Raw genomic sequence first — 57,671 nt, forward strand, 5'->3', positions numbered from 1 at the left:
CCAGTCCCGCACCTCCCATTGCGAAATCATAGGGGGAAGGTGCGTCGGCATTGTCGCCGACAAGCACATTGCCCATGTAAAGCTCCATAGAGTCGCCACTGATTCGGAACTGACCAAGACAACCTTCAAGACGGCTGACCCGCTCGATTTCGACCTGTAGTTCCATGTCGGTCATTCCGGACTGAAAGATATGCTGGATACGGCTGTAGACATGGACATGCTTTATGCCGGAATGGCGGATCATGTCAATCTGGGCGGGTGTTTTTACAGCACGGGCACGGCGCATTACGCCTGACGCGTTTTTCAACTCGCTTTCAGGAAATATATTCTTAAGACGTGTGGCAGTGGAATAGGGGAGCACGTCGAGTTCGAGGCCGATAGCTTCAGGAACATTTAGACCTATTGAAGAGGCGATATCTTCCGGTTTGCGTATGTAGACGACACCGTCGCCTTCAAGTTCGACGGGGCGGCGTATGAAGAAAATCACCGGGCCTTCGAGCGGAATATAGACGTAGCCGTCAAACACACGGCCTGTCACATAATATTTGTTGGCATTATCAGAGATGAGCAGAGCCGGGATACCCGGTTCTGCCATCTGTGATTTTATATGGTCGATGCGGCGGTTGAACTCGTCGCGGTCAATTAGCATGAGCTTATGCTGGTCAACAGGTTGCATCGTATCTTGTCTTGTGAGATGGTTTGTCTGGATTATGAATGAGTTTGCTTTATTCTTCACCGACCTGATCGGGTGAGATTCGTATCAGCGTTAGCAATGGCTGTCCGTTTGCACCTTTCATAATGGCCTGATCCGATGATGCCCCTTCAACGCAGGTGTCAACCTGTTCGAGGGCGAGGATGAAGGCTTGTTCGGTAGCGATTGCGGGACAAGTCATTCTTGTTGTGGCGAGGTCTTTGAATTCGATGCCGTCACCCTTGTCAAGTTTGACCACTATCGCACCGTTGAGTATATTGCACCCTGCGTTGCCGTGAATCTTGCATTCGTCAATATCAATAACGACTTTTATGGCTGTATTTGCGGGGACAGGTGTGCCCTGAATTGTTGTAACCTGCCATGCACCGTTAAGGAATGACAGATTACGTTTGCGAAGAGTCATGACTGTATTGCCTGTCGATGAATTCAGGACAACCGTGTTTGCATCGACAACACTGTAGGATTTCACATCGTTTATGGCTTTTGTCATGGCAGCCTCGTAAGGGGCATCGTTGCACGCTTTTAGAGATGATAGGAACTCACCGTTAGGTTCGAGTTTGCTTCCTTGTACGATCCACGAGCCGTTGAGGTAGTTGCAGCCGTTGAATGCAATGACCATTATGGCTGTTTTTGCGTCAGGGATAGCTTCGAAGGTAATCTGGGGATGGTTGTCACCGTTGATGACGACTTTTTGGCCGTTGATTGCAGTGACTGCCCAGCTTCCGAGAAGCGGAGCAATCTGTGCTTCGTCATATGAGGATATGTTAGAGATCACCGGAGTTGTTTTTACAGTTGAGTTAGAATCAGATGCGGTCACGCCTGATTTTTTTACAATGCCACAGCCACTGACTAAGGCGGTGACGGCAAGTGCTGATGCAAATAGTGAAACAAATTTCATGATTACAAAATGTTTTTGTTAGTTATTGAGGGGGATGAATCCTTTGATAATTTCGACAGCAGTGAGGCTGTTATATATATACGACAGCCATGCCGAACTAAAGTTTAAACGATTGAGTCCTCCTGTTTGTGCGAATCCCCGTGGAAGAATTGGCGACAAAAGCACTACAGCATCATTTAACTCACAAAAGTAGTCAATTTCCCAAACATACACAAAACAGCTTTTTCGTTGTGTCTTTGACAATTGTGGCTGCCGGTGATTCGGCATAAGCACATACGACATTCGTTATTGTGCGGATTTTCAAAAAAAGGAGCATTGTGTCTGAAAAATGCGGGATGATAAATATTGCCTATATGAAAATTTGCACAAATTTATAGACAGGTGTGTAATATTTTAAGATGAAATGTGTCACAATATAATAATTCTCACTACCTTTGCAGCATAAAAATAAAACCAGAATGGAACATAACGGCAAGCAGGAATTGCTCGACAGACGTTATCTGCGCATGGCTCGTATCTGGGCAGAAAATTCGTATTGCGAACGTCGTAAGGTCGGTGCACTAATGGTCAAGGAACGCACGATAATTTCCGACGGTTTCAATGGGACTCCAGCCGGATTTGAAAATGTCTGCGAGGATGCCGATGGCCTTACAAAAACTTATGTGCTTCATGCAGAGGCTAATGCGATTACAAAGGTTGCCCGTTCGAACAATTCGGCTGAAGGTTCGACTCTCTATGTAACCGCTTCACCATGTCTTGACTGTGCAAAACTGATTATCCAATCCGGAATAAAGAGAGTGGTCTATAGCGAGCTATATCGTATCACTGACGGTATAGATCTCCTGAAAAGAGCCGGAGTTGAGTGCTGTCACATAGCTGATGCCGGTCCGTTGTCTGAATCAGCTGTCTGATTGTCTGTATCTGTGACCTGTGTTCGCGTTCTGCAAAATTTTTACTATCTGTCAAAAAGCTAAATTCTATCTGTAAAAACCTTCTATGAATAACCGTCTGAAAAAAACATCCGTATGGATGCCGCTGGCCATTGCATTGTCTTTGGTGGCGGGTATGTGGATCGGTAGTGCATTTTTCAATGGTTCGGGAAAGTGGAGCTCACGCAGCAAACTCGATGCCATTCTTGAACTCGTGGAGCGTTCATATGTGGATGAGGTCGATACCGACAGCCTTCTCGAAGCTTCGTTTCCGGGATTGCTTTCGCGTCTTGACCCTCATTCGGTATATATATCGGCGAAAGACCTGCAAAATGTCAATGAGGAGCTTGGAGGGTCGTTCTCAGGCATCGGCATATCGTTCAATCTCCTGAACGACAGTATAAATGTGCTTGAAGTTATTTCTGGTGGACCTTCGGAAAAAGCCGGTCTTCTTGCGGGCGACAGAATTATAGCGATAAATGACACTGTTGTTGCCGGACAAGGCTGGAGCGATGTCAAGGTCCGCAGCTCACTCCGTGGTGAAAAAGGCAGTACGGTCAAGCTGACGGTCAGGCGTCACAGTTCAAAGACTCCGTTGACTTTTGATGTGATTCGCGGCGACATTCCGGTCACTTCGATTGATGCGGCTTATCTTGTCGCTCCGAAAGTCGGATTTGTAAAAATCAATAAATTCAGTTCCTCGACATATAGTGAGTTTCTTACTTCGATGATGAATCTGGTGGCTGACGGAGCTGAAAAATTCATCATAGACCTTCGTGGAAACGGTGGCGGATTCATGGAACCGGCCGTGTTGATAGCTAATGAATTCCTTCCGGCCGGCTCTCCCATAGTAAGTATGCGTGGAAAAGCTACGCCAGATTCACGCCCTACAATGAGTGATGGCTCCGGCAGTTTCCTCAACAATGAGGTGGTGATACTTATCGACGAGACTTCGGCAAGTTCAAGCGAGATTCTTTCAGGTGCGATTCAGGACAATGACCGAGGACTCGTCATCGGACGCCGTTCTTTTGGAAAAGGACTCGTACAGAATCAGATGGAATTGCCCGACAGCAGTGCCATCCGTCTGACAATCGCCCGGTACTACACACCCTCGGGCCGTTGCATCCAGAAGACCTATGCTCCGGGTACAGATTATGACCGCGATATTGTCAACCGCTATGAGCATGGTGAGTTTTACAACGCCGACTCTATCAAGCTTGACAAGTCGCTTGCATTCGAGACGCTTCACGGTCGAACGGTTTATGGCGGAGGAGGCATAATGCCTGATATTTTTGTCCCCAACGACACCATGGGTATAACCTCCTACTATCTGAATGTGCTTAACACCGGATTGATTCAGAAATATACATTTGACTACACTGACCGCAACCGGGCGCGTATCGAAACGGCAAAAAACGCCGTAGAGCTTATGCGCATGCTGCCTGAAGACGATCTCTTGCTTCAGGATTTTGTGAGCTATGCGCAGAAAGCAGGCATTGCCCCAAGATGGTACTACATAAACATTTCACGCGATTTGATTGTTAACCAACTGAAAGCCATGATTGCGCGCAATGCACTCGGCGTTCAGGGATATTTCGAGGTGTTCAACGAGGTTGACCCGACAGTGAAATCCGGCGTCGATGCTTTGTCGAACGGCAAAGCGGCTTTCCCGATTACAAAATAATTCAAGGGAAACAATTCGATGAAGAAAGATGATATACGACGTAGTGTCAAGGCCCGCAAGACTCTTCTGAGTGACGATGATAAGTTTTCGGCTGCCGAAAAGGTGTTTGGTCTGCTGGAGCAGACTGCCGATTTTCTGTTGGCCGACAGGATACTGATGTATCATTCGCTCCCTGATGAGCTGTCGACCCATGAGTTCATACGCAAATGGTGTGGCCGCAAGCACTTCTATCTTCCGCGCGTCAATGGAGTGAATCTTGAAATACTTCCGTATGACGAATCTCGTCTGGCTCTCGGTTCATTTCACATCGAAGAGCCTACCGGCAATGATATGTCGGCAATTGACGATATTGAAATGATTGTCGTTCCGGCTGTCGCCTACGACCGCAGCGGTAACCGTGTCGGACGTGGAAAAGGATACTATGACCGTCTGCTTGCCGATAGCCGTGCCCGGAAAGTAGGCGTGGCCTATGATTTCCAGCTTGTCGACGAGATAGATTCCGAGCCTCACGATGTCCGCGTAGATGTTGTCATCACCGAGAGCAATCATATAATAATCCGTAAGCGTTGACAGTAGCCGGATTATATATCTAAATACAAAAAGTTAAAATCCGTATTTAAGTATGGATTTTAGCTTTTTTTGTATATATTTGTAACCTGACCGTAATGACTGATTGATGTTCAAATCAGCCTTGTCAAACCCAATTTGTAGTTGTTAAACCAATTGTTATCTTTTTGAATGCAGATGTCACATATAAAATATATCTTACCTGTATTGGCTTCGGCGCTGTTGTCTGTAGCCTGTGATAACTCAAGATATGATGATGGCGATGAGCCTGATTACCCTCCTGTGCTGCCTAAGAACTATTATATAAGTCCGTCCTGTACCGATGCCATGATACAGGTCTCGGCTACTTCCGGCAAAGGCATTAAATCGGTTCTTGGTTCAGGCTACGATGTCACCGGATCTTTTCTTTCGCCCTCCTCTATGCGACAGCCTGTGATAGACATCGATAAGATGTCCGACGGGGCGGTCTCGATTTTTGCCGGTACGGCATCTGGCAGCGGTGAATATTATGCAGGGGAAAATGCAAGAGAATTTCTCCGCGACATAATGTCATCTATGGGAATGGACGTATCATCCTCAAATCCGTCATATGGTTTTGTCGGAACTCTGACAGAGAGCGGACACATGAACGACACTTATATCATGCGTGTCGTATGGGGGCAGACCTCCGTTGGACATTTCAATACGTTGAAACATAGGCTCTATGAAGCGCTTAGCGACGGATTTAGGACTGATTTGAAAGAGTTGTCGCCGAATGAACTTGTCGATAAATATGGTACTCATATAATATCACGTGCAAAGATGGGTTTTGCCGTGCGTCAGCTTTATCATGCCTATGTGCATAAAGAAGATGTTATGTCGTCTGCATACGATGGATTTAAAGCCACGCTTGAGAAACTGTCAAAAGATGGTTATCCGTGGCAGTCTCTTTCACGTATATATTTAAATTTAAGAAATTTCGGAGCTACGTTGTCAATGGAGTTTTGTGGCGGCGATCCTTTGGCTGTCCGATATGATACGGTCAACGGATATGTGACGGGGCTTGATGAATGGCAGGCATCGGTCTGTAATGAAAATTCTGCAATGATACTTCTCGACAAAGATGATCTCATACCTCTCCACGCTGCAATCGAAGATGAGACACTGCGTTCGGCTGTAAGTTCTGTGATTGCCGGTCATATAAAGAATGTGTGGGATGTATGTTCGTCGAAGGCAAGCGTCAGGATTCTGTTTCAGCATACGGATGGCATACGGTATCGTTATGTAAGCGATGATAGACTTTCAGAAAATCTTACAAACGGAGGGATGCCGTTCCACGGTGTATTGGGTGCGGTGTATAATAGAGAGCAGCCTGCCACTGCGGTTCTCTACAGCAACAGGCTTTCAGAAGATGTCTACCGTCTGTCGCTTGACAGGGGCGAGGACTGGTCGATTATCGGTTATGTGTTTCAGAAACCGGTGGCTGACTGCATCGTTCTTCAGGAGATAAGTGACGGAAGCCGTTATGCCTATACAATAGAAGAAGGCGATAGATTTGGAATAAACGGCGAATGGCATTCGACCGGTGTCGAATTTTACTTATTGCGACCTTGATTTTCCAGATGGAAGGATATCAGTGAGTCCATCGGATTCTTCAGGATATTCCCAATCGTATATCCGAGTGTAACGGCAGCCGAACGGAGCTGATCGGCGAAATGGTGGGCAACCGAGCCGGTGAAATGTACAGGCAGGGAGTGAGCCGTCGGATAGGCGCTGACATTGAATCTGAAGAAACGTATGAATTCACCTACCACGAAGTCTTCAATCTCTTTTTCGCTTATATTCTCCGACAGAAACGGGACAAATGACGCGAGATAGGCATTCGGACGCTCACCGCGATAGACGTGTGTGATTATCTGACTGATGTCGTCCTCCGGGAAACGCCATTGAAATTTATCGGATATCTTTTTTGAGAAACCGCCTTTGAAAACCATTCCGATGAGCCGTCGGCCGAGTACAGCGCCACTGCCCTCGTCGCCAAGGATGAATCCTAACGGTGATACATGGTCCGTGATTTTAGTGCCGTCATAGTAGCATGAATTTGAGCCAGTCCCGAGTATACAGGCTATTCCTTTGTTTCGACCGCAAAGGGCTTGTGCTGCCCCAAGCATATCACTTTCGGCATGACATGTCTCCGCATGAAAAATCTCAGACAGTGTCTTGGCGACTGTGACCTTGCGCTCTCCGGCACAACCTGCACCGTAATAAAATATTTCATCAACCCCTTGGGCCTCGGCATAAAGTGCCGGTGCTTCGTCATGGAGCATATCGACAAGAGTCTGTGTGTCGGCATGGGCTGCATTATGTCCTCGTGTGGATGTGCGCAGTAGTGTAGTGCCGTCAGAATCAATGAGAGCCCACTCTATTTTAGTGCCTCCTGCATCGGCTATAAGTATCATATTGAATATCGGTTTGGTTTAGTGTGGGATGAGGTTACCGGTAGAGGTAGTAGATTTCACTTCTGCTCTTGAAACTGTCGATATCCTTGTTCCAGAACGGTGAGAGGTCGGCAACATTGTAGCTGCGGGTGAAAAGTTCCCGGACTTTTGGCGAACCGCACACTTTATCAAACATGTTGATACGCGACTGTGTGGCTTTGTCAAATGCCTTCTGATTAGGATACATTGCCGCAAGTTCCTGCATTATATAGAACTGTATGAGTGACAAAGGTGCTTTTTCCTTGTCGGTGACATAGATCTCAACACCGTTTAGATTTTCGCCTTTATATAAAGCATAAAACGGCTTGTAGTAGAGCGGGCGGAATTCTACTCCGGGGATATTGAGCGCTGTCAGTCTCTCGGAAAGGGTTTGAGCGTCGATCCACGGTGCGCCTGCGAGCTTGAACGGGAGTGTATAGCCAACGCCGATTGACACATAGTCAAGTTCGCCCATAATGCCTGTTGCCGGATAGAGAATCGATGTCGAAGGGTCAGGAATATGCGGTGACGGGAGCACCCAAGGCATACCAGTCTCGGCAAATGTCATCGAGCGATGCCATCCTTCCATCGGAATTACTTCAAGCTTGGCCTTCACACCGTTTTTCAGCAAGCCTTCGTCGTTGAGGAAACGGGCGAGTTCGCCGGGGGTAAGTCCGTAGATATAAGGTATTGGATATTGGCTAACGAATGAACGTGACGCAGGTTCGACTAGATTGCCTTCGACCTTGTTTCCGCCCAGTGGATTCGGACGGTCAAGAACCATGAATTCTTTCCCGTTTTCGGCAGCGGCCTCCATCGCAAGGCCCATAGTCGAGATGAATGTGTAGCTTCGTGTGCCTATGTCCTGAATGTCATAGACAAGCACATCCACATTTTTTAGCATTTCGGCTGTCGGTTTCCTCGTTTTACCGTGGAGGGAGAATACCTGTACTCCTGTTTTCGCATCTGTCTCATTGGCAACCGATGCCCCTGCCACATAGTTGCCTCTGACTCCGTGTTCGGGTGCGAAAAGCGCCGTAAGTTTTACTTCAGGAGCTTCAGCAAGAATGTCGATGGTAGACTTGAGTTTATTGTCGATTCCTGTCGGATTGGTTATAAGGCCGACACGTTTGCCTTTAAGAGCTTCGAATCCGCTTTGACGCAGCACTTCGATGCCCGGACGGACGGCCTCATTGTCCGCAAGTCGGGTTTTGGATGTGAAATTGCGGTTGTCACTGGCTGTCGCTACGTTATCACCGCTTATTTCAGTTGTGTTGTTCCCGCAGCTTATGGCTGCGAGCGAGAGTAGTATGGCTGAAAACAGAGTTGTCATTTTTATTTTTTGCATGGCCGGAAAGAGAGTGGCAGGGGTTAGAAATTTCAGAATTATATAGTCTGAATTAGACAGTATTTGATATTAGTAACAAATCAAGAGAGTATAATTCCTGTTGATGGCTGTTCCCAAGTTACACTTTCTTTCCGAATTCGGGGTTGATTTTTATGAGATAAGTGACACCTATTGTGGCGATGCAGCATATCATTGTCCAGATAAAGAAATTCTGATAGCCTATTGTTTCCTGGATCCAGCCGGCTGCCATTCCCGGCAACATCATGCCGAGAGCCATGAATCCGGTGCAGATACTGTAGTGGGCCGTGCGGTGTCGTCCTTCGGAAAAATATATAAGATAGAGCATATAGGCGGTGAAACCGAATCCATAGCCGAACTGTTCGATAAACACGCAGACGTTCACTACTGTAAGTGACGGCTCATCGGCGAAACTGAGATAGACGAATGTCAGGCACGTTAGCGACATGCTCCATGCCATTGGACGCAGCCAGAATTTCAGCCCTCGACGGGCGGCAGTTATGCCGCCGATGATTCCACCTAATGTCAGGCCGATGATTCCGACCGTACCGTAGACGATGCCTACCTGACCGGTCGACAGGCCGAGTCCGCCTGCGGACGGAGGGTCGAGAAGGAATGGATTGATGAGCTTCACCAGCTGGGCCTCTGGAAGACGGTAGAGCAACATGAATACTATTGCAACTCCGACCTGCTTTTTGCGGAAAAATTCCGCAAAAACAGTTATGAATTCACGCCATACGTCGTTTGCTATAGCGAGCTGGCGTGAGGATGTTTGTTCGACTTTAGGAAGTATGCGGCTATGGTAGAGTGCGAAAGACAGGAACATGACAGACAGAATGCCGAACACTACCGACCATGCGAACGGAATGTCGCCGGATGAATCTTCGATCGCTCCGGCAAGAATCACAAGCAGTCCTTGGCCCGCGACTGTGGCAATACGGTAGAATGTCGAACGTATGCCGACATAGAGTGATTGCTGGTGTTCGGTCAGGGCGAGCATATAATAGCCGTCGGCTGCGATGTCGTGTGTGGCCGATGTGAAACCGACAAGCCAGAAGATCGCAAGTGTCAGAGAAAAGAAAAATGATGTCGGCAACGCGAATGCAATCCCTGCGAATGCTATTCCTATGAGCCACTGCATGGTTATTGTCCAGTGGCGTTTAGTGCTTATGATGTCGACAAATGGACTCCAGAACGGTTTTATCACCCAAGGCAGATAGAGCCAGCCTGTATAGAGTGCGATGTCGGTATTTGATAGTCCAAGCCGCTTATACATTATGACTGAAATTGTCATGACCGCGACATAAGGCAGCCCCTGTGCGAAATATAGTGTGGGAATCCAAGCCCACGGATTGCGGGCGGACGCAACTGTTTTTGAATCTGCTTTCATCGGCTAATAGAGTTTTGTGATTGAAGCGTCAGCATAATAATGACGTAATATTTCATCGTAGGAGTAGCCTCGTTCACCCATTATAGCGGCTCCTATCTGACAAAGACCCACGCCATGACCCCATCCGGCACCGTGGAGAGTGAAACCGGTGGGTATTCCGTCAGCATCAGGGCTGTGGGGCTCGACAGCAAATGCGGAACTGTAAAGGTGTGTGTCGGACAGTGCACGGCGTATCAGTAGTTCCTTACCGATTATAAGCTCACATTTTGAACCTACAATCTTTAATTCACGGATGCGTCCTGATGTCCCGCGAGAGAGTGGAACGAGCGCGAGTATAGCCCCGAAATCCGTGTTGAGCCGTGTGGCAAGCAGTGTGGAAATCTTTTCTTGAGTCAGTTCAACGGTCCATCGGTAGAAGTCGGGGGTTTCCATATCGTAACCGTTCATCACCTGTGAAAGCACCATTCTATCAGTCGTATTGCAAAATGCCTCAGGATTGTTTAAAATCCATTGACGGGCATTTTCTTCTTCGGTAAGGTCCGGGTAGTCGAATGTGTCGGCCGCATCACGTCCGGCTTTGAGATATGGCCGGGGATCATCGTCCCAGCATGTTTCAAATTGTTCGAAGACACCTCCGCAGCATTTTGAGAAGCGAGTGTCGCAAAGTTTCCCTTTGTGTGTCAGAACTTCGCCATAAGTATCGTTGACAGCACCGGCTGCAACCGAAGTCGATACGCGGTTTATGCCCTGATAGCGTTGGCAATGGTCATCAGCGCAGACATCGAAATTCCGATGGTCTTCCCTGTCCCAGTATTTTATCAGTGACGGCACGGCATTCATGGCTGTTGGTTTCAGGTTGTTTTCGCCCGGTTTGGCGGTAGTCTTGTCGTGTGACATCATTGATAGCACCCAGCTGCGTGAGATTACAGCATGGGCTTTGAGCAGCGAAAGCGATGAGGTGGATTTCATCTCGCTTGAAATGACGCTGACAAGATAGTCTTCGACATCGACGACGTTGATTGCCATGAGTTTTCCGTCTTGGACTATTATTCGCAGTGAGCCTCGAAAACGTTGATTTTCTTTACGCTGCCAGTGAAAATCTACTCCGATTGTCACTCCTTCAAGCTCGAATGTGTCACCTGTGTATGTATTCGGATGGAATTCAACGGATGTATATGTTTTGCCGTCAAGAGTAAAACTGATTCCCGAGTCATTTATTCTTGCTTCGTGAGAACCTTCGGTCAACACTCCGTCAGGACCTGAATAGAGACCGGTGAGTGTAAAACGTATGTATGGCGAGGAGAGTATGCCGACTCTCACCTGTGGTTGCTGGTTCATATTTTTATAATGACATTATTGTGGTAAGACTGTTGTCATGAATACCGCCCGTTTGCAAGACGGCTCACGACGAGGTTGAACTGCGTGTCGGAGATTCCAACTTCTTTGAGTATGCCATAGGCGGATTGTAGCGTGAGACGATCAAAATCTTCATGTCGCGAACAGATTATTGTTCCGAGCATCTCTACAGTGGCAGGACTTATTAGTAGTCTGTCTTTCTCCAAATAGTAGCAATCAGGACGGTGTTTGCTGCGGGGGATGACAATTGATCTTGTGATATTGCGCTCGGTATCATGTATCATCGCAAGATTGACATCCGGCTCCGGTAAATCGGGATTTATGGCTTTAAGTTCAGCCCATAAGAGTCGGAATACAGAGTGCAATTCTGGATTGCCGGTTGATTCGATTATAAAAAACGGGTATGGAGCGGTCTTTTCGTTATTTTTATATAGAGAAGCGTGATTCGAATATTTTATCTTATCGCCTAAGAGATCTTTGGATAATATATTCGGGACTGCCTCGGTTGATACGGCCTGAAAATGGAAATGGTCAGGAGCGGATGCTCCGCAACGTGCTCCGTTGTAGAAGATGCACATTCCTGACATCTCATACGCGAGTTGGGCCATATCAAGAATACGGCTGAATTCGGCATCAATACACTGCTCTTCGTGGCGCGTGGACGCTATGGTGAAATGTCTGTCGGCAAGCGGGTAGGGGTTTACGAGAATTTCGTATCTGCCGAGAAAACCGATTGACGTCTGGAGGTTCGGGCGATTGTCGCGGCATAGGAAACATGGCCGCGACGATATGCTTGACGGGTCTGTTTTGGCTGTTACAGATGCACGGCGGTGATTGACAAACATTTTGTCAATACGCCAAAGTGAACCATCACCCGACAATGTGAGACGGTGACCGTCAATGAAACTGTTTCTGATTCGGGCAAAATTATCGGCTGCCATCGGCCATTTTTCAAGCTCCTTGTCAAAGAACGTATCATTATTCATAACGCTCATGCTATTGTATGGTTATCGGCGATTATTATAGGTCACTCTAATTTCTGATTCTTGCCGCAAGTTCAAATGTGCGTATACTGTCTTTATAGAAATTATTTGCATTGATACGTTCCTGAGACAGCGCGTGGTCTGAATTTCCTTTCCATCGGCGGCACGAATAGAGCGATTCGTAGATTCGACCGATACGATATTTACGGTTTATGGCAAGTCCCATTGCATAATCTTCACCATAGCTGACATCTGGGAAATTGATTCTACGTGCGACAGGTGTGAAAAATGCGCGTGGAGCGCCAAGACCGTTTATGCGAAGTGCATTGTTAGGCCCGTTTTCATCCGTCCATTCGGCATGGTCGATGAGTCCGGGAGGCAGCGGATTGCCGTCAAAATCTGTCAGACTATATGACCCGATGACCATTGCACAGTTCTGTTCATAGAATTTGTCTACAATTAGTTGCAAGGTGTCAGGACGGTTATATATGTCATCGCTGTCGAGCTGAATAGCGAAACGGCCGCAGAAGTCGGAATGGATGCCGAGATTCCAGCAGCCGCCTATTCCCGGGGCTGCTCCTTCGCAGATTGTGGTATCAATGATTTTGAGCCGTGGTTCTGTAGTTGCCATTGCAGCGAGGATTTCAGATGTCCCGTCGGTACTGTGGTTGTCGATGACTATGACGTTGAAACTGAAGGATGTCTTCTGTGAAAGAGCGCTATTTACGGCATCCGCGATTGTAAGATGGCGGTTTCTTACAGGAATGATGACAGATGCTTCGACCGGGAAGCTATCTTTTTCGAAGTCAAGGGGCGTGTGACCTTTACTGGAGACCAATGCGTTTAGGGCACGCAAATGAGAGGTTACCGCCTGTTCCATTTCTATCTGGGAGGCACGGTTGCGTGGATCGACATAGCTGAACTGGCTTTCTTCGCCAGTCTTGTCGTCAGAACGAACGATTGGAGTCGCTGTATAGAGGTTTTCAGGGATATGTATGATTTCCCCAAGGCGCGAAAGACGAAGACGGAGGTCGTACCATCCGGCGGCATTGAAATTGTCGGTTATTTCGCTGACTGCCTGACGCAACATAGCGGGATTGACAGCCACGATGTGTCCGAAATCGAAATCGTCACGCAGAGATCCTGTCTGATATTTGATGAGACGGTTTGTATTGAAATTTGTGCCGTTTCCGTCAGGAGTGAAGAAATCGGAATAGACGATTGCTGCACACGTGTCATTAAGGATTTGCTCCATTCTGGCTCGTCCGGTGGCGGTGAAAGTGATTCGATGGTCTGTAAGTGCTATGATTACAGGCCGGTCGGCCGCGTTGTCGGCATGTAGGCGCATGGCCTCCGTTGAAAGACGCGGATATGTGGTCGGTTTTGACATTGCAGAGAAATGTGATAAATAATTGGACTATTAGGCGAGAGAATCCGGTTTGCGTTTGTCAACGGTCGATTTCCTCCGGCGTTTCTCGTTGAGTTTATCGTCTTCTTCCTCGGAGCGTTTTGCAGTCTCTCTCGGATTTAGATTACGTGAATAGGGATAAGGTGGCACAGTCGGCCGTGATTCCAGCCCGATTATGGTCTCAGGCAATACTTTGGGACGTGCACCGGGATGTACACCGTCAGGAGCGATGAAGAATTTTAAAATCTGTGCCATGAGGGCATCACGTTCGTATGAGCCAGTGATTGTCTCAAAGGGGAATCCGATGGTGACTGTGCGGTGTGTCCCCGGGTCATAGGCCACGCCTGCTATAAAGTCGTTTTCAGTGTAGCGGAGAATCGGGCCGGCGGTAGATGTATCCATCGGGGCGAATGATTCCGGCGATTCGACTGCATAGCATTCAGCGTTGAGCTGCTGATTGAAAGTCATTGAGAGCCATCCTCGGAATTCTCCGTAACGCGATCTGACTTCACGGACTTTTCCTGTGACAGTAGCCTTTGATTGTCTCCATTGCAGTCCGAGTACGGAGTGTCCGAACTGACTGTCTGCCACTCGCTCTTCGGGCGAGCTGTATGTATTGTCAAACAGGTTGCTTCCGATGTAGCTTCCGGATACGAATAGAGAGCCCCCTGCTTCACAGAAAGAGCTTAACCTGTCTTTCAATGCTGCGGTAAAAGGCTTGAATTTGCGTTCTTCGGAAGTTCCGACAGTGATTTCCTTTTGCTTTCCAAGGATCAGGTCGATAATCGGTGAGGCTTTGGCATTGCCGTCGATGAATGCGTCAACTCCGCACGAAATGAACGGGAAACCGGCTTTTCGAATCGACTGTCCGTGGACAAAAACGAAGTCAAACGTATTGCCTGCGAATACCTCTGTCTCATGTGTGGCGCGGCTTGAGCCGTGGCCCGGAGCGTCGTTTGTGACCCATTTTGCCTCTGGCCGGAATTCGGTCTGCTCCCCGGTGAAATGGATATCACCGTAATAGGGAACACCGTGATCCTCGGCGTAGTCGAAACCAATGCGTCCTTCGGCATAAATCTCGGCAGGACCTGATATACGGGTAAATCCGTTGATTATAAGTACCTGAGGCTTGTCAGAACCAGCAATGTCGCAGACTGAAAGTATTTCAGACGGGAAACTTATACCACCGTCGTTGGCTGCCACAATTTTGAAACTGTGGATTTGGTTGTCGGAAATACTTATGTTGATTGAAGGGTTATCGACAACTTCAAGTTCAGTGAAAGCACCGTTGTCGATTCGTTCATATACGATATAATATGTTGGTTTTGCTGTTGGTTCGAGAGGATCGTCGACACCTTTCCATGAAAGTGTATATCTCCCGTCTTTACCTGCGATTGAGAAATGGCTGACGGGCAGCGGTTCGACCACATACGGAATGCCGTCCTTTTCATGGAGATATTTCAATATCCCTTTGTATATCGCACGGCTGACCGTGAAACGGAATGTCGGGTCAAGACCATAACGCATATCTGCGAAATTCTGATGGCTGAGCAGTTCGATAAGCATCGATGGGACTTGAGGTTCCATCGCTTCGTGGTATGGTTTGTCGCGAAGTTTCCTGCGATTCCATGTCGGCTCATATAAAGTCTGGATGTCGTTGACCACCTGATTTGTTACAAGTTCGGCATAGCGTAAAGATGTAGTACGCGATTCGCCGTTGCCAAGTTTCGCCCCCTTGGAGTATACAATCGGAAGAGTGCCGATTGTCGCTCCCGGATCGGAAGTCGTGCCGGCATCGGTATGAAAGGCGAATGATAGGTCGATCGGTATTCCAAGACCCTTCTGTCCGGGAAGTTCCGACGAGCCTCCTGCAAGATAATTTACCCACATCCCACGGCTCTTATAGTCATCTTCATAATCATTTTTTCCGTCAGTGACGCTATAGACACTTGCCGGAATGCCGGCCCACTGCATCCAGTAGCGTGCACCTTCCGTGAATCGCGGATAAGTGCTGACAGTCGCTTCTCCTCCTGCTGCCGACCGGCTGACATTACCAATGCCACCGCCGATTTTTACAGCGTCGGCCGAGATTATCTGGTTGTCTTCCGATGATACGTTGAGAAGTTCGACGACAGGAGTCTTGCTTCGTCCTGCGGCAAAAGGAAATGATCCGAGATATATCCATGTACCGCCTCCGATACGCTGGTTTACCTCAAATTCCTTACTTCCGGCGAGAGAATTGACTATATAGCGGGCGTCTCGGGCACTGTTTGGGAGCGATGCGTAGCTGACATATACGGCATAGGTTCCCGCTTTCTTGAAATCGGCATACCAGCAGGCGGCGGATGCCTTGTCGGGATTGGTGACAGTCTGTATCTGACGGACAGAACCCATGCGGAATGGATTGTCTGTGTCTGTCAGTATTTCTTTTTTATATCCGAAACCTTTGAGGCCATCGGCTGTATGCCATTTCTTAGAACCATTTTTTTCTTCGTAGCCTTTTTGGGCATAGCCACCGTCGAAATCAACTATTATTTCCTGTATGCTCACATCGCGCTCTCGTGGCGTAAGCACGTAAGCGCCGGCATTTTCAAGCATAGGAATGAGGTAGGGGAGCACGTATGCCTGAGGATACAGATCTTCGACTGTACCCATAAGCCGTGCACGCTGCCATGTCCATCTGTCTTCTTTCTGGTCGAAGTATCGGCCGTGACTTTGCCACAATGCGATGTTCTTTCCGCTTAGTCCGCCGGGAGTGGCGGGTGCATCTATGCTGCGCACGAATGGTTCGCGCGCAGGTCTTGGAACAGCCGGAGTCGAGACCACCTTCGTTGTCTTGGCTCGTTTAGCCTTGCGTCCTTTAGGTGTTTTTGGAGCTGCATCCGCACACAGGGCGCATATTATCATGAGTATTGACAGTAGCTTTTTCATAATTAATGGCCTCCTGTCGTTTATAACATCTTAGAATGGATGCAAAAGTCCCCTATAAAGGTAAAAATCTGTCGATTTCAATAACTTTCGCTTTTCAAACGCAGATATTAAGTCTTTTTAATCATGGACAGGATGGGTTTATGGATGTAAAGATACGAAAAAAGCCGGAAAGTTGCACATCGTAAAAAAAATCGCATCCTCCGACTGTTTGAATTTCTTTCAGTATAATGATTGTAGGAATCAAGAGGCCGTTTTTGTGGGGAGTGACTGTTGACGCAATCACTCCCCTTTCAGATGGGTGAACACCTCCTTTCTGTGGCCTGAACAGTGAATATTGCTGACATCAGAAGGATTATAAGGGTGTCAGGATTCCTCCGGCCACACAATTTTTAGTTTGTTTGTTGGTTTAATGGTCGTTGTTTTTTTATATCGTGGTGATTATCTCAGAATACTTCGGTTATGTGTTGTGGATTGTGAGCACAAAAGAAGCTCCTGATGTTACGGTCGTGTCAAGTATAAGGTTCCCGTTGATTTTTTCGGCTCGCAAGGCACAGATGGGGAGGCCGAGGCGGTCGCCTTCGGCTATGTCGCATTGCGACGAGAATGCAGTGAACAGGGTGTCGCGGTCGGCTTCAGGTATGCCGGGCCCGGAATCGGTCACGATAAACTGGTTGACTTTCGCTCCGCGCTTTTTGTAGCTCAATGTAATTTTTCCTCCGTCTGGAGTATATTTTGCCGCATTTTCGAGCAGATGTGTGAGGATCTTGCCGACTTCCTGAGGATTGATGAGCGCATAGACTTTAGTGCCGTTGAGCGTGATTGTCACTCGCGGACGGACGAGCGGACGGACTTTTGCCACGATTGTCTCGCAGAAAGTGTCGAGGTTTGTCTCCTCAAGTCCAGCTGAAGCCGAGGTCTCGGCATTTTCGACATCGGATAATTCGCCTACACGTTTCACGTAGCCACGAAGATTCTGTACGGCCGGATCGGATTGGTCGAGACGTTCGAGCGTAGGTTCCATCTGCGATGACATGTTATGGAGTATAGCGCTCTTGGCTGCGCTCTGTGCGTTGGCGGTTTCGACAGACTTTTTCATGCGGCGGTTCTTTGCAAGGATGCGGAAATAGAAGAGTGCGCCTATGGCGAGAGCCGCAACTGCAATGACAAAGAGAGTGATAAATGTGACTATCCAGCCTGTTCGGGTGGCGATAGTATGGTCTTTCTCTGCGATTGTCTCCTGAGAGTCGGCATATTCTTTCTTGACTTTTCCAAGCTCGCTGTGTGCGGTGGTGGCTTCGATTGAATCAGACCACTGCATGTAGTTTTCATATGTATGCTCGACAAGTTCCGCATCGCCGGCCGATACGGCACGGTCGATTAGTGAGCGATAAGCCTTGTCGGCAGCCGTATAGTCCTTGGAATTGTCAAACTGTTTTATAAGCCGTGCAATGCAAAGGTCGCCTTTGGCGTTCTGGTCTGTCGAATAATAGTATTGCGCTTCATTGAAGAGCATATCGGTTGTGATTTCTTTCGTTCCCGCTTTTTTCGCGAAGTTGCCCATGCGCGAAAGGGATTTCAACGCCGAACCGTTGTTCTTTAGCTGACGGTAAGCCTCATAGCGAGCTTTTTCGGTGGTGTAGCGGACAGCTGGGAGCGAATCGGGCGCGATGCCGTTCTGTGCAAGGGCCTTGTCAAAATTGCCGAGCAGACGGAAAGCGCCGTCATAGTTATGTGCATTGACGCAGACTGCCGCAGCGGTTGCCGCTGACTGGGCTGCGGGCAGATATTGATGTGCTGCAATGCGCGAATTGTAAGCCTTGAGGTGAGCGTTGAGCTCGCTCTGGGTGTCGGCCAGAAGGCCGAGGGCTGATAGGGTGAGTGTCAGCGCCAGTGAAATCAATCGTCTCATAATAAATAGGTGTGAATTGTTATCGTGAATGTTTATTAATCTAACGTGTCACGGAGCTTTAATGTTTAGATGATGTTTATTAACAATCACCGCGAGTTTTCAACATTTTAACACGTTTTGAGGGTTGGGAGTGTGATTGTTAACAATATTATTTGTTACTTTGCATCAGAAAATTGATAATAAAGACCTTATGGGTAAAATCATTGCTATCGCCAATCAAAAGGGCGGTGTAGGAAAAACCACGACAACAATCAATCTCGCGGCATCTCTTGCTGCCGAAGGGAAAAAGACTCTGATCATTGATGCCGATCCTCAGGCAAACGCCACCTCGGGCTACGGCATCGATCCAAAATCAATGGCCTCGTCGATCTACGAATGCCTTGTCGACGATTATCCTGTGGCCGGTTCGCAGGTCAGCACTTGCTGCGAGGGACTCGACCTTGTCGGCTCGCGCATAGACCTCGCCGGTGCGGAAATCGAACTCATCAACAAGCCTTCGCGTGAAAATGTGCTTAAAAGAGCTGTTGGCGACGTGGCCGATATCTATGATTTCATACTGATTGACTGCTCTCCATCTCTCGGACTCATAACAGTCAATGCTCTGACTGCCGCCGACTCCGTGATTATCCCGGTTCAGGCCGAATATTTCGCGCTCGAAGGCATCACCAAACTTCTCAATACCATACGTATCATCAAGTCGAAACTCAATCCGGCGCTTGAAATCGAAGGATTCCTTCTGACCATGTACGACGCCCGTCTGCGTCTTGCCAATCAGATCTACGAGGAGCTGAAGGGACACTTCGGCCCGATGGTGTTCGACACGGTGATTCCGCGCAACATCCGTCTGAGCGAGGCTCCGAGCCACGGGCTGCCGGCTCTGCTCTACGATCCGATCTCGCGCGGGGCTACTTCTCATATTTCCCTCGCCCGAGAACTCATCTCGAAAAATCAGGCGAAAGCATCCTGACATAATCAACTAATCACATCTGAACAAAATGCTGCCAAAACGTCCGGCTCTCGGCCGCGGGCTTGATTCGCTCATCGCGATGGACGACGCTCCAGCCCGTGGCACATCGGCCATCAACGACATAGAGATTTCGCGAATCTCTCCCAATCCTGACCAGCCCCGAAGCCTCTTTGACGAAGAGTCGCTCGAAGAACTGTCGCGGTCCATACGTGAACTCGGCATCATCCAGCCGCTGTCATTGCGCAAGACCGGCCCGGATACATATCAGATTATCGCCGGCGAGCGCCGTTACCGTGCGGCCATCATGGCCGGGCTGACCACAGTTCCGGCCTATATCCGCACGGCCAACGATACGGAGCTTACCGAAATGGCGCTCATCGAGAACATCCAGCGCGAGGATCTCAACGCTATTGAAATTGCACTGACATTCAAGAAGCTTATCGAGCAATATGATCTTACGCAGGAGCGCCTGAGCGAACGCATCGGCAAGAAGCGCACAACAATCGCCAATTTCCTGCGTCTGCTCCGTCTGCCCGCAGAAGTTCAGTTAGGGCTGCGCGACAAGCGCATTGACATGGGCCATGCGCGCGCGCTGCTGAGCATCGACGATCCCAAACTTCAGCTGAGACTCTACGAGGAAATCCTCAGACACGGGCTTTCGGTGCGCAAGGTCGAGGAGCTTGCCAAGAAATATCAGCAGGCCGCCCTCGAAGGCAAGACTCCGGCCGATGAGAGCAAAAGACTTTCTAACAATGATTATGATATTTTAAAAAATCATCTTTCACAGCGCTTCAGCACCCCTGTAAAGCTAACATGCGATGCTTCCGGCAAGGGTAAAATCTCATTTTCTTTCCGCGACGAGGCGGAACTTGAAAGATTAATTGCTATCTTTGACACTGCAAAACAGTGAACGGCCGGACCTGTTTATTCCTCCGGTCTTTGCGGGTTTGTATAATGGTTTGTAAGCCAGTTGAATAACTAAGATGCAATCAGCAGCGGAAAAAGATCATAACCACATAGGGCCTCTGTTTGGTGTGCTTGTCGGCATGATGATGATCGTGCTGACATGTCCTTTTAACATTTTTTCTGAAACTCCGCCGCCGGCAGCTCCAGTTGCGGCGATTGACAGCGCCGGCCGCAATCTGCCGGTGCGCCCAAACAGACCGGTGCGTCCCAAGAAGCGCCCGACATCGCCCATCACCGTCATGCCCGACAGCATTCCCATCGGACGGCCTCTGACAGAGCCTTCGGTTGTCGTTGTCGACAGTCTTTCGGTTCATGGCGATTCGGTCTCCGTAGTCCCTGTCGACTCTGCCGCCGTGGTCAACGCACCGCTCCCCAATCCAAATGATTCCGTGGCCGGCCTCTATGTCGAAAAGACTTTCACCTTTGTCCCCAATCCGACAAAAGCCGTGTGGATGTCGGCTCTCTTCCCGGGGCTCGGACAGCTCTACAACCGGCGCTACTGGAAACTGCCGATCGTAGTCGGTGCATACATGGGACTTGGCTATGCCACAAACTGGAACAACACCATGCTGCGCGACTACACACGCGCCTATTCCGACATAATGGACAGCGACCCCAATACAAACAGCTACATGGATTTCTTCGCACCGACAGTCAATGAGGCCGATCTCGACAAATCGTGGCTCACTGACCTGTTGCGCCGCCGTAAGAACATGTACCGTCGCAACCGCGACCTATGTATAATATGTATGGTCGGTGTCTATGCGATCGCCATGATCGATGCCTATGTCGATGCCCAGCTTGCCCATTTCGACATTTCGCCTGACCTTAGTGTCGACATCGCGCCGACGCTTCTTCCCGGCGACACTTCGGGGCGGTTCACGCTGCCGAGCGTGGGATTCTACTGGGCGCTCAATTTCTGAACTCTCATCAACTCTCCAATCAAAATACCGTCACATGAAAAAATCAATCCTTGCCACATTGCTTGCTCTTGGGCTTTCGGCCTCGATGACGCTCAGTGCGCGGTCGATACTCGACATCAAGCAGTCAATAACCGACGACAATATAATCGCTCCCGAAAGCTTCGAGACACAGACTCGTCTGCTTGAAGAGAACTTCTATATAAAGAACTACGTAGTGCCGGGAATGGACCTCGGCGAGCCGCAGCCCGCATCTCCTGCTGAATACGAGGAGCGGCTCAAGGTGCTACCGACCGTAATCGAGATGCCCTACAATTCGCTTGTCGGCAATTTCATCAACATGTATCTGACCAAGAAGCGCACACTTGTGGCCGACATGCTCGCCCTCCACAGCTACTACGGTCCGATATTTGTCGAGGAGCTTATCAAGGAAGGGATGCCGACTGAGCTGCAATATCTCCCGGTGATCGAATCGGCCATCAATCCCAACGCGATTTCGCGTGCGGGCGCGGCCGGACTCTGGCAGTTCATGCCCGCCACCGCAAAGGGGCTTGGCATGGAGGTCAACTCGCTCGTCGACGAGCGCAGGGACGCACGTCTTTCCTCGCGCAACGCCGCCCGCTACCTGAAGCAGCTCTACGACATCTACAACGACTGGTCGCTTGCGATCGCCGCCTACAACTGCGGACCCGGCAATGTCAACAAGGCCATGCGCAGGGCAGGGGAGGGGAAGAAGGATTTCTGGGAAATCTACGAGTTTCTTCCGGCAGAGACCAGAGGCTATGTCCCCGTGTTTATCGCCGCCAACTATGTGATGAACTATTATGGCAAACACGGCATTACCCCGACCATCATCAAGCGCCATCTCACCACCGACACTGTCACTGTCGACAAATACATACACTTCAACCAGATTGCGGCTGTGCTCAACATCCCTGTCGATGAAATCCGCATGCTCAACCCGCAGTTCCTCAAGGACGTGATTCCCGGAGACTACCGGCCATACACGCTCACTCTGCCGACCCAGCAGTGTCTGAGCTACGTGATGAGCGAGAAGCGCATCGCCGACTACGATTCCGAGCTTTACGCCCGCCGCTCGCATGTCGAGCCGGGGGCGCAGCCCGCCGACCCTGTGCTGCCCGAGAGCGACCACGGCGCTGCCAACCTTGCCAGCGCGAGCCGCCAGAGCGTAAACGCCGAGACAAACAACGAGCTTGCACATACCGGCCTTGTCGAACAGATGACGGTCAGGACCCACGTCGTTGGCCGTGGCGAAAGCATCCGCGACATAGCCCGCAAATATGGAGTCTCAGCCACCGACATCAAGCGATGGAACCACCTCCGTCGCGGAAAAGTGCGCGAGGGCGACTCTTTGCGCATCGAGACTTTCGAACGCATGAATCCTGAAAACATCAAGGTCGTGGCCGCTGCGGAAGTCGCACAGGTCACTCCTCAGGAACTCCGCGAGGCCGGTGCTACCGAGCTTGTCGTTGCCGTAGCCAAGGCTTCGGGCCAGTCGTCAGCCTCGACACCGTCAACGTCCGGGCAGGATGCGGCCGCATCGCCGGCTTCCGCCGAGCCTGCCACTCCGGCCAAAACACCTGCCAAGACTACAGCAGCGCCTAAGAAAGCAGCCCCGGCGACTACTGTCTACAGAGTCCGCAAGGGCGACAACCTCGGCAAGATCGCCGCGCGCTACGGCACGACGGTCGCCGCCATTCAGGCTGCCAACGGCATGGGGTCGAAAACGGCCCTCCAGATAGGACAGAAGCTCAAGATTCCGCCGAAAAAGGCCAAGAAATCGACTTCTCGCCGCCGTCGTCGCTGACAGCGGTCTCGCCTTTTCCGGCGAAACATATCGCTCCGGCCATACCTGTTATATAATATGTGGCCGGAGCGATATGTTTTATCCCGTGTCGCGACCTTCGGCCGGACACGGGTGTCGCGGAAAACCGTTAACGATTTTTTGCAGACACTTCCTTGCGCACCTCGGAAATTATGCCTAACTTCGAGCCAAATTCGCCTTTAGCTTGTCAGGTCACTGTCTGAAACACACAATTCATGACACTATCTAAAGCACACGTATCCGAAATCGACCCCGACCAAAACGGTTTTTAGGGTAATTGCTATAGTCAAACACATTCTGACGGCGATTTTTCGCAGATTGTAGGGAAAACACACGGCTCTTTCATTTAAGACAAAAAATAGAGACATATCTTCCCTTACCCGGTTCATTTCGAATCGGGTAATTTTATTGATGTTGTATGTCAGGGATTTATCTTTTTGTCAAAATCTTAATTTTTTCATTTTTGGCACAGGAACCGCATGAGTTTAGTAAAGCTCATTGAGACATGCCTCATGAGCTCTGCCACTCCTTTTCTTTTGTCCGACCGCTTTTTGCGAAGCCCTTTCCATATTGAAAATACCGAGAGGACTATTCTCTGGATGGTGTCAAGATTGCGGGCAGCTTTAGACGACTTACGTTTGATCCTGTCTTGCAGGAGATTGACATCCAGCCCCCAGTGCATGCTCTCTATCGACCAGTGGTCTCGCACATATGCCCCGAGAGCGGGCGTGTCGGTTGGCAGACTGCTCACATACAGCCTTTTTTCGGAGGTATGCGCGCCTGTTGACTTCCTTACCGTGTCGGCTTCATATTCTATTATCGTCATATTGCCGCCCCATTTCTCCTTGTCTGCTATGACTTCAAGCCCGTCGTAGACACGATAAGTCCGGGTCTCGATTCTGCCGTGTCCGAGTTCCGGCCCTTCGGTATATGAATAGACGGGCGTGAGCCCCTCAAGTCTGTCTTCCACGCCGTAGCGCAGGGAGCGCTGGTTGGCCTTGAGTTCTATCAGGAAGTCACCGCCTTGCTCCCTGATTCTGTCGATTATCTCCTTCTGCATGGACATGGCGTCTGCGGTTACGATCTTTCCGGATATGTCGATTTTGTCAATCAGTACCGGGACTGCCTTTATCTCGTTGCTCTTTTCCTGACATGCTTCCGTTGCCACTGTAATGCCGGCATTGAAAGAATATGCCGACACAATATCCGGATTGCGCCCGTTTTCCTGAACGGTGCCACGCTCGGCCTTACCGTCCACACAGACTATTTCCCTGTCGCGGCACGCCTTAAGCAGCTCATTGCGGAAGCCCTCGGCGAACGCCTGCATCCTGTCGGCCATGGATAAATCGTCGACACCGTTCTCCACCCGACAAAGGGTAGCCTCCGAAGGGATTCCATTCTTCAGTAGACCCATTTTACGGAGTTTTTTGAGATTGTGTCTGCCGAACGCTATTATATCAGCACGTCCGACATACCCGCAGGTCCGTCCCAGTATCATCAGAATGATGATGTCACTGAGCCGGTGACGGATGTTTCCTTTATCACACCTACGGAAATCAGGGACTGACCAGGCAAAATTCATCAGGCGTTCCAGGATACTGCCCTGTGGTATGAATTTATTTAGTACTTTTGCGGCATGATTGGGCTTACGTGCCTCAATCGAATGTTTTTGGTCAAGCGGATCCATTTTTTGCGTAACTATTTGATTTTCACCTATAAAGTTACTAAAAATCTGCCGCTTGGCCAAATTTTATGAATGCTTATTTTATTAATAATCAGGGAAATAGTCACATCTATACACGCAGGATGCCCTCTATAAAATAGCACATTCATTGAGTGTGCAACGTATTCTTAAATGAAAGAGCCGTGGGGAAAACATGTTTTTTTTCTTAAAAAATTTGCTAAAAATTGGGGAAAGTCGTATATTTGTCACACCTAAACCGAAGAACTTTTATCATCCTGATTAACCTGACGTTGATCTTATTTTAAAAGAACCTGCTCTTCAAACCAATCTGCTTATAGTAACTGACCACCATAACTTATCACATTATGTCTTGTATTGACCATAGGTTATACACGCGCGTTCCGGCTCGCAGGGAGGTAAAAAATACCCCCCCCCGATTCGTGGCGTAAACGCCTGTGTGTCAGCGAATTGTGGCCGTCCGGCTATGCTCCGGAGCATATTGGGTGGACTCTACACGCTTATTCCAACACATTATATGAAGATTAAATTTCTCACGGCAGCGCTGCTGGGAGCCTTTTGTTGTATCCATACCTCAGCGCAGGACATCGCCGTAAAAACCAACCTTCTGTATGACGCTACCCTGACTATTAATGTCGGAGCGGAGATGCAGGTCGCCCCTAAATGGAGCGTCGACCTGTCGGGAAACTACAACCCGTGGACCCTCTCGGGAGGGAAGAAGTGGAAACACTGGATGATACAGCCCGAGGCGCGCTACTGGTTCTGTCAGCCTCTCGGCGGACACTTCGTCGGTCTCCACCTACTCGGCGGTGAATACAACATCGGCCACCTCGGCCACGGCTTCAAGTTTCTCAACAACGACGCCCACGCTCTCTCCGACCACCGCTATCAGGGTTGGTTTGCCGGCGCAGGCATAGCCTACGGCTACTCTTGGCTGCTCGGAAAACACTGGAACCTCGAAGCCGAAATCGGCATCGGATGGGCCTACACCCGCTACGACACCTTCGAGTGCAAGGGATGTGGCCGCAAGGTCCGTGCCAACAAGGCCCACAACTACGTCGGCCCGACTAAAGCCGCCCTCAACCTCGTATATGTATTTTAAAAGCTAACCGTCAACCCCCATAACCAATACGAAAAGTATATGAGAACCATTCATACACTCCTCATGGCAATGGCAACCGTCAGCGCCACCGCAGCCACCCAGTCGGTGACGGTCAGCGATGTAAACGTCGAACGCTCCGCAAGCTCCCTCGTCGTCACCATGAACCTCGACGCAACCGCAATGAAGCTCAAGAGCGACCGTGAGATAAAATACATCCCCGTGATCACCAACGGCACAGAGCGCCGCGAGCTCCCAGAGGTTATCATCGCAGGGCGTAACCGCTACATACAGAACCAGCGCCACGACACCCCCGAAGCGCCCGCCATTCTCTCGCGTGCCGGACACACCGTCAGCTATTCAACCATCATCCCCTACGAGCAGTGGATGGAAGAATCGCGCCTTGTGCTCGTAGAGGACGAATGCGACTGCGGTGTCCTCACCCTCTCGTCGGGCCAGACATCCGAACTCGCCTCGATCGACTTCGTTGAGCGCGTTTTCGCCCCGCAGTTCGTTATGGTCACCCCTCCCGCAGAGCTTGAGAAAACCCGCTCGGCAAAAGGCTCGGCCTATGTCGACTTCCCTGTCAACCGCACCGAAATCTCACCCACCTACCGCCGCAACCCCGAGGAGCTGGCCAAAATACGCTCGACAATCGATGTCGTAGCCAACGACCCCGACTCGCGCATAACCTCCGTCTCCATCGTCGGCTTCGCATCGCCCGAAGGCTCTTATGCCAACAACGAGCGCCTTGCCAAAGGCCGTTCGGCTTCGCTCGCCGAATACGTCCGCGGACTCTATTCGTTTGACGCCGACATGATGCACACCTCGTGGGTGGCCGAAAACTGGAAGGACTCCGCAACTACGTGGCGACATGCAGCCTCCCCGACACCACAGCCCTCCTCGCCGTCATCGACGACACATCTCTCGCTCCCGACGTGCGCGAATGGCGGCTCAAATCCAAGTTCCCGCAGGACTACGCATTCCTCCTCAAAAACGTATATCCCGGACTCCGACGTTCAGACTACACCGTCGACTACGTGGTCCGCTCCTTCGTCACAGTCGAAGAAATCCGTCAGGTCATGGCGACCGCACCCCAGAAGCTCAGCCTCAACGAAATCTATGTCGTGGCTAACTTTCTTGAGCCTGACTCCGACCCCTATCGCGAGGCGTTTGAGCTTGCTGTCCGTATGTATCCCGACGACCCCGTTGCAAATCTCAACATGGCTGCCATTGCACTCCGTCGCGACGAGCTCAATGCAGCAGCGGGCTATCTGGCAAAGGCCGGAAACTCCCCTCGTGCCACATATGCGCGTGGTGTCCTCGCTGCAAAGCAGGGCGACAATGCCACTGCCAACACCCTACTGAAGTCAGCTGCCGACGCAGGTATCGCCGAAGCAGCCGATGCCCTCGACCAGCTTCAGAAAATCAATAAGTGAACGTAATTCCCCAAAATTTGCCCCCTCATCGTCATTTATCCTGACTTTGACACACGCGCAAACCTACCCCGCTACAAACCCCTTGCACTGATCCCCTAACAGATCACCTAATTGTTTATTCCTCAGATTTTTTATCCCAATTTTAGCTTGGCCGTCGGTAGCCTAACCCGACGGTCGAGGCTAATCCCTCAACCCCAGATTTAAATCAACTAATTTAGAAATTAACTAAAATAAACCAATTTTTACTAACATGAAGATTAACAAATTTCTTCTTGGTGCATTCGCCCTCTCAGTAGGGTTTGCATCTTGTTCAAATGAAGAGCCCATCAAGGGTGACAACGGCGGTGCTACTGAAGCATCAAAGTATATGTCCGTGGCTATAAGCAATCTTGCTAATGGTAGTCGAGCTGAAGATGATGATCCTGCTAAGAGTGAATTTGAAACAGCTGAGACCATCGAAGGTTCAATCTCGAAAGAAAATCTCTATTTCCTTTTTTATGATGGAAATGGTAAAGCATTCGGTCTTGCATACGCAAATGTCAATGCAGACAAAGATGATGTCATAACCAATATGGTAAAACCGGCTGAGCTTTCATCAAGTGAAGGTTATGGTGATGAAGAAGGTCTTAAAGGTGTGCTTGTTCTTGGAAAGCCAACAGCCCCATATGTAGGGCAACTTCCAGCAAAAGTGTTATGTGTGGCTAATCCTCGCACCGATGTGATGAAAAGTCTTGAAAATAAGAACTTGAATGTCGTAATTAATACACTGACAACAGCTCCGACTTCTTGGACAAAAGCAGGTGATTTTTTGATGACCAATGCTGTTTATGTTAAAAATGGTACTGTAATAACTGCTATTGATTTGGATGCGAGTGCATTTTCTGATACTCCGGAAGGAGCAAAAAATAATCCTGTAGTAATCAGCTTAGAGCGTCTAACTGCTAAAATCCGTGTTGCTTATGAAGAAAATTTCGATGTTCAGCGTCGTCCCGGTAAAAATGAGCCATCTCAGACAATTGAAAATCCCGGTAAATTTAATCTTGATGGCGCAGACGCACGATTTACAGCGTCGATTGAAGGCTGGCAACTTGTAAATATTCCGTCACAAGCCAATGCTTTCAAGAAACTCGAGCCTGACAATTATGCTGGTTGGAATTGGAAATGGAATGATGTAAACCGTGGTCGTTCTTATTGGGCTGAGTCCACTACTGGTACTTTCACTAATAAAGATTATGATATTTACAGTGAAAATCAATTCAAGAATCAATCTTTTGTATCAGGTACAGCGAACGTTCAGTATTGCTATGAAAATACGACTGTCCCCGAAGCAAAAGTTTCAGATCGTAATCCCAATGTAACCGCAATAGTTGTAAAAGCTACTATAAAGCATAATGGACAGCCTATTAATATGTACAAGTGGAGTGGAGCTTATTATACAGAAGATCGTATAAAAGAAAAAGTTGCTCAACAGTATAATGCTGATGATCATCCTATTCAAGCAACTAAAGACAACGTAAGTTTTGAGCCTAACAAGAAAGGTGATAACACTCATCGTGCTATAGTAACAATTAATGATGTAGAAACGGCAGTTCCTCAGTTTAGTGAAGTTCAGCATTGGGTAGACGGTGTGACATCTTACTATATGAATATTGAACATCTCGGTGGTTTGACAGGCGTGGTTCGTAATCATATCTATGATTATGTAATTGATGGTATTGTCGGACTGGGTACTCCGGGTAACGAAACTGAGAATCCAGCGGTTATCGAATCTTATCTTGCTGCGCATGTTCGTATTCTTAACTGGCGTACTGTTTCCAACACTGTCACTCTCGAATAATCCTCTAAACTTGTCTTGATGTGTAATCAAGACCCATTGCAATAGCGAAAGAAGCCGGCCCATTGAGCCGGGTCGGCTTCTTTTTTTCTTCTGACCCCGATAATCCTACCGAAAATCATTTCCGACCCCGTCCCCCAAGTCCAATCGGAAACCACCGAACCGGACTTCTTCTTAATACAGGTTAAACCGTCTCTCACTCTCTTCGAAACAACTCAAAGATGCAGCGCCTGAATGACAGCCGCATCCTCCCCAACCGACGAAAACTCAACGCCATGCCGATAGCCGTGGCGACAATATAACCGTCTTGTCCCGACCGAGACTCCCAAAAATCTGAATCAAAACCACAGTAAACAAATAAATAACCACATTATTATATCAGCCGGTCATGAAGCTACATACTATTATAAAAAATACGGCCATTGCAGCCGCCTCAATGGCAACACTTTTGACTGCCACAGGCTGTCACTCAATCTTTGAGGACAGCGACTGTGTCGACAGCTACAACATCGTAAGACTCACTTACGACCACAATATGAAATTTGCCGATGCCTTTGGCAACGAAGTCGACCGCGTCACCCTGCTTGCAGTCGATGCCAAGACCGGCAAGCTTGCCCGCCGATTCGACGTCGCCCGCAGTCAGCTCTCCGCCAATCACGAACTCGCCGTGCAGGTCGAGCCGGGAAGCTACGACTTCCTCGTCTGGGGCGGTGATTACTCCGGCCATTTCGACATAGCCGAAGGCGAGACCGGCAAATCGGCGCTCGAAGACTTCCACTGCAAGCTCCGACGCAATCAGGCCGGTGAATCCGACGCACAGCTCTCGCGACTGTTCCATACCCTGCAGCGCGTCGAGCTTCCTTATGCCTCCCCGTCGAAGCCCAACCACGTCACACTCAACTTGAAGAAAAACACCAACACCGTCCGCGTCGTGCTTCAGCATCTTTCGGGCGAGCCAGTGTTTGCCGACAATTTCGACTTCACCATCACCGACAACAACGGATGGCTCAACCACGACAACACCCTCCGCGACCGCGAGCAGCTTGTCTATCGTCCGTGGTTCACCAAGAGCGGACAGATTGATGTCAACGTCAATCCTCAGGATCCAAAGGGTGCGCCCGCAGCTCCGTTTGCAGTTCCGTCGCGTGCGGTGCTCGGCGCATCGCTCGCCGAGTTCACCACCTCGCGCCTCCTGACCGAAAACAAACCCATGCTCACCATCATCAACAAGGCCGAAAACAAGGTCGTGTTGAGCATCCCGGTCATTGACTACGCCCTGCTTGTCAAAGGCTACGAAAACGCTTCGCTCTCCGATCAGGAATATCTCGACCGTCAGGATGAATACAACATGACATTCTTCCTCGACGAAGGCGGACGCTGGATCAGCGCTGTCATCATCATCAACGACTGGCGCATTGTCCGTCATGAGACTCCAATCGAATAAAACCATCCAATCTCTCTGCCATACACACAAATGATAGCAAATGGCTACGTTAAGAAATAATTATGATACGTATACATCTCCCACATAACTACCTTGGACTGGTCGCGGGCTGCTTGTGTCTCGGTTCACTGGCCGTGTCGTGTGTCAGCGACGACCTCGGATGTATCGAGGACCGGCCCGGCTACGTCGAAGGCAATGATATCTGGCTCACTTTCACCCTCAAGGGTGTGCCCGGCGTAGGGCGTTTGGCCTCCGGCATCTCGCGGGCCGACGACTCCGCAAATCATCCTGAAGAAGAGGCCACGGCTGCCGAAAACAAGATAAATACCGATGACATGCGCCTGATTTTATTCGACGACAGGCGGAATGTCATCAAGGTGCTTGAGCGGAAAGACCTGATAAGTTTTATAACGACTGACGGAGAGAATAATTCTCGCTATGAAATCAAGGCACGCATCAACAAGGCATATTTCGACTTTGCAACCACCTCGACCGGCGACATCGAAATATCCCTGATGCTCTTGGCCAACCTTTCATCCGGGGTGACATCATCGTCCAACGACCTGACCGACGCCCTTTTCATGAAAAGCGCTCAATGGATTGCGCAACAGAAATATGCTTTTCAGCCGGTTTGGTCAGCAGACAAGGAATGGCATCCTGATGGCTCGACAACATGTATCCCTATGTCGGGTTGGGCACACTACACCATAAAGAGTACCGATCTTGACGAGGCCACGACAATTGAGAATGCCCACCGTCTGACGACCGACGACTCGCCGTTGCTTATGCAGCGCGCAATGGCCAAGATTCGGGTATTCGACAATATAAATAAAGAAAATCCTGATGCTGCCACGGAGATTACTGCTGTGCGTATCGAAGGCGGTAATGCCTACGGTGCGTTTATCCCTGATTTTTCTCAGTCAGGTTGCACGGAGTGGGCAAACGGAACGACTATGGTCGAAACTCCCACCATTGGCACTAATTGGTATGACTCTACCTTGACTATCAAAGCCCGTGAAGTAGGCAGTGATGAAGGAGGTGACTACACCGATGCTTATGACAATACTTTCACAGAAGCTTTTATCGCATATATGACAGAAGCCTCGCGCAATCAGAATGTGAAGCTCATAATAACCACTTATTCTGATAATGATAATCCCAAAACAAAAGAATGGGAATTGTTCCTATCCAATATAATGATTCCTGTCACCGATATCACCCGCAACCATATCTATGAGTTCACCGTCACCCGCTCGATGAGCGCCGAACTCAATATCAACTACACCGTCTGCCCGTGGGTTTCAAACACAATTAATGTTCCTCCCTTTGATTAATCAGAGAAAAGACACAAACAACGACCAATGAAGACATTTATTGACATATTTAAAACTATAATGCTCGCAGCTGTCCTTGCTGTCTCTGTGGGGAGCTGTAGTGACGATATAGATTATCGCGGAAGTGTTGTCCCTGATGGAGAAGATGCAAAGCTCACACTGAAAGTCAGCGTCACCGAGGCGACCCACCTTTCGCGTGCCACATCTGACTCTTATGTAAAGAGTCTTTGGATCGGCATCTACAATGCGAAGAGTGGGGCATGTACGTTCAATCAGACCTTTGAGGAGAATAAAGAGGCCGGCAATCACATCCCTCAGTCTCTCTCGCTCGATTGCAAGTCGGGTGAGAGCTACGTTGTGGCCGTGGCCAACTACGATGAATTTTATGGTAAGAATCTGAAAACTAATGTAGAAAAGCCTTTGTCCGAGATGCTTGGCGAAGCCTTGACATGGGACGATTATTGTGCCATAGCCATCGAACAGAACATGTCGTCCGGCGATAATGACCTCTCGGTCGCAGAGCCGAGCGGTGAGTTTATAATGTCAGGTGCGTATGACAAGACAGACCATTCCGCAAGTCTGCCTTCAAATATCGAGGCAGTGGCCATTCAGGCCGGTACATCGACACTTACGGGTGCGATACACCTGCGCCGTCTCTGGACTGAGAACACCCTGAATATCCGTGCCGACGGTGATATTATAGATATGGAGCTTCAGAACATCGAAGTGTTCAATGTGCCTAAATACAGCTGGATTCAGGACCGTCAGCTTGCCGATGCCGGTATTATAGCCGAAGATATCGCTGTTGTCAATGCCGGTGACATGATTGACTCGCGTCCGCTTGACAATGCGGCCTATCTGTCGTCAATGCGTTTCACTCCGCCGTCTGAAATTCAGGTCAGCAACGGTGTCTATACATTCAGGTTCTGGCAGTTTGAAAACAAGCGTACCGGCACTGCAACGTCCTATGAGGATCGTGAGCGTGAAGTTAAGGATAATGGCAAAAATACAGGCATATTTACGAGCCTGTGTGCCACTCCGCAGGGTGATGCCAACAATAATGCGACTTATGTGAAAATCAACGCCACGATTACATACAGGAATCCCGGTTCGATGGTGAATCCTGACGACGTACAGACCGGCAATAATGCCGGTCAGCTTCCGGTTTCGGCTACATCGCGTACGGCCGAAGTCACCTATATCGTTCATCTTGGTTATATCGGGAACGACCCTACAGATTTCAACTGCTATCGCAATTCGAAATACACTTATAATATAACTGCCGAATCTGTCAATAAGATTCTTGTGGAGGCGTTCAACGGCGATGAAAAGCAGCCGGGCGCTGAAGGCACTGTGACCGACGTGACCGACAAGATTGAAAATCTTGACGCGCATACGGGCGTGTTCAATATTTTCCTTACCACCGAGCAGGTAAGTTCGTTCACATTCTCTATGCGTACTTATGCAAAAGGAGAGCCTAAGAGTTTCTATTATAACAGCGCTACTGACAGTAGCATTCCGGCTGCCACTGATGCTGATTTCAAATATTATAACTGGATTGAGTTTGTCCCGACCGGTCTGGATCTCGGACGTTCAGACAGGGATAAGACTGCCGATAACGAGAGGGTATTTGCTGCTTATCCGAATATCGTAAACGGTCGTACAGGTGTATATTATCCTCATGAATTGCCGACCTCCGGTCTCCAAGGCCAATGGTTTACTGTCTACGTAAACGAATATACCTATGAAAAGCGTTACGGCGAGACCGGCTACGGAAATGAGACCGGTGTCGACTGGAAGGAATATGTAAACCAGCCAAATCGTCAGGCATGGTTCAATGTCGCACAGGAGATCTCTCCCGATGGACACAGCGTATATTTCAAGTCGAAATATGCGTTGACGCAGAAATCAATTCAGACTTATTATAATACAGCTGATGACGGTTGTGAAACAGCGCTTGGTATTGAGCATATAAATGAAAGTTTCGGTATGAACATCCGATGGAAGGGAAATGTCGGCCCAAGTGGTGATAATGGTCGGTATAATGGATGGTATGTCTTAGGAAATGATTATAATTGGGAGAAATACGTACAGTCTGACACGCAACAGCAAATAAATGCGATAACTAATATCAAGCAAACAGCCAACGCAAGTTTTTCGGCTGAGGCAAGGACTTATGCTGTCCCGATGCACATACTTATGACTGATTTTAGTGGTTCAGGTACTGGCCATTATAATTCAGCCGCTTCAGCGGATTATGATCCTCAGACAGGTGATAATGCTCAGTATATAAATGCCGCTATTGCATGTCTTAATCGTAATCGTGATGAAAATGGTAATGGTCAGATTGACGAAGAAGAACTTAAATGGTATCTTCCCGGAGCCGGTAAATACCTTCGTATAATTTTGGGACGCAATAGTTTGCAGACACCGCTGATGGACTATCAGCAGGTTAATCTTGCTGATAAATGTGGTGATGACGCGAATACACTATACCATTTTATATCTTCTGAAGCTAAGATAATATGGGCTGATGAAGGCCTTTCGAGTAGTGAATTCATATCTAATGGAAATTGGTCACATGCTCCGTGGCAGCTTAGATGTATAAGAAATTTAGGTACGGATCTTAGGGAAATATCAGATACAGGTGACGGTGTCACTCCTGCGTATGATGATACGGATTACGATAAATCAACTTTAGGTGGTATTGTCAAGGTATCGCATTATTATGGAACAGCCCTTAGAGAACCCACCTCTACTCCTCTTCCTATGCACAAGACAAGTGCTCCTGAAAATAAATTGGGACGTTATGGCTTTGAGATTGCTCCACGAGGTAATATGAGATTTAATGAAACTCGGGAGGCGCCAGCCCAATTCTTTAAGTTAGGGGCTTATAATCGTTTTACGTTAGTGAATGCTTATGCAAACTCTGGAGCGTCATACGAGGAATATTCAGATTCAATTGCGATAGCCTCTCCTTGCAGTCAGCTCCTGCAGACTACAGGTCGAAGCGGTTGGCGCATCCCTAATCAGAAGGAAATTGCGATTATGATGCGTATGGGTATTTTGGGTGAAAGTGCTCATTGGGCCTCTGTAAATAACAATGGAAGATTGTCATGGGGAAATACTAATACAGACTATGGTTTCTTGACTTGTACACAGGAACATTGGACTAATTATGGCACTACTGTTGGAATCTCGACTGCACCTCTTAGTTGGAATTATCGTATTGTAACTGTTGATGCTATACATAAAATTGGTCAAGCGGTTAACTATGAGAAAAATACAATTCCTGCAGTTAGGTGTGTCCGTGACCTTACAGCTGCTGAGGCAAATAAAACTTATGAGCAAATAGTGAATAATCGCTGATGATTTCAAAGCATACGACATTATGTTCAATTCTTATCTCCCTGTGTCTGCTTGGTTGCAGACAGGGGGATAAAGTTTCGGATAATAATCGCTCCGGTAACGGGGAACAGAAAAGTGTAAACACTGCTGAGCTCCCCATGCCCGATGTCCCTGACTCGTTGCAGTCGGTCGAGGAGCGGGCGGCCTATGTTGTCGCCCACTACTGGGACGCAATGGACTTCACCGACCGCGCCCTCAGCCTCGACACAGCCTTCATCGAGCAGAACTTTGCCAACTTCGCCGCCATCCTCCCCATGTCGCCCCCCGATGAAGCCGACCGCGCCGTCGCCACCCTCGTCAGCCGTGCGGGAGCCGACCCCGAAGCCTTCAGCCTCATCGCCTCGACCGCCGAAAAATATCTCGACGACCCCAACTCGCCCATGCGCGACGAGGAAACCTATATCCACTTCCTGCGCCACATCTCCGAAGCCCCCTTCCTCAGCGACGTAGAGCGCATCCGTCCGCGCCACCGCCTTGCCGACGCACTCAAAAACCGCCCCGGCTCACAGGCAGCCGACTTCGGATTTGTCGACCGCAGCGGCTCGTCGACCACCCTCATGCGCGAGCTCGCCCCCAACCCTCTCAACCTCCTCATCTTCTATGACCCCGACTGCTCACAGTGCAAGGAAATCATGGGCCGCCTCTCGGCTCTCGCCCTCCCGCCGGAAATCGGAATCATAGCCGTCGATGTCGAGGACGACCACGACGCATGGCAGCGCACCAAAGACTCTCTCCCAGCCCGGTGGCAGGTAGGCTTCGCCACAACACCCGTCCTCGACGACGGCCTCTATGTCCTCGCCGCCTCCCCGACGCTCTATCTCCTCGACTCCACGGGCAAAGTCATCCTCAAAGACCCCCCGGTCGACCAGGCCATCGCCGCCCTCACCCGCTAATCACGCATTTCAGTTTTCAGCATAAATCTACCCCCGGTAAAATAAACATGTGTAACACTTCTGGCCTTTATACTTAATCTGATTTAATGTCTTTTCTCTAAGAGCTGACATACTTACTAACCAATATCCCCATATGTTTTAATAGAGGCGGCCCGCTGCGTTGATGCAGCGGGCCGCCTTACGTTATATCGTAAGTGGATGGAACAGTCACACCGTATATCCCAGCAGATCAAGGATAAAAGGCGACAGCAGCGCCGTCAGCAGCCCGTTGAGCGTCAGCCCCAGCGACGAAAACGCCCCGTAGCGCTCACCGCGCTCCATAGCCGAAGCCGTCCCTACCGCATGAGAAGCCGTCCCGATCGACAGCCCCGACGCAATCGGACTCTTGATGTGGCTCATCTTCACCATGCGGAAACCGGCCATGCCCCGAAGATACCCGTACAGACCACCACCGCAGCCGTCAGCGACGGAATCCCGCCCATCGCAGCCGAAATCTCCATCGCGATAGGGGTCGTCACCGCCTTGGGCGCAAGCGAGATGATCACCTCCTTCGTAGCCCCGAGCAGTTCGGCTATCAGAACCACCGATACAATCCCCACCACGCAGCCCGCAAGCTCCGCGAGCAGCAGCGGGAGCATCTGTTTACGTATATTCTCAAGCTGCCGGTAGAGCGGCACACCCAGAGCCACCACCGCAGGTTTCAGCCAGAATTCGATATATTCTCCGCCCGCGGCATAAGTCTCGTAGTCCACTCCGCAGCTCAGCAGAATCACTATAAGCACGATGATTGAAATCAGAATCGGGTTGAGCAGAGCCACACCAGTGCGCCGTTGAAGGAGCTTCGCTCCGAGGAAAACCACAAAAGTCAGCGCAATCAGAAAAAATTTGTTCTCAAGAAAATCCATAGTCAGTTGAAATTGATACCAATGGAAACAAAACGATAATTACTTTACGATATTTATTCTTGAAACTCAGACCGCTTTCTCGTCGTCGCCCCCGGCATTGTGGGGGTGATGATGGTGAGGAGCGACCGTCCGTCTTACAATCTGATGAACCCATCCGGTCGAGGCGATGATCAGGAACGTACTGATGACCGAAGCCCCGACAATCGGCAGCCACTGCTCCGAAATCAGCCCGAGACACCTCATAAGTCCCACGCCGGCAGGTACAAAGAAGAAACCAAGGTTCTTGACGAGGAAATCGGCAACCTTGTCGACCCACATGAGCCTCACGACGCGCAGTTTCAGCCCTGTGGCAAGCAAAAGCATACCGATGATGCTCGACGGGACAGGAATCCCCGTCGCATAGACAATAAATTCGCCCATCGCAAGAAAAGCGAAGAGCACGGCACATTGAAGAATCATAATATCTGAAAAACAATCTTTTTTACAGAGGGCAAAATTACATAAAATCCTCAAACCGAGGCATGATTATCGGAATAAATTATATCGCCGGGTATAAATCGTTGAGCAGTAGCCCCCAAACAGAGCGTGAAGCCCATCGCTACCGATGGACTCCACGCCATGAGTCAGGCACTTGGCCCGAAAAATCAATAGACTGAAATGAATCCGCATGTGATTGGAGATTATCCGCATGTGATTATAGAGCAATGGAAGGGCTTTGCATGTCTTACGTGTCAGATAGCCGTCTTCCCGTCTTTGAGCACGACAGGGAGCGCAAGCGGGTTGACCACACCCGCCGCATCGGTCGGCAGAGACTTCAGCAGCACGAAAAACTCCGGAATCATATAGGCCGGGAGATACTGTGCCATCGTATTCTTGACCCACGACAGCCTGAACGACTTCGTTTTTGGGACTACATAGGCCACGAGATAGGCCGAGCCCTGCTCGTCGGGATAGTGGACCACCGTGCAGCCTTCGACCTCGTCGCTCTTGCGCAGAGCGCGTTCGACCTCGCCGGTTACCACCTTCTTGCCCAGAATGTTGACCTCGCTGTCCTTGCGGTGGAGATAGACATAGTTGCCGTCGGAAAGCTGACGGCCGATGTCGCCCGTGCGGAACACACGGCGTCCGTCGCCTATGGTCACAAAGGGCTTCAGGTCGGCGCGATGGTCGCCGGTGTAGTAATCGGCAAGCCCGTCGCCGTAGAGGCATATCTCGCCCTCCTGACCCTGAGGAACTTCACGAAGCTCATCGTCGAGAATCATGATTTCAGTCCCGTTCATCGGCTTTCCGATAGGGAAAGTCCCGTCGGGCAGCACCAGTCCCGTGTTGCAGCAATATGATGTCACGCTGACAGTCGCTTCAGGAGGGCCGTAGGTGGTATAGACAGGCACTTGTTCGAGCAGATGGCTGATAGCCGCCGCGTGGAGCACGTCGCCGCTGCTGATCAGCAGTCTGACAGTCACCGGCAGCGCGGCCACAGCGTTAAGCTCCTGCATCAGATAGGGGAAGCCGCTGATGACCGTCAAATACTGGTCGTCGATGAACTTCACCAGTTTTTCAGGGTCGTTGCGTGTCTGCGGTGACGGAATCGCAACCACAGCCCCGTTGAGCAGAGCGCCGAACACCTCTTGGATAAAGATGTTCATGACACAGGCCGAGAACTGGAGCATGATGTCGTCGCCGGAGATATTGTAGGTCTGTCTGAACGCCTCCGCGAAGTGTGTCACCTGCGAATTGCCCACCGCCACGCCGAGCGGATAGCCGTCGGGGGTGGTCGAGTAGATGATATATGCGGGTCGGTCCGCACGCGAGCGGTCAGGCAGAGGGTGGAGGGCCGGGTCGACATATATGTCGCTCCCGATGATGAGCCGGTTGAAATCGTTGAGGATGCAGGCATGCTGTTCCTGAGTGATGACAAAGTCAACACCGTTTTCAACGAGGAATGTCACGAGGCGTCCCGGCGGAAAGTCAGGCTCGACTGCCACAAATGCAGCCCCGGACTTGATGACAGCCATAAGGGCGGCCACCATCTCCACGCTGTGGTCCATCACAATCCCGACACGTGCGGGAATGAATGAGGGAAAGCGTGAAATAAGGGTGTCGACCAGTCTGTCAAGACCGGCATAGGTGACACATGTGCGCTCGTCAATGACGGCAGGGTGATCCGGATCATTGTTGACGAGTTCCTTGAAGCGTGAGTAAATCGTCGGTTCCATAAAACATCCTTCTTTAGTTAATTTTGTAATCGAATTGTAACATCTTCGGTTTGTATTAGAATAACGGCAGACCCCTTGTCGATGTTCTACGCGAAATTGTTAAAAACGCTGATTATAAATGTATTTAAAGAAAAATTATCTACTGTTGCCGGCAGTGTTCACCGGTGTTTATATAGAAAATCGGAGCTTTTATACCGAAAAAAACAGGGATGACCATCGTCGGCCATCCCTGCTCGGAGTTAGTGTGATTGCATAGTATCGTCGGAGTGTCACCATCCGGTATTTTGTGTAAGATTCTTGTTTCTGTCAAGCTCGACGAGCGGTATGGGCCAAAGCTCGTGACGCTCCTGATAGCTCCGGGTATACATCAGGTTGCCGTATATGTCGGTAGCGTTTTTGACCGACTCCTTCAGCTTGCCCCACCGGCGCAGATCCCAGTAGCGCTGTCCCTCTCCCGCGAGTTCGAAGGCACGTTCGCGCATGATGCGTTCGGCCATCTCCTCTTTCGAGCCGACAGCGAGCCATGTCGCCCCTGAGTTCAGCCCGGGCATTCCGACACGTGCGCGGATTTTGTTGACCTCGGTCACCGCTTTGTCGGTCTCGCCTTTTTCGTTGTAGGCTTCCGCAAGCATCAGGATGACATCGCCCAGACGGATTAGGGGAAATTCGTAAGGAGTGCGGTTATATTCGCCCCAGTAGCCGTCGAGATTGCCTGTCGGAATCCATTTGCGCCAGAAATATGAGTTCCAGCCCTCGGAATTTCTGATGAAGGCCATTGCTTCCATCGGAGCGCCGCCCTTTGTCGGGTCGGCCAGCACGAACTGCTTGTCCATCGGACTGGATGCGGCGTCAGTGCCGAGATAGTGTGAGTAGGGGGTGATGATGTTGAGACACAGACGCGGGTCGCGCAGGCGGTATGCGTCCATGACCTTTGTGGTGTCGCAGTCGAGTGTGCTTGTCACCACAGTGCTGCTCTGGTCGATTGCAACGCTCAGGCATTTGCGGCGGAAGGTCTCGTCGCCGGCATTGAAACCAAGGAAAACGTCGTCCCAGTCAAAAGGCGAACCGTCGGTGTTTTCATACATGTCGGCGAGAGTGGTGGAGGGGACTATTGCGTTTCCGGCAATCAGACGCATTGTCGACTTGTTGCCGAAATATGAAACGATGTCAAGAGCATAACCGGAAGTGTTGCCGTCGATTGACTGGATGGAGAAAATCATCTCATTGCTGTGTGCCCCGTTGTAGAGACGGAAAAGATTGTCGTAGCTGTCGTGGAGCGCATATCCGTAGTCGTTTGTGCGGTTATAGACTATCTCTTCGAAGTCGCTTGCCGCTTCATCCCATTGGCGGTTGTAGAGATAGACTTTTCCGCGCAGCGCATATGCTGCACCCTTGGTCGCGCGTCCGAGATCTGCGTCATCCCATCTGACGGGCAGTTTTTCGATTGCATCGTTAAGGTCGTCGAGTATATGTCCGCGGATTTCATCGGCGCTGCTTCTCGGAGAGTCGAGGTTGGCGAATTCATTGTTGATATCGCAGCTTTCGTCGTAGTACGGCACTCCGCCCCAGCAGTTGAGCATACGGAAATAGGCCATTGCACGGAGGAACTTTGCTTCGCCGGTCACGCGGTCGATTGTTTCCTGACTGATTGGCATTGTGGCGACGTTGCGGATGACGGTGTTGGCTCTGTGGACAAGTTCATAGAGATATTGCCAGTGGTTCTGCACGCCACTGCTGTTGGACGCGAATGAAGACCCGCGTGAAATATCGGCCCAGGGCGAGGTCCCGTCGGCGATGTCGCTACACATGTCGAAGGTGAATTCCATGCCGAAACACCAAGGCGCTTTCATGGCGGCATACATTCCGACCGCTGCCTGACGGGCATGTTCTTCGGTTTTCCAGAATGTCTGTCCCGACATCTGGTCGGCGGGAGTGAAGTCGAGGCTTTCGCATGCGCTGAGAGAGACGGCGAGAGCGACGATCGAGCCTGCGAGTGATATGTTGAATTTCATAATCTGAATGCTGTGTGTGAGTGGTTGGGGTAATATTGTGGGATGCCGTTTGTGGGTTTTGAGGGAAGAGAGTGTCAGAATGTCACGTTGAGACCGACTGAATACTGACGCACTGCCGGGTAGCCGACCGTTGCTCCGACTTCCGGATCAAGGCCGGGAAAATCGGTGATGGTGAACAGATTGTCGATACTCGTGTAGACTTTCAGGTTCTGCACGGAGAATTTCTTAGTGATTTCCGCCGGGATGGTGTAGCCGAGCTGTATGTTCTTGCATCGGAAATAGGCCGCGTTGTGTACGAACGCGTTGCTCGCGATGTTGTTCTTTCCGTTGGCGTTGTTGCGGAGAATCGGATAGATTGAGTTATATGGGTTTTCGGGAGTCCATGCGTTGTCGGTGATGTCCTTGTTGAGCGACTGTCCCATGACAGTCACGAATCGGAACGCCTGATTGTTGTAGTAGACCTTATAGTCTCCTACGCCTTGGAAAAGCATGCTGAAGTCGAAATTTTTCCAGCTGAGGCCGATGTTGCCGCCGTAGGTGAATGTCGGGAGCGGTCCGTCGCCCATCTCGATGCGGTCGTTGCTGTCAAGACTGCCGTCGCCGTTGGTGTCGGCATAAAGGAAGTCGCCGAGTTCGGGTCGCTGATAGGTGGCGAAATAGTTCGGGTTATTGTCGACGAGCGACTGCACATAGGCCATATCAGCCTCGTCGCGAACGATACGGTCGACTTTCAAGACGTAGAGCTGGCGTATAGGCTTCCCTTCCTGCGTTTTGTAAACTCCGTCGATCGATGGAATATCGCCTTGGAACTTCAGGACTTTGTTTTTGACAAAACCCATGTTGAATCCTACGGTGTAGGCTACATTTCCGATGCGGTCGTTCCAGTGTATGTCTAATTCAAATCCACGGTTGCGCACTTCGCCTGCGTTCTGGTTGGGGACTACGCTCGTGCCGTGTTCAAGCGGAGCGGGGAGAGAGATGAGGATTCCTTTGGTGTCTTTGTTGTAGATGTCGATAGAACCGTTGAGACGGCTGTTGAACAGTGCGAAGTCAAGGCCGAAATTTGTCATGTAGGTTTTTTCCCATGTTAGAGCCGGATTCGACAGGACGGTCTGGGCGAAACCGCCTGCGATGTTGCCGTTGAGAATGTAGCCGGCGGTTGCGAAAAGCGACTGGTACATGTAGTAGCTTGTGGTGGCGTTATTGCCGAGCGAACCGTATGAGGCGCGTATCTTAAGCTGGTCGAGCCACTGGCGGGAAGGGCTCATGAACTGTTCTTCGGAGAGTCGCCATGCGGCGGAGACGGAGGGGAAGTAGCCCCAGCGGTGGCCCGGAGCGAATTTTGACGAGCCGTCGGCGCGTAGATTGGCTTCAAGGAGATATCTGTCGTCCCACGAGAGGTTGACACGGCCGAAATATGATCTCATTGACCATTCGGTGTAGTTGCCGCCGATGGGGCCGTTGGTTGTGGCCGCGTCGATTGAGGTGAGAGAGTCGTCGATCAGGTCGTAGCGCAGGAAGCTTTCGTATTCGTTTTTGTCATATTCCTGACTCATGCCGGCGAGTACAGTTCCGCTCAGATGCGAGAATTTGAAATTGTAGGTGGCTGTCAGATCTGACGAACGGAAATTGTTGGCGTAGTTGTAGCGGCGGATGTATGTGCGGACCTTTCCTTCTCGGATGAGGACAGGGCCGTCGAATGTGAACCTGTAGAGATTACGGTCAGTGAGATGTTGCTCCACGCGGCGTGTCCAGTAGTTGTATGTGAACGAGCCTTCGATTGTCAGTCCCTTTATCGGGCGCAGGGTTGCATGCAGCTTGGCCACCGTGCGACGGGTTTTGGTCGGGAAATCTGTCTTGTAGAACCACTGACGGCGATATGGGTTGAAATTGCTGACATTTTCCTCCTCCGGATTCTGGATGCCTCCGTAGAGACCTGTCTCGGGGTCATAGAGAGTCATGCCCGGAACGGTGTTGAACGCGCCTGAACCGAAAATCACGTCTCCGCCTGCAGCTGCGTTTTCAGACGAGGGGTTGTTAGAGTCGATATATCCGAAAACGTTAGCTCCGACGCTAAGCCACGGCTTGATGTTGATGTCGATATTGCTATTTAGCTGATAGCGCTTATAGTCGGTGTAATAAATCATACCGGGATTGTCGACATAGCCGACAGACACGTTGTAGCGGACTCTGCGGCCACCGCCTGTGACAGAAAGGTTATGGTTCTGCACCACCGATGGGTTACGGTAGATGTGGTCCTGCCAGTCAGTGTTGGGATAAATGGTCGGGTTGCGTCCGGCATCGTTGCGCCATTCGTCGATTTTGCCCTGCGAGAACCGTGGAGCCTGTCCGTTGGCGATGAGACCTGCATTCTGGATTTCCATGAAGTCGGCATAGTCGGTGACGAGATTGAGGCGCTTTGCCACTTTCTCGAAAGACACGTTACCGCTGTATGTGAGGCGGGGTGCGGCTTCGACACCGCGGCGTGTGGTGATAAGGATTACTCCGTTTGCCGCACGCGAGCCGTAAATGGCCGACGAGGCGGCGTCCTTGAGAATCGAGATGTTTTCAATATCCTGCGGATTTATGTCGCTGATGGCTATGCCGGTCATGCCGTCGACAACCACGAGAGGAGCGGCATCGTTGAGCGTTCCGATTCCGCGCACCCGGATAGTCTGTGCCTCATAGCCGGGTGTGTTGCCTCCGCTGTTTGTTACGGTCAGACCTGATGCGAGGCCGGCAAGGGCGTTGGTTGCATTGGTCAGCGGTCGGTCGGCAAGGGATGTCTTGCTGATTGATGCGACCGAGCCAGTAAGATTCACCTTACGCTGTGTTCCGTAGCCGATGACAACCACTTCGTCGAGCTGCGATTGGACCGGAGGCATTGAGACGGCATATTCCGTTGTGCCGTTAAGCACCGGTATCTCGACTGTCTCATATCCGATATATGAAATTCTGATAGTCGGTTTTTCGCCATCGATGTCTACAAGGAGTTTGAAGCGTCCGTCGATGTCGGTGACGGTTGCGTTGAGCGAATCCTGTACGATTGATACGGATGCACCGATTATCGGCATGCCGTTTTCATCGACAACCTTTCCGGATATGCGTCGTGATGTTTTGTCGGAGACCGGCTCAGTGATATGGATATCAGAATCGCTATCCATGTCAATATCGACCGGCATTGCTGTGGATTGTGCGGAGATGAATATGGAGCTTAAAAGCAGCAGAGATAAGAATAACAGTGATGATTTCATATGGATGAATTTCGAATGTCGTAGACAAATGTGAGTGCAAATGTGTTTTGTTAATTCATAACAAATATTAACGCGAATATGTTCCGCAATTTGCGACAAATGTAAAAAACTACAGCAAATGTATGTGGTATTTACCATACGTCAAAGCATGTGTAAATAGACGGCGTGAATGTGTTGATAAACGACAACGACATCGCTTGCGGAGGTCGTCCATAAGAGCTAACTTTGCATAGTTTTTTATATTCTGACACATATGAAATTTCTTGAAAAAAGAATCGGCCGTATAATAGACCTTATATTCTGTCTTGTGTTCATCCCGATTATTTTTGTGCTTGGTTCCATGGACTATTGGATATATTATTCGCCTGAATTTACCTATCTGCTTATTGCATGGCTCTATGTATCATATTTCATAATAAGGCTTTTTAATATTCCTAAACTTTTTATCGAAAGGAAATATGTTTTCATCGCTCTGATAATCGGCGTGTTGATCTGCTGTGACTATATTCTTACTCTCTACCGTCTGCCGGAGGTTACTTTCAACGCTTATTCATTGACCGAACTTTATCACAGGATACAGACTGCAAGTCTTTCGCAGACAGTATGGCTGATGTGTTCGCTCGTCATGGGTTATGCGGTCTCGATGTCGTTCATTCAGGAACTCTATCATCAGCTATTGCTTAAAAAGGATGTTGAGTTTCAGAAAAACAATGCGCAACTTGCCGTCTACAAGGCTCAGATTAACCCTCATTTTCTGTTCAATACACTGAATTCCATTTACAGCCTTATAATCGGCACTTCGGAAAAGGCTGAGGACGCTTTTATAAAATTCATAGATATTGTCAAGTATACATATACGGGTGTCGGGCACGACAAAGTGGCTCTCAAGGAGGAGATCGCTTATATAAACAACTATATAGATCTGCAGAAACTCCGGCTGAATCATCATACATCGGTTGACTGGCGCTGTGATGTCGATGATGAGAACGAACAGATTCCGCCGATGATAATGATAACTTTCCTTGAAAATGTGTTTAAATATGGAATATCTGCCAATAAAGATTGCACTGTCCTGATTGAATTGTCGTTGAAGAATGGGCTGCTTGAATTCCGTACGGAAAACCGCGTCATGAAACGGCGTGGAGAGTCCCGTCATCAGCCAGTAGGCATAGAAAATTGCCGGGCGAGACTCGACAGCCTTTTTCCAGGCCGTTATACACTGACGGCTGAGGAGCGCGACGGACTGTTTAATGTTTATATGAAAATACAATTGTCATGAATGATAAAATCAGATGTATAGCCATTGACGACGAACCTTTGGCCCTCAACGTCATCTCAAAGTTCTGTGAACGGCTTGGCGGGATTTCCTTGGAGGTCTATTCCGATCCCGAAGCCGGGCTGGAGGCTATCAGGAACGGTAATTTTGACCTCGCCTTTCTCGATATAGAAATGGAAGGCATAAACGGTCTTAAAATTGCGGCTGAACTTCCCGCGCATACATCTTTTATTTTTACGACAGCTTTTCTTGATTATGCACTCGACGGTTTTAATCTCGATGCTATCGACTATCTGCATAAACCTTTCTCGTTTGACCGGTTCTCGACCGCTGTGTCGAAAGCCATGAGGCGCATAGGTTACGACAGAAGCAAAAAGGGTGAAGCTACGATAGTTGTGAAGCAGGAATACAACAACATCTCTATACCTGTAAAGGAAATAATCTATATAGAAGCGATGGAGGGATATTCGAAGATATTCCGCACGGGGGGTGTCTGTACGATTTCGCGTGTGATACTAAAAAATCTCGGAGCAATGCTTCCTGAAGACCGTTTTGTGAGAATACACAGGTCATATATAGTTGCAGTCGACAAGATAAAGAGTTTTACCCGGCAGAATGTACTGCTTGTCTCAGGGGTGACGCTTCCTGTTGGAAGGCAATACAGCCAGACTGTGGCATCCATGATGATGGGGCGGCCAAACGTCTGAGAAACCGTGGATAAACAGGACACCTCCGTCAACACAACTATCGGGTTGTGTTGACGGAGGTGTCCTGTTTATTTTAGTTGTTGTCTGTTTCAGTCTGTTTTCGGCAGTTCCATACCTTTGAGAATGGCCTCCTTGTTGACTGGAAGCAGATGGTGGTGGCGTTCGGGAAGAGTTTTTTTCAGACCTTTCATCACTGCTTCCACCGGGACTAAATTCCTGACTTTAAGCAGTGCGCCGAGAAGCACCATGTTGTATGCCTTGCTTGACGGAAGTTCGAAAGTTGCCTCCATTGCCTCGACCGGTACTATGGTTATATCAGTGCGGGTAGGGGCATGGTGGATGCTGTAGGGGTCGTAGATCAAAGTGCCTCCGGGCTTGACTTTTGATTCGAATTTGTCGAGACTCTGCTGGTTGAGAATCACGGCGGTATCATAGGAGTTGAGTACAGGACTGCTGATTGGCGCATCCGAGAGGATTACAGTCACGTTGGCAGTACCGCCGCGCTGTTCAGGTCCGTATGCAGGCATCCAAGTCACTTCAAGATTGTCCATCAGACCTGCGTATGCGAGTATCTTGCCCATCGAGAGGACTCCCTGTCCACCGAATCCGGCTATGATTATTTCTTCTTTCATAAGCGTTGGTATCAACTGTTTTGTCCGATGGTCAGCACTGTTGTCCTGCAGTGGTGTCCTTTAAGTCGCCGACCGGGTATTTTGCAAACATGTTTTCTTCCATCCATTTATTGGACTTCTCGGGACTCATCTTCCATCCGGAGCTGCATGTCGAAACGATTTCGACAACCGAAGTGCCGAGTCCGGCCATGCTGTTTTCGAAAGCCTTGCGTATGGCTTTCTTGGCTTTGCGGACGGCCGGTGCTGTGTGGACGCTCTGACGTGTGACATAGCAAGTTCCGTCGAGCATCGAGAGAATGTCTGTAATGCGCAGTGGATAGCCGTTGAGTTCTACACGTCGTCCATAAGGCGTGGTCGATGTGACCTGCCCTTCAAGAGTGGTGGGAGCCATCTGTCCGCCTGTCATTCCGTAGATGCCGTTGTTGATGAAGATTATGGCGATGTTTTCACCTCGGTTGGCGGCATGGATAGTCTCGGCAGTTCCGATTGCTGCGAGGTCGCCGTCGCCCTGATATGTAAATACGAGACGCGAGGGGTTGAGACGTTTTGCCGCTGTCGCGATGGCGGGTGCACGTCCGTGGGCAGCCTCTATCCAGTCAATGTCTACATAGTTATATGCCATAACGGCACAGCCGACAGGCGCAATGCCGATGGCTATGTGTTCAGCACCCATTTCTTCGATGACTTCCGCCACGAGTTTATGGACAACTCCGTGTGAGCATCCCGGACAATAGTGCATTGTGTTGTCGTTGAGCAGACGTGGTTTTGTCTCGACGATGTTGGCTGATTGCTTGATTTCTTCGGGTGTCATGACGCTCTTACTTTTCGATTATGTTTTTAAGTGCTTCGAGCACGTCGGAGGGGTCCATGACGATGCCTCCCATGCGGCCGTAGTGGCTGACAGGGATGCGGTCTTCAAGGCTCAGACGGACATCTTCAATCATCTGGCCTGCGTTAAGCTCGACCACAAGGATTGACTTGACTTTTTTACTGAGGCGTTTGATTTCTTCAGAGGGGAAAGGCCAGAGTGTTATCGGACGGATTATGCCGACCTTGATGCCCATTTCACGCGCTTCTTCCATAGCTTTCTGACAGATTCGTGCGACAGAGCCGAAAGCTACGATGAGATATTCGCAGTCTTCTGTCCCATGCTCTTCAAAGCGGCATTCGTTTGCTTGGATGAGGCTATAGGTTTCCTGCAGACGGATGTTGTTGCGCTCCATTGCCACAGGGTCAAGCTCAAGGGTTGTCATGATGTTCGGTTTGCGGGAGGCGGGTTTTCCGGTGACAGCCCAAGGGCACTGGAGAGCGATTTCTTCGTCGGTGCGACGTGGGCGTTGCGGCGGCAGGACGACTTTTTCCATCATCTGCCCGACAATTCCGTCGGCAAGCATCATGACGGGGGTGCGGTATTTGAATGCGAGGTCAAAGCCTAATCCTACAAAGTCGGCCATTTCCTGAACCGACGCGGGGGCGAGCACGATGAGATGATAGTCGCCGTGACCGCCACCTTTGGTCGCCTGAAAATAATCAGCCTGCGATGGCTGGATTGTGCCGAGTCCGGGACCTCCGCGCATGCAGTTGATGATGAGAGCCGGAAGCTCCCCGGCGGCGATATATGAGATGCCTTCCTGTTTGAGGCTTATACCGGGGCTTGACGAGGAGGTCATGCAGGCTTTTCCTGTGGCTGCACCGCCATAGACCATGTTGATGGCGGCAATCTCGCTTTCGGCCTGCAACACGACCATGCCCATAGTCTCCCAAGGCATAAGTTCTTCGAGGGTTTCGAGAATTTCGCTCTGAGGGGTGATGGGGTAGCCGAAATAGCCGTCGACACCGTAGCGCACGGCTGCATGGGCGACTGCCTCATTGCCTTTCATCAGTCTGATTTCTTCTTCCATATCTTGTCGGGCGTCTTACGCCTTGTTTTTTATTTGGGTGGTTGTCTTCTGTGTGGTTTGTTTGGGGGATGATAAGGAAAGGAACATGTTATTTTTCCACGACGCGATAGACGGTGATACAGCCGTCGGGACACACTGTTGCGCAAGCGGCACAGCCTATGCATTTGTCAGGATTTTCGTCGGTTACGAAGTGGTATCCCCTGTCGTTAACTTCCTTGGGCTGGAGCTTGAGGACATCGCAGGGGCAGGCGACCACACATAGGTCACAACCTTTGCAACGCTCCCGGTTTATGTCAACTGCTCCTATAACTTTTGCCATATCGTTCTGCGATTAATTGAAAAATGAGGCCGGGGAGGGATGAATGTGCAAGCCTCGTTGTTGAAAACATACTTTTTCAACACAAATTTAAAGATAAATATTTGTTTACAGGCCGATTTAATAAAACTTTAACCATTTGCACATTAATTAGGCAATTGTGTAAATTTTATAAAATACCGTCAATGAAACCGTTAAGCAACTCAAAATCGCTAATTATTCTTATAAAATGTAAAAATATCTTTATTAAGGTTGGTGTCTGCTATATGGATTTTCACGCCTTTTATCCCGGGGGCATTCCAGATTTCACCGATATCGAACGAGGCGAAGTAGGCTCGGTCATGATAGTCGGTCTCCTCGGCCATTATGTGGACAAGATAAAATTCGGGAGTTTCCGACTCGCGCGTAGCCGGGTCAAGGACGAGGTTGAAGATGCGCGGATCGTTGGAATATGTCAGTCGCAAATGGAAGTTTATATATGTTCCGGTTCGCCATGCGCTGTAGAGAAACACTTTGTCTCGATTCCATTTGTCGTAGTCCTCCTTCCATTCTGTCGCAGTTTCGCCGGTGTTTATCTTTGATGCGCCGAGAAGCTGTATGCGGTCAGAGACGTAGGCTTGGCCTCCTTCCGGGATATAACGTATCATGAGACGGGTAGGCGCTTCGAGATCCTGTAGGCCTAAATTAGATGTCAGTGTCACGAGCGGGGAGTCATCGACCTGTCTTAGAGTGAACACAGAGCCTTGTCCGTCACTCCCTTTGCCTTCGTATGTCACGATGTCCCACAACTGCATTTCCACTGGGCCGTCAATGCCGTCGTCATCATTGCATGATGTCAGAGCTGATGAAATTAGGAAGGCCGGCACGATGGACAGTAAAAAGCGTTTCAGGTATGGGATTTGTGACATTTTGTTGGTTTGTTATTATCTTGGGTTAGGATATGTGTACGGATTGCTTGCCGTCAGACGATAAGCCCGTCTTTCATGTGGATCACACGATCGGCTTTGAGTGCGAAAGTGTCGTCGTGGGTTACGATGATGAATGTTTTGCCGGTTGCGTCGCGCAGGTCAAAGAAAAGTTTGTAGAGCTCTTCGCGGTTGTGGCTGTCGAGGCTGCCTGTCGGTTCGTCGGCAAGTATGACCTTGGGGTCGTTGACGAGTGCGCGTGCCACGGCGGCGCGTTGGCGTTCGCCTCCTGACAGCTGTGAGGGTCTGTGGTCAAGGCGGTTGCCAAGTCCGAGTTCGTCGAGGAGCTTGCGGGCATGGCTGAAAGCCTCGCTGCGTTTTGTGCCGCCTATGAGTGCCGGAAGGGCAACATTCTCTTCGAGTGAGAATTCAGGCAGGAGCTGATGGAATTGAAAGACGAAGCCCATGTTACGATTGCGGAATCGGGCGAGCTTCGAGTCTTTCAGTCCTGTGATTTCCTCTCCGTCAAATTTCACGCTGCCGCTGTCGGCACGCTCGAGAGTGCCGACAATCTGTAGCAACGTGGTTTTTCCTGCACCGCTCGGCCCGACTATGGCCAGCATCTCTCCATCGTGGATGGAAAGCGACACACCCTTTATGACTTGGAGTTTATCGAAGCTTTTATGTATGTCTGTGACCTCTATCATGGTTTTGAGCCGGTGGGTTGTTTAATATTGTTTGATGCGGGTGTCAGATAGACAGGCGGCGGAGCGTTTCGAGAAGCTCGCGGTTGATTGGCTTGTCGTTCTTGATAGCCTTTGAGAAGGGGACGTAGACAATCTCGTCGTTACGGATACCGATCATCACGTTGCGCTGCTCCTCAAGAAGCGCGTCGATGGCTGCTGCGCCCATTCGTGAGGCGAGTATGCGGTCGCAGGCGGTAGGAGAGCCGCCTCGCTGGAGGTGTCCGAGGATAGACACACGCACATCGTAGCCGGGATATTCTGTCTTCACACGTTGGGCAAGTCCCATAGCTCCGCCGGTGACAGGGCTTTCGGCCACGAGCACGATCGAGGAGTTTTTGCTCTTGCGGAAACCGTTTTCAATAAGTTCGGCCAACTGGTCGACCTCGGTTGAGATTTCAGGGATGATGGCTGCTTCCGCTCCCGATGCGATTGCGCCGTTGAGCGCAAGGAATCCTGCGTCGCGGCCCATGACTTCAATGAAGAAGAGGCGTTCATGGCTCGTCGCGGTGTCACGGATTTTGTCGACACACTCCATGATGGTGTTGAGCGCGGTGTCGTAGCCGATGGTCGAGTCTGTCCCGTAGAGGTCGTTGTCGATAGTTCCGGGGAGTCCGATAATCGGGAAATTGAATTCGTTGGCGAAGATACGTGCGCCTGTGAGCGAGCCGTCACCTCCGATGACTACGAGGGCGTCGATTTCGTGACGCTTGAGGTTGTCGTAGGCGAGCTGGCGTCCCTCAGAAGTGGTGAATTCCTTACAGCGTGCGGTTTTGAGTATTGTTCCGCCCGCCTGTATGATATTGGAAACGTTCTGAGTCTTGAATTCCTGAATCTCATCTGTAATGAGACCTTTGTAACCTCTGTAGATGCCTTTGACGCGGAGACCGCCATAGATGGCCGAACGGGTCACGGCACGGATAGCGGCGTTCATGCCCGGAGCGTCACCGCCCGAGGTCAGTATGCCGACACATTTGATTTCTGCCATAACGTTGAAGTTTTTATACGGTTGAGCTAAAGTACGATATAATTGATGTCGTGTGATTTTGCAAAGGTAGGGTTAAATTATGAGAACGTTCCCCACATTAACGCAAAAAAATGTCAAGGAAGCACGGTCGCCGAAAGTATGCGCACGTCTTCGATAGGGCGGTCGTTGCCGTCGGTTTCCACCTGCTGGATTTTGTCGACGACATCCATCCCGGAAAGGACACGTCCGAACACTGTATAGCCTCCGTCGAGGTGCGGTGTGCCTCCTTCGCGCATGTAGACATCGCGCTGTTCGGGTGTGAAGAATGTCGAATCGTTGGCGGTCAGGCGTTCAGTCTCTTCAGCGAGTTTGTCGCGAAGGGCATCGAGGCCTGCTTGGTCGCGGTTACGGCGCATTGACATGATGCTGTCGCGGTATTCAGCCGACAGGCGGTCGAACACCTGCTGTTTGCGCTGCATGACGGCTTTGCGGTCCATCGCGTCAAGCTGTCCGGGGGAGAATTTCTTTCCTGTGACGATATAGAACTGTGAGCCTGATGACTTGCGTTCGGGATTTACGGCGTCGCCTTGACGTGCGGCTGCGATTGCTCCGCGATGGTGGTAGTGTTTCGGAAAATCAATTTCAGCCTCGATTTCATATGGCATGTCGCCGCCACCGAGCATTTTGCCTTTAGGCGCGTCTTTCGATGACGGGTCGCCGCCCTGAACCATGAAGTCATTGATGACACGGTGGAAGAGCAGGCCGTCGTAGTGGCCTGATTTTACGAGTTTGACGAAATTTTCGGTGTGGCGGGGTGTGTCGCCGTAGAGAAGGATGATAATGTCGCCCAATGTGGTGTGGAGGAGCACTTTTACATCACCGGGATTTGTTGTGTTTGTTTCCATTACAGGTGTTGAGTTATGAGCTTTGATGCCGATAAGGGCGGCAAACAGCAATAGGGTTGAAATAATATATTTCATGATTGAAACGGAGTGCGGTGTTTACTACGGAAACGAATTGAACCTTAGAATAGTTCCGGCAAAGTTACGATTTTTTGCTCAACCTTAATCAAAATTGTTAAAAAACCGATTGATAATAATGATTGATGACCATAGAAAACGTTTAAGAGGCTAATGAAGCTATTCTATAATTTCGGGAACAGACACCCTCTAAGATTTTGTCATTTTGCCTGCTGTATGATTGATTGCTATGCGGTTGTTATGGCCCGGTGCGGTTGGATGTCTTGGCGGAGTCTTCTTCCAGTCATGGATATTAAATTCCGAAGATACGCAAAAATCAACGTTTTTATATGACAATAGTTCGGTAAAATTTGCATATTCAATTGAATATCAATAAGATGCAATAATAATTCAACATCAATGCAAACTATTGTGTATCAGTGCGATACAGCTATGCCTGCTCAAAAATTACCGAACTGTTGTATATGACTTTCCTCTAAAGAAATATATTTCTTTATTCTGCCGGTGTAAAAGTCTCACGATTTATATCTACATTTGCAATCCAAATTTTAAAATTTTCAATTATGCGTATCGGTTTTGATGCTAAAAAGGCAGCCTCTAATCTTACAGGGATTGGTAACTACAGTAGGAATCATATAAACCTCCTTGCCGGAAATAAAGATTTAGAATGTACGCTTTTTATACCGGGGCGTGGAAAAGAGGAGTGTTTGGAGGCTATAACCGGTCTTGATGACATGAAAATCATATCTCCGTCAGGCAATTCTTCTATAAATAGGACTTATTGGCGTAATTTTTCGATTGTAAATGATATTAAAAAGTCAGGAGTTGACATCTATCATGGACTTAGCAATGAGTTGCCTTTCAGTATAAAGAAGGCCGGCTGTCTGTCTGTGGTGACCATACACGACCTGATATTTTTACGTTATCCTGACACTTACGATTTCCTGCAACGTAAAATCCTTACGCTGAAAACTCGTTATGCGTGTCGTAATTCAGACGCTATCATTGCTGTGAGTGAACAGACGAAGCGTGATATTGTGGAGTTTTACGGCATCCCGGAAGAAAAAGTAACAGTGATTTACCAAGGATGTCACAATGTGTTCAAACAAGTGGTTCCATTAAGCGAGCGTGAGTCAATCAGGCAGCAGTATGGGTTACCTGAAAAATACATGATAAGTGTAGGGACAATTGAAAGTCGTAAGAACCATCGTGCAGTTATCGAAGCATTTGCAGAGGCAGCCGAGGATATTACATTGGTTTTAGTCTCAAAACGTACGCGTATGCAAAAAGATATAGAGACACTTGTTGATTCCCTTGGAATAAAAGAGAAAGTCAGAATACTAAACAACGTGCCGTTGTCTCATTTGCCAGCTTTGTATCAGGGTAGCATAGGGGCTATATATGCGTCCTATTTTGAAGGTTTCGGCATTCCGGTTCTTGAGGCTGTTACTTCAGGAGTCCCGGTAATCGCTGCGACAGGCTCATGCCTCGAGGAAGCTGGCGGAAAAGGGGCGGTATATGTCAATCCGTTTAATCCGCATGAGATTGCCGAGGCAATAAGCAGAATTTCTAACGACAGTGAATTTTGCCGTGAGCTTGTCGAAGGGGGAAAGGAGCATCTGAATAATTTTACGGACAAAGCTCTTTCTTCAAAAATCTACGACTATTATAATATGCTTCTTAATAGAAGCTTATAGCCGTAGATTTTCAGTTCGTTTAGATGCCCTGTGACGGAGTGATGCGTTTATAGATGCGGCGGAAGTTGTCGTCGGTAGCGGCGAGTTCTTCGGCATGGTCGGCATAATCGCTTCCCCATATGGCAGTGATGAGGTCTGGAAGATAGCGGCGTTCGCGGTCTTTTTCGATTACAGTTGCAATCAGGCGCGAGATGTGTTCGGCATACGCTTCGGGATTTATCGCATAAAGGTAGCGTGCGGCAGATACCATGAACTGACCTGTAGGATCGACGAGTATCATATTGTCGACCAGTTCGCCCATGATGTTGTCACATTCGCCGATGTGGTTGGCTATATATTCATATGTGAGAAGCCCGTCGGGGTCAAGAGAGAGGCGTTTTTTTAAATCTTGTTCCATGGTGTCGGATGCTTGATGAAAAAAATATATTGCGGTGCAAAAATACGGATAATCGCCAAATAATCCAAATAGCTGTGTGAATTGGCCATAACGGATACAGATGTGCTCTAAATGGATAATTTTTTGGGTGATAGAGGCACAATATGATCTAAATATGCTAAATTTGTGGAGTGAAGTAATGAACTGTTAACATAGACATTTTCTTTTTATTAAAATGGGCAAGACTGTAGAGCTCTCTCAACTCGCCTTTCTCCAGAATTTTTCTACCGAGTTTTCGACGCTTGGCGACGATTACGTGTTCACGCGCATCACTGAGTCTGACCGCAGACCCGGGGATTTTTCAGGTGGGCCGGTGCGGTTTGACGGAATGTCGTGGCTGCTTTGTTTCGGTGGTCGCCTTGACATTGAGGTTAACCTCGTTCCGTCGACGCTCAAGGCCAATCATATCGCCGTGACCCGTCCCGATTCTTTTTTTGAAGTGAAGGATATCGACTGGACCGGTCTTGACTGCTATGTATTGTTCATTTCAAAAAATTTTATACGCGACATCAATTTTGACCTGAACATTCTCGGTGCATTGCCTGTTCCGACTTCGGGTGTCAATGTCAGTCCCGTACAGGAAATCAGTATTGAAGAGACAGAGTTGCTGAAAGAGTATTACGATATCCTTCACCACAATACCCGTAACTCCGACAGCAATTATTCAAAGTCGATTGCCCGGTGTGTTATCGCAGCTCTGACCTATCAGCTGATTCAGATTATATCGCGACGGATTCCGGCCGAGAGCACCGAACGTCCCCGTTCGCGACGCTCGGCTTATGTCCACGATTTCGTCGAATTGGTTCATGAGCATCATTTGCGTGAGCGGTCGGTGGCTTTTTATGCCGACAAACTGTTCATCTCTCCAAAATATCTGTCACTGATCATCAAGGAGGCACTCGGGCGTTCGGCCGCAGAGGTTATTGACGATTATGTGATTCTTGAAGCTAAAAATATGCTTAGGTTCTCAGGTAAGAACATACAGCAGGTGAGCTATGAGCTGAATTTCCCGAACCAGTCGTCGTTCGGTAAATATTTCAAGCATCTTGTCGGGATGTCGCCTTCCGAATACCAGCGTTCAAACTAATACTCTCCACCAAATCATCAAGCCGTCATGAAACTGATTCTTCCTCTACGCATAGGTGCTGCACCTCTTGAGGTCGACACTTCTGAAAACCGTCAGATAATCATTATCGGAGCAAACGGTTCGGGTAAGACCCGATTTGCAAACTGTATGATGCAGGACATCGGCGACAAGGCTTTTAAAATGTCGGCGATAAAGGCTCTCTACGGACGAGATGACGAGTCGCTGATGCCGGGTTCGATAGATATGCTCTACCGGTCGGTCACAGATGGCGGTTCAGGTATAATCCGCGCTGACATCAAGGGCGAATTTGACCGGATGCTTGCTCTGATGCTCCACGAAGAGATGGAGAATCTGATAGAATTCAAGTATCGGCCGGTGGCCGAGAACGTCGTTGATGACAGGTCAGGTAAAATAAAAGCGCGGCATGTACGGCGCGACGTTTTGCCGTCAACAAGGCTTGACAGACTGATAGGTCTATGGCAGAAAGTTTTCCCGGACAATAAGATTCTGATTGAAAGCGGCCAGATGATATTCGCCAGCGACCGTTCCGACGACACTTATTCGTCATCGAAGCTTTCGGCCGGCGAGAGGGCTGTTCTATATTATATTGGAGCGTCAATGTTTGCTCCTGAAGGCGGTGTTGTTTTTGTCGAGTCTCCCGATCTGCTGCTGCATCCGTCGTCCACCCGTTCGTTGTGGGACAGCATAGAGCAGCTTCGCCCTGACTGCACGTTTATCTATATCACGCATGATCTGTCGTTTGCATCTACGCGCGGCGACGGCACGACAGTCTGGGTCAAAAGCTGTGACCCGGGGCGCGGAGAATGGGATTATGATTTCATGACTTCGGCCGACGGAATAAACGATGAGGTCTATCTTGCTATCGTCGGTGCTCGCAAGCCGGTGTTGTTTATTGAGGGGGATGGTGTCAATTCGATCGATGCGAAACTCTATCCGCTGATATTTCGTGAATACACGGTCAAATCGCTTGGCGGATGTGACCGTGTGATAGAGTCGACACGCACTTTCAACAGTCTGCGTGCGTTTCATAATCTTGACGCATGCGGAATTGTCGACCGCGACCGTCGCGACGAAGGCGAGGTGTGCTATCTGCGCAAGAAGCGTATATTTGTGCCTAATGTCGCTGAGATTGAAAATATTTTCATGATTGAAGCCGTCATCAGGGCGGTTGCACG

Annotated in this window: 44 protein-coding genes and 1 pseudogene (2 of these 45 cut by a window edge); 20 read left to right on the forward strand and 25 right to left on the reverse strand. The window is 49.6% G+C overall.

Annotated features, from left to right (window positions below; genetic code table 11):
* Together E7747_RS08345 and E7747_RS08350 are read right to left on the reverse strand one after the other, a co-directional pair.
* On the reverse strand, window positions 1-736 hold the 5' portion of the coding sequence (locus tag E7747_RS08345) for a M24 family metallopeptidase (protein ID WP_228449111.1). It extends 515 nt beyond the left edge of the window; only the first 736 of its 1,251 coding nucleotides appear in the window; its start codon is at window positions 734-736; its stop codon lies off the left edge, out of view.
* On the reverse strand, window positions 726-1,610 hold the full coding sequence (locus E7747_RS08350) for an META domain-containing protein (RefSeq protein WP_123615128.1): 885 nt from the start codon (window positions 1,608-1,610) through the stop codon (window positions 726-728). The genes E7747_RS08345 and E7747_RS08350 overlap by 11 nt, the downstream gene beginning before the upstream one ends.
* A 458-nt stretch (window positions 1,611-2,068) precedes the next feature.
* On the opposite strand from E7747_RS08350, the gene E7747_RS08355 reads away from it, so the two are divergent.
* The 4 genes from E7747_RS08355 to E7747_RS08370 all read left to right on the forward strand — a co-directional run bounded on the left by E7747_RS08355 (window position 2,069) and on the right by E7747_RS08370 (window position 6,383).
* On the forward strand, window positions 2,069-2,521 hold the full coding sequence (locus E7747_RS08355) for a deoxycytidylate deaminase (protein WP_123615127.1): 453 nt from the start codon (window positions 2,069-2,071) through the stop codon (window positions 2,519-2,521).
* Window positions 2,522-2,606: 85 nt separating this feature from the next.
* Window positions 2,607-4,223: a S41 family peptidase gene (locus E7747_RS08360; RefSeq protein ID WP_136415352.1), complete on the forward strand. Its 1,617-nt coding sequence runs from the start codon at window positions 2,607-2,609 to the stop codon at window positions 4,221-4,223.
* An 18-nt stretch (window positions 4,224-4,241) separates the two neighbouring features.
* Entirely contained in the window at window positions 4,242-4,793 is a 552-nt protein-coding gene (locus tag E7747_RS08365) for a 5-formyltetrahydrofolate cyclo-ligase (protein WP_123615125.1), read from the forward strand.
* A 174-nt stretch (window positions 4,794-4,967) separates the two neighbouring features.
* Window positions 4,968-6,383 carry an MACPF domain-containing protein gene (locus E7747_RS08370; protein ID WP_168185285.1) on the forward strand — a complete coding sequence of 472 codons (1,416 nt, stop codon included), beginning with the start codon at window positions 4,968-4,970 and terminating at the stop codon, window positions 6,381-6,383.
* Here E7747_RS08370 and E7747_RS08375 read toward each other — a convergent pair.
* From E7747_RS08375 to E7747_RS08410, 8 genes are all read right to left on the reverse strand, one after another.
* Window positions 6,365-7,228 (reverse strand): BadF/BadG/BcrA/BcrD ATPase family protein, encoded by an 864-nt coding sequence (locus E7747_RS08375; RefSeq protein ID WP_136415356.1) that lies wholly within the window; start codon window positions 7,226-7,228, stop codon window positions 6,365-6,367. The genes E7747_RS08370 and E7747_RS08375 overlap by 19 nt on opposite strands.
* Before the next feature lie 34 nt (window positions 7,229-7,262).
* Window positions 7,263-8,594, reverse strand: coding sequence for an exo-beta-N-acetylmuramidase NamZ family protein (locus tag E7747_RS08380; protein WP_228449112.1), 1,332 nt, complete (start codon window positions 8,592-8,594; stop codon window positions 7,263-7,265).
* A gap of 118 nt (window positions 8,595-8,712) precedes the next feature.
* Window positions 8,713-10,002, reverse strand: coding sequence for an MFS transporter (locus E7747_RS08385; protein WP_136415358.1), 1,290 nt, complete (start codon window positions 10,000-10,002; stop codon window positions 8,713-8,715).
* A gap of 3 nt (window positions 10,003-10,005) precedes the next feature.
* Window positions 10,006-11,340, reverse strand: coding sequence for a SpoIID/LytB domain-containing protein (locus tag E7747_RS08390; RefSeq protein ID WP_136415359.1), 1,335 nt, complete (start codon window positions 11,338-11,340; stop codon window positions 10,006-10,008).
* A 35-nt stretch (window positions 11,341-11,375) separates the two neighbouring features.
* The gene (locus E7747_RS08395) at window positions 11,376-12,344 is read right to left on the reverse strand and encodes a DUF4922 domain-containing protein (protein ID WP_168185286.1); all 969 of its coding nucleotides are present in this window, start codon (window positions 12,342-12,344) and stop codon (window positions 11,376-11,378) included.
* A 46-nt stretch (window positions 12,345-12,390) separates the two neighbouring features.
* Complete coding sequence (locus tag E7747_RS08400) at window positions 12,391-13,731, reverse strand: glycosyltransferase family 2 protein (protein WP_136415363.1); 1,341 nt, start codon at window positions 13,729-13,731, stop codon at window positions 12,391-12,393.
* 30 nt (window positions 13,732-13,761) lie between these two features.
* A complete protein-coding gene (locus tag E7747_RS08405) occupies window positions 13,762-16,680 on the reverse strand; it encodes a golvesin C-terminal-like domain-containing protein (RefSeq protein WP_136415365.1) in 2,919 nt (972 codons plus the stop codon).
* 457 nt (window positions 16,681-17,137) lie between these two features.
* The gene (locus tag E7747_RS08410; RefSeq protein ID WP_136415366.1) at window positions 17,138-18,589 is read right to left on the reverse strand and encodes an ATP-binding protein; all 1,452 of its coding nucleotides are present in this window, start codon (window positions 18,587-18,589) and stop codon (window positions 17,138-17,140) included.
* A gap of 190 nt (window positions 18,590-18,779) precedes the next feature.
* Between E7747_RS08410 and E7747_RS08415 the strand changes: the two genes are divergently transcribed.
* The 4 genes from E7747_RS08415 to E7747_RS08430 all read left to right on the forward strand — a co-directional run bounded on the left by E7747_RS08415 (window position 18,780) and on the right by E7747_RS08430 (window position 23,270).
* Complete coding sequence (locus E7747_RS08415) at window positions 18,780-19,556, forward strand: ParA family protein (protein WP_123615116.1); 777 nt, start codon at window positions 18,780-18,782, stop codon at window positions 19,554-19,556.
* Between the two features lie 28 nt (window positions 19,557-19,584).
* A complete protein-coding gene (locus E7747_RS08420; RefSeq protein ID WP_136415368.1) occupies window positions 19,585-20,466 on the forward strand; it encodes a ParB/RepB/Spo0J family partition protein in 882 nt (293 codons plus the stop codon).
* A 73-nt stretch (window positions 20,467-20,539) separates the two neighbouring features.
* Window positions 20,540-21,445 (forward strand): DUF5683 domain-containing protein, encoded by a 906-nt coding sequence (locus E7747_RS08425; protein ID WP_175578480.1) that lies wholly within the window; start codon window positions 20,540-20,542, stop codon window positions 21,443-21,445.
* A gap of 34 nt (window positions 21,446-21,479) precedes the next feature.
* On the forward strand, window positions 21,480-23,270 hold the full coding sequence (locus E7747_RS08430) for a lytic transglycosylase domain-containing protein (protein WP_136415370.1): 1,791 nt from the start codon (window positions 21,480-21,482) through the stop codon (window positions 23,268-23,270).
* Between the two features lie 475 nt (window positions 23,271-23,745).
* Here the strand turns inward: E7747_RS08430 and E7747_RS08435 are convergent, their stop codons facing one another.
* The gene (locus E7747_RS08435) at window positions 23,746-24,975 is read right to left on the reverse strand and encodes an ISAs1 family transposase (RefSeq protein WP_228449113.1); all 1,230 of its coding nucleotides are present in this window, start codon (window positions 24,973-24,975) and stop codon (window positions 23,746-23,748) included.
* Between the two features lie 532 nt (window positions 24,976-25,507).
* Between E7747_RS08435 and E7747_RS08440 the strand changes: the two genes are divergently transcribed.
* The 7 genes from E7747_RS08440 (at window position 25,508) to E7747_RS08470 (ending at window position 36,441) form a co-directional block, all read left to right on the forward strand.
* Window positions 25,508-26,092, forward strand: coding sequence for a DUF3575 domain-containing protein (locus tag E7747_RS08440; protein WP_123615196.1), 585 nt, complete (start codon window positions 25,508-25,510; stop codon window positions 26,090-26,092).
* A gap of 39 nt (window positions 26,093-26,131) precedes the next feature.
* The gene (locus E7747_RS08445; RefSeq protein ID WP_136415372.1) at window positions 26,132-27,457 is read left to right on the forward strand and encodes a DUF3868 domain-containing protein; all 1,326 of its coding nucleotides are present in this window, start codon (window positions 26,132-26,134) and stop codon (window positions 27,455-27,457) included.
* Window positions 27,458-27,778: 321 nt separating this feature from the next.
* Window positions 27,779-29,365, forward strand: coding sequence for an Mfa1 family fimbria major subunit (locus E7747_RS08450; RefSeq protein ID WP_136415374.1), 1,587 nt, complete (start codon window positions 27,779-27,781; stop codon window positions 29,363-29,365).
* A 385-nt stretch (window positions 29,366-29,750) separates the two neighbouring features.
* Window positions 29,751-30,806, forward strand: coding sequence for a FimB/Mfa2 family fimbrial subunit (locus E7747_RS08455; protein ID WP_136415376.1), 1,056 nt, complete (start codon window positions 29,751-29,753; stop codon window positions 30,804-30,806).
* 62 nt (window positions 30,807-30,868) lie between these two features.
* Complete coding sequence (locus E7747_RS08460; RefSeq protein ID WP_136415378.1) at window positions 30,869-32,140, forward strand: hypothetical protein; 1,272 nt, start codon at window positions 30,869-30,871, stop codon at window positions 32,138-32,140.
* Between the two features lie 27 nt (window positions 32,141-32,167).
* A complete protein-coding gene (locus E7747_RS08465) occupies window positions 32,168-35,509 on the forward strand; it encodes a DUF4906 domain-containing protein (RefSeq protein WP_136415379.1) in 3,342 nt (1,113 codons plus the stop codon).
* On the forward strand, window positions 35,509-36,441 hold the full coding sequence (locus tag E7747_RS08470) for a DUF5106 domain-containing protein (RefSeq protein WP_136415381.1): 933 nt from the start codon (window positions 35,509-35,511) through the stop codon (window positions 36,439-36,441). Before E7747_RS08465 ends, E7747_RS08470 begins: the two co-directional genes overlap by 1 nt.
* Before the next feature lie 207 nt (window positions 36,442-36,648).
* Here E7747_RS08470 and E7747_RS08475 read toward each other — a convergent pair.
* The 5 genes and pseudogenes from E7747_RS08475 to E7747_RS08495 all read right to left on the reverse strand — a co-directional run bounded on the left by E7747_RS08475 (window position 36,649) and on the right by E7747_RS08495 (window position 44,828).
* Window positions 36,649-37,346, reverse strand: a pseudogene (locus E7747_RS08475) (LrgB family protein).
* 66 nt (window positions 37,347-37,412) lie between these two features.
* On the reverse strand, window positions 37,413-37,805 hold the full coding sequence (locus E7747_RS08480) for a CidA/LrgA family protein (protein WP_123615107.1): 393 nt from the start codon (window positions 37,803-37,805) through the stop codon (window positions 37,413-37,415).
* Window positions 37,806-38,077: 272 nt separating this feature from the next.
* A complete protein-coding gene (locus tag E7747_RS08485; RefSeq protein ID WP_136415383.1) occupies window positions 38,078-39,562 on the reverse strand; it encodes an AMP-binding protein in 1,485 nt (494 codons plus the stop codon).
* 269 nt (window positions 39,563-39,831) lie between these two features.
* The gene (locus E7747_RS08490) at window positions 39,832-41,574 is read right to left on the reverse strand and encodes a RagB/SusD family nutrient uptake outer membrane protein (protein WP_136415385.1); all 1,743 of its coding nucleotides are present in this window, start codon (window positions 41,572-41,574) and stop codon (window positions 39,832-39,834) included.
* Between the two features lie 74 nt (window positions 41,575-41,648).
* The gene (locus tag E7747_RS08495; RefSeq protein WP_168185288.1) at window positions 41,649-44,828 is read right to left on the reverse strand and encodes a SusC/RagA family TonB-linked outer membrane protein; all 3,180 of its coding nucleotides are present in this window, start codon (window positions 44,826-44,828) and stop codon (window positions 41,649-41,651) included.
* A 253-nt stretch (window positions 44,829-45,081) separates the two neighbouring features.
* On the opposite strand from E7747_RS08495, the gene E7747_RS08500 reads away from it, so the two are divergent.
* Complete coding sequence (locus E7747_RS08500; protein ID WP_123615103.1) at window positions 45,082-46,107, forward strand: sensor histidine kinase; 1,026 nt, start codon at window positions 45,082-45,084, stop codon at window positions 46,105-46,107.
* Window positions 46,104-46,811: a LytR/AlgR family response regulator transcription factor gene (locus tag E7747_RS08505; protein ID WP_123615102.1), complete on the forward strand. Its 708-nt coding sequence runs from the start codon at window positions 46,104-46,106 to the stop codon at window positions 46,809-46,811. Before E7747_RS08500 ends, E7747_RS08505 begins: the two co-directional genes overlap by 4 nt.
* Before the next feature lie 89 nt (window positions 46,812-46,900).
* Here E7747_RS08505 and E7747_RS08510 read toward each other — a convergent pair whose 3' ends face one another.
* From E7747_RS08510 to E7747_RS08545, 8 genes are all read right to left on the reverse strand, one after another.
* On the reverse strand, window positions 46,901-47,443 hold the full coding sequence (locus E7747_RS08510; RefSeq protein WP_123615101.1) for a 2-oxoacid:acceptor oxidoreductase family protein: 543 nt from the start codon (window positions 47,441-47,443) through the stop codon (window positions 46,901-46,903).
* Window positions 47,444-47,474: 31 nt separating this feature from the next.
* Window positions 47,475-48,254, reverse strand: coding sequence for a thiamine pyrophosphate-dependent enzyme (locus E7747_RS08515; RefSeq protein ID WP_123615100.1), 780 nt, complete (start codon window positions 48,252-48,254; stop codon window positions 47,475-47,477).
* A 7-nt stretch (window positions 48,255-48,261) separates the two neighbouring features.
* Entirely contained in the window at window positions 48,262-49,344 is a 1,083-nt protein-coding gene (locus E7747_RS08520) for a 3-methyl-2-oxobutanoate dehydrogenase subunit VorB (RefSeq protein WP_136415390.1), read from the reverse strand.
* An 88-nt stretch (window positions 49,345-49,432) separates the two neighbouring features.
* Window positions 49,433-49,663, reverse strand: a complete 231-nt coding sequence (locus E7747_RS08525) for a 4Fe-4S dicluster domain-containing protein (protein ID WP_123615098.1) — start codon at window positions 49,661-49,663, stop codon at window positions 49,433-49,435.
* A gap of 209 nt (window positions 49,664-49,872) precedes the next feature.
* Complete coding sequence (locus E7747_RS08530) at window positions 49,873-50,568, reverse strand: NigD1/NigD2 family lipoprotein (RefSeq protein ID WP_136415393.1); 696 nt, start codon at window positions 50,566-50,568, stop codon at window positions 49,873-49,875.
* A 53-nt stretch (window positions 50,569-50,621) separates the two neighbouring features.
* Window positions 50,622-51,272, reverse strand: coding sequence for an ABC transporter ATP-binding protein (locus E7747_RS08535; RefSeq protein WP_136415395.1), 651 nt, complete (start codon window positions 51,270-51,272; stop codon window positions 50,622-50,624).
* Window positions 51,273-51,315: 43 nt separating this feature from the next.
* Window positions 51,316-52,296, reverse strand: a complete 981-nt coding sequence (gene pfkA, locus E7747_RS08540; protein ID WP_136415398.1) for a 6-phosphofructokinase — start codon at window positions 52,294-52,296, stop codon at window positions 51,316-51,318.
* Window positions 52,297-52,409: 113 nt separating this feature from the next.
* The gene (locus tag E7747_RS08545) at window positions 52,410-53,180 is read right to left on the reverse strand and encodes a peptidylprolyl isomerase (protein WP_136417084.1); all 771 of its coding nucleotides are present in this window, start codon (window positions 53,178-53,180) and stop codon (window positions 52,410-52,412) included.
* 638 nt (window positions 53,181-53,818) lie between these two features.
* On the opposite strand from E7747_RS08545, the gene E7747_RS08550 reads away from it, so the two are divergent.
* Window positions 53,819-54,952 carry a glycosyltransferase family 4 protein gene (locus E7747_RS08550; RefSeq protein WP_136415400.1) on the forward strand — a complete coding sequence of 378 codons (1,134 nt, stop codon included), beginning with the start codon at window positions 53,819-53,821 and terminating at the stop codon, window positions 54,950-54,952.
* Between the two features lie 19 nt (window positions 54,953-54,971).
* Here the strand turns inward: E7747_RS08550 and E7747_RS08555 are convergent, their stop codons facing one another.
* Complete coding sequence (locus tag E7747_RS08555) at window positions 54,972-55,349, reverse strand: hypothetical protein (RefSeq protein WP_123615093.1); 378 nt, start codon at window positions 55,347-55,349, stop codon at window positions 54,972-54,974.
* A gap of 214 nt (window positions 55,350-55,563) precedes the next feature.
* Here E7747_RS08555 and E7747_RS08560 point away from each other — a divergent pair, with 214 nt between their 5' ends.
* A complete protein-coding gene (locus E7747_RS08560) occupies window positions 55,564-56,475 on the forward strand; it encodes a helix-turn-helix domain-containing protein (RefSeq protein ID WP_123615092.1) in 912 nt (303 codons plus the stop codon).
* A gap of 27 nt (window positions 56,476-56,502) precedes the next feature.
* Window positions 56,503-57,671, forward strand: partial view of a DUF4435 domain-containing protein gene (locus E7747_RS08565; RefSeq protein WP_136415403.1) — the 5' portion only. 451 nt of this gene lie beyond the right edge of the window; 1,169 of the gene's 1,620 nt are visible here — the first part of the coding sequence; the start codon lies at window positions 56,503-56,505; the stop codon falls past the right edge of the window.

The organism is Duncaniella dubosii, assembly GCF_004803915.1.
Taxonomy (GTDB): Bacteria; Bacteroidota; Bacteroidia; order Bacteroidales; family Muribaculaceae; genus Duncaniella; species Duncaniella dubosii.

Coding starts and splice junctions, on each gene's coding strand:
- E7747_RS08350 (WP_123615128.1), bottom strand. CDS start 1,610: ATGAAATTTGTTTCACTATTTGCATCAGCACTTGCCGTCACCGCCTTA.
- E7747_RS08355 (WP_123615127.1), top strand. CDS start 2,069: ATGGAACATAACGGCAAGCAGGAATTGCTCGACAGACGTTATCTGCGC.
- E7747_RS08360 (WP_136415352.1), top strand. CDS start 2,607: ATGAATAACCGTCTGAAAAAAACATCCGTATGGATGCCGCTGGCCATT.
- E7747_RS08365 (WP_123615125.1), top strand. CDS start 4,242: ATGAAGAAAGATGATATACGACGTAGTGTCAAGGCCCGCAAGACTCTT.
- E7747_RS08370 (WP_168185285.1), top strand. CDS start 4,968: ATGTCACATATAAAATATATCTTACCTGTATTGGCTTCGGCGCTGTTG.
- E7747_RS08375 (WP_136415356.1), bottom strand. CDS start 7,228: ATGATACTTATAGCCGATGCAGGAGGCACTAAAATAGAGTGGGCTCTC.
- E7747_RS08380 (WP_228449112.1), bottom strand. CDS start 8,594: ATGCAAAAAATAAAAATGACAACTCTGTTTTCAGCCATACTACTCTCG.
- E7747_RS08385 (WP_136415358.1), bottom strand. CDS start 10,002: ATGAAAGCAGATTCAAAAACAGTTGCGTCCGCCCGCAATCCGTGGGCT.
- E7747_RS08390 (WP_136415359.1), bottom strand. CDS start 11,340: ATGAACCAGCAACCACAGGTGAGAGTCGGCATACTCTCCTCGCCATAC.
- E7747_RS08395 (WP_168185286.1), bottom strand. CDS start 12,344: ATGAATAATGATACGTTCTTTGACAAGGAGCTTGAAAAATGGCCGATG.
- E7747_RS08400 (WP_136415363.1), bottom strand. CDS start 13,731: ATGTCAAAACCGACCACATATCCGCGTCTTTCAACGGAGGCCATGCGC.
- E7747_RS08405 (WP_136415365.1), bottom strand. CDS start 16,680: ATGAAAAAGCTACTGTCAATACTCATGATAATATGCGCCCTGTGTGCG.
- E7747_RS08410 (WP_136415366.1), bottom strand. CDS start 18,589: ATGAGACGATTGATTTCACTGGCGCTGACACTCACCCTATCAGCCCTC.
- E7747_RS08415 (WP_123615116.1), top strand. CDS start 18,780: ATGGGTAAAATCATTGCTATCGCCAATCAAAAGGGCGGTGTAGGAAAA.
- E7747_RS08420 (WP_136415368.1), top strand. CDS start 19,585: ATGCTGCCAAAACGTCCGGCTCTCGGCCGCGGGCTTGATTCGCTCATC.
- E7747_RS08425 (WP_175578480.1), top strand. CDS start 20,540: ATGCAATCAGCAGCGGAAAAAGATCATAACCACATAGGGCCTCTGTTT.
- E7747_RS08430 (WP_136415370.1), top strand. CDS start 21,480: ATGAAAAAATCAATCCTTGCCACATTGCTTGCTCTTGGGCTTTCGGCC.
- E7747_RS08435 (WP_228449113.1), bottom strand. CDS start 24,975: ATGGATCCGCTTGACCAAAAACATTCGATTGAGGCACGTAAGCCCAAT.
- E7747_RS08440 (WP_123615196.1), top strand. CDS start 25,508: ATGAAGATTAAATTTCTCACGGCAGCGCTGCTGGGAGCCTTTTGTTGT.
- E7747_RS08445 (WP_136415372.1), top strand. CDS start 26,132: ATGAGAACCATTCATACACTCCTCATGGCAATGGCAACCGTCAGCGCC.
- E7747_RS08450 (WP_136415374.1), top strand. CDS start 27,779: ATGAAGATTAACAAATTTCTTCTTGGTGCATTCGCCCTCTCAGTAGGG.
- E7747_RS08455 (WP_136415376.1), top strand. CDS start 29,751: ATGAAGCTACATACTATTATAAAAAATACGGCCATTGCAGCCGCCTCA.
- E7747_RS08460 (WP_136415378.1), top strand. CDS start 30,869: ATGATACGTATACATCTCCCACATAACTACCTTGGACTGGTCGCGGGC.
- E7747_RS08465 (WP_136415379.1), top strand. CDS start 32,168: ATGAAGACATTTATTGACATATTTAAAACTATAATGCTCGCAGCTGTC.
- E7747_RS08470 (WP_136415381.1), top strand. CDS start 35,509: ATGATTTCAAAGCATACGACATTATGTTCAATTCTTATCTCCCTGTGT.
- E7747_RS08480 (WP_123615107.1), bottom strand. CDS start 37,805: ATGATTCTTCAATGTGCCGTGCTCTTCGCTTTTCTTGCGATGGGCGAA.
- E7747_RS08485 (WP_136415383.1), bottom strand. CDS start 39,562: ATGGAACCGACGATTTACTCACGCTTCAAGGAACTCGTCAACAATGAT.
- E7747_RS08490 (WP_136415385.1), bottom strand. CDS start 41,574: ATGAAATTCAACATATCACTCGCAGGCTCGATCGTCGCTCTCGCCGTC.
- E7747_RS08495 (WP_168185288.1), bottom strand. CDS start 44,828: ATGAAATCATCACTGTTATTCTTATCTCTGCTGCTTTTAAGCTCCATA.
- E7747_RS08500 (WP_123615103.1), top strand. CDS start 45,082: ATGAAATTTCTTGAAAAAAGAATCGGCCGTATAATAGACCTTATATTC.
- E7747_RS08505 (WP_123615102.1), top strand. CDS start 46,104: ATGAATGATAAAATCAGATGTATAGCCATTGACGACGAACCTTTGGCC.
- E7747_RS08510 (WP_123615101.1), bottom strand. CDS start 47,443: ATGAAAGAAGAAATAATCATAGCCGGATTCGGTGGACAGGGAGTCCTC.
- E7747_RS08515 (WP_123615100.1), bottom strand. CDS start 48,254: ATGACACCCGAAGAAATCAAGCAATCAGCCAACATCGTCGAGACAAAA.
- E7747_RS08520 (WP_136415390.1), bottom strand. CDS start 49,344: ATGGAAGAAGAAATCAGACTGATGAAAGGCAATGAGGCAGTCGCCCAT.
- E7747_RS08525 (WP_123615098.1), bottom strand. CDS start 49,663: ATGGCAAAAGTTATAGGAGCAGTTGACATAAACCGGGAGCGTTGCAAA.
- E7747_RS08530 (WP_136415393.1), bottom strand. CDS start 50,568: ATGTCACAAATCCCATACCTGAAACGCTTTTTACTGTCCATCGTGCCG.
- E7747_RS08535 (WP_136415395.1), bottom strand. CDS start 51,272: ATGATAGAGGTCACAGACATACATAAAAGCTTCGATAAACTCCAAGTC.
- pfkA (WP_136415398.1), bottom strand. CDS start 52,296: ATGGCAGAAATCAAATGTGTCGGCATACTGACCTCGGGCGGTGACGCT.
- E7747_RS08545 (WP_136417084.1), bottom strand. CDS start 53,180: ATGGAAACAAACACAACAAATCCCGGTGATGTAAAAGTGCTCCTCCAC.
- E7747_RS08550 (WP_136415400.1), top strand. CDS start 53,819: ATGCGTATCGGTTTTGATGCTAAAAAGGCAGCCTCTAATCTTACAGGG.
- E7747_RS08555 (WP_123615093.1), bottom strand. CDS start 55,349: ATGGAACAAGATTTAAAAAAACGCCTCTCTCTTGACCCCGACGGGCTT.
- E7747_RS08560 (WP_123615092.1), top strand. CDS start 55,564: ATGGGCAAGACTGTAGAGCTCTCTCAACTCGCCTTTCTCCAGAATTTT.